The following is a 57,671-nucleotide window of genomic DNA, read 5'->3' as shown; positions in this document are numbered from 1 at the left end:
TGTCCCAGCCTCTTTCTCTCATTCAATAACATAGAAAACTAAACCTACCTAGATACCTTTATCTAATTTTATACTCAAGAAGCATACGCAATTCATTCACATATGAACGAGACCCCGTTACAATCAAACGATCATCAAATTCAAGCTCTGTATCGCCATGAGGTACAATGGAATCTTTGCCTCTAAAGATTCGAACAAAAATCACATCTCCTGTAAATGGGAACTTACGAAGCTCTATCCCCTCGTATTTAGGGTTACGCATATTAATTTGATAAAGTGCTGTTTCTTGATTCGTTAAGATATTTAAAATATTTGGCGATTCGATTAAAGCTTTTAGCAATGCAGTCGTAGATAACAGCACAGAAAAAACTTCAATGTTATTTTCTTTCATCTTTTCATCTAATACAGGACTTTCTACGCGGGCAATAACCCGTTCTGTACCATATTTTTTTGCAAATAGAGCAATGTCGCTATTTCTTTCTTCTTCCCCTGTTGTTACGACTAATACATCCGCATCTAAAATCCCCATACGCATTAAAGTTTCCTTACTATATCCATCGATGTCCACGATATTAAAAATGGAATCCGACGTACGGTTTTCAATTTTGTCCTGAGTAGGATGATAAATCGTAACATCATATAAATCAAGATCCATTTCTCGAATAACCGGGAGTGTAAATTGATTTGCCCCGAGCATATTAACCTTCAGCTTTCTGTCACTGATTTCTGGCTTTGGAAACAGCTTTCTAAAGATAATAGGTGTAATAATACATGTAATAATCGCCACCAAAATCAGCGCACCGGACATTTGTGAATCAATAACACCAATATTTTCACCAACCGTTGCTGCCGCAATAACGAGTGATAAAGTCGATGTTAAAAGAAAACCCGATGCCAAAACGGTTTTCATATCATACCATTTTCTTAAGATTAACACTGGGACTAGCTTGGATATCAACAATGCAATGAATAATAAAGGCATTAATATCAGCACTTTTTTATCACTGAACAATGACCAAACATCAAGCTTCACTCCTACCATCACAAAAAAGATAGGAATTAAAAATCCATAGCCAAACGAATCTAATTTATGAACTAAGTTTTTGTTAGGAGCTAGAAGAGAAACGAGTGATCCCGCTAAAAACGCGCCTAAAATGTTTTCAACACCAATTGACTCCGAAAGGCCCACCAGAATGATAATGAGTGCAAATACGGCGCGCGTGTCGATTTGAATTGTACCTTTAGACATTGTTTCAAGAAACGATCGGTTTTTAAACTGCTTCCCTATGAAGTATAAAATCACTCCTACTCCAAATAAAATTAAAATCAACCACGTATTGCTATTTCCTGATTTATCATAGACGGAAGCAAATACGGCTAGTAAAATCATCGTGACTAAGTCCGCAATAACCGCAATCAATAAAATGGTTTGTCCAATCGGCTTTTTCATAATCTGTGCATCTTTTAATGTCGGCACTACTACTCCTAGTGAAATGGTAGAAATAATAAGCGTCATCAAAAAGGCATTATCAATAAAACCTGTCCATACAAAAACATAGGACAAAAATAGTGAAACGGCAAAGATAGCTGCAAACACTAGTATAGAAATGGAAAAAGCATTTGGCACCTTCGCTCCTGAAGCCTTTTTATCTTTTGAATTTCCTCCAGCAAAAGCAGAAAAATCAATTTCTAAACCACTTAAAAACATCAAAAAGATAAAGCCTAGAGTGGAAAGTGTTTCAAGCCACATATCCTGCTCCACAAGGTCAAAACCACTTTTCCCTATAATTAATCCCATAATAATTTCAGCTACGACTACAGGTATAATGTTAAGTTTAAACCGATGCAACAGTATAGGCGTTAAAAAGGCCAAACTAATGACGATAACAAGTGATGTAAAGGACGCGTGCTGTTCCATTAGATCCCCCTCCTTTTACCTTCGCTATTTATAAAACGAAGACGTTAGTATTCAAAATTAAAGGTTAATCATAAAAGCTTGAAGGTTCTCTGTCAACTATATGAACTAATACTGAAAATCCGACATGATTACTCATGCCGAATTCTAACGTCCCTTCATTATTTTAAATAACTCATAAATGTTGTCGCTAGACCGAAGTAAATTAAAATACTGATAAGATCATTGATCGTTGTAATAAATGGTCCTGATGCGACTGCAGGGTCAATTTTGAACCTGTGCATGAGAAGCGGGATAAACGCTCCTGCAAGTGTAGCCACAATCAATGTTGAAAATACAGAGACGCCTACCAAAGCGCCTAAAATAAGATCCCCTTGCCAAATATAAACAATTAATACAACTAAAAGTCCACATGATGCGCCCGTAATCATTCCGGTAGCTGCTTCTCTGATTAACAGCTTAAATTTGCTTTCTTCTTCGATTTCTCCCGTCGCTAGTCCGCGAACCGCAACGGCTAGTGCCTGTGTTCCTGTATTACCAGCCATACCGCCAATCAAAGGTATAAATACAGCTAAAATAGCTACTTGATTCAACGTATCTTCAAAACGTCCAATTAAACTCGCTGTCATCATTCCTAAAAACAGCAAAATGATAAGCCAAGGCAGCCTCTTTTTGGCCGCTACTAAAGGATTGTGGTCAATCGTATCATCTACATCACTAATACCGGCTAATTTAGAATAGTCATCCGATGCCTCTTCATCAAGAACATCCATCACATCATCAACCGTAATAATCCCGAGAAGATGCTGCTGAAAATCAACAACTGGAAGCGCAAGAAAGTTGTAATCGCGCATAATACGCGCAACTTCTTCTTGGTCTTCCGCTACTGATACGGATACGACTCGTTCATTCATAACTTCGCTTATCATCGTATCTTCATCTGCTATAATTAAATCACGAAGAGAAATAACACCTGCTAGATGCTTTTGTTCATCAATAACAAATACATAATAAATTGTTTCCGCTTCTGGAGCTTCCCTGCGTAGAATGTGCATGGCTGAATGTACGGTTTGATTTTCACGAATGGCCACAAATTCAGTCGTCATAATACTTCCAGCGGTATATTCTTCGTAATGAAGCAGCTCTTTAATTTCATCGGCTGCTTCTTCATCCATAATCGTTAAATAGCTCGCCACTTGTTCTTTATCCAATTCATTTAATACGTCAACGGCATCATCCGCCGACATTTTCGACAGCATGTCTGCTGCAAAATTGGGATGCATCTCTGAGAGAATTTCTTGATAATCTTCTTCTCGTATCTCTACATTTTCAAAGATATCCGCCATTTCTTCCGGAGATAACATCTCGTACAGCGCAAATCTAGAAGGCTCATCTAATTCTTCAAAAAATTGAGCTTGGTCATACGTATGCATATGTAAAAATTCTTCACGAAATGCATCGATTTCATTTTTTTCTAAAAGTGATAATAAATGTTCGGCGAACCATGCCTTTTCTTCTTTTTCAATTGAATCTGTCATGTCTTCAACCTCCCTGTCGCACAAAACTCATTTAACTTTATGATGAATTTTGTTTTTTTTCAACTCCTAGCTCTTTACTCTTTTCCCAATAATATATAAGTTCTACACATAGTTTGCTCCATATAAGGGTAATTTTATATCGTCAAAGGAAAAACCTTTTAAGGATGTGGATAAAAGATGAAAGTAGATATAATAGGCGATATCCATGGGTGCTATGATGAATTAAAAGCGTTAACAGAAAAACTTGGGTATGAGTGGCAAGACGGGATTCCTGTCCACTGTGACGGAAGGCGCCTTGGATTTGTAGGTGATTTAACAGACCGAGGACCTCATTCACTAAAAGTGATTGAGCTCGTATGGTCACTTGTAATAAAGCATCAGCAAGCTTACTACTGTCCAGGCAATCACTGCAATAAGCTATATCGCTTCTTTTGCGGTAACAAAGTGCAAATTACTCATGGATTAGAAACGACCGTTGCCGAGTACGAAGCTTTACCTTCAAGAGAACAGAAATTCATTAAAAAAAAGTTCATTGAGCTTTATGAACAATCACCTCTATATGTGCAGCTTGATCAAAACCAATTAATTATTGCTCACGCCGGTCTTAAAGCTGAATACATCGGCAGAACGGATAAAAAAGTAAAAACCTTTGTGCTATACGGAGACATTACGGGTGAAAAACATCTAAACGGCATGCCTGTCCGACGGGATTGGGCCAAACATTATAACGGAAAACCGTTTATCGTGTATGGGCATACACCCGTAGTAAAAGCCAGAAAAATTCATAATACCATTAATATTGATACAGGCGCAGTTTTTGGAGGGGCTTTAACGGCGTTTCAGTATCCTGAAAGGAATATTATATCGGTGCCTTCATCTATGCCTTACGTAGAGGAAAAATTTAATCACTTCGTGTAAAAAGAAAGTCGCTTTTCATTAAAAAAAGCGACTTTCTTTTACGATTTGAAGTTTCTGCATATCTGGCGGCAAAGGTGCTGTAAAAGACAAAGTTTTTTGTAAAAAAGGATGAAAAAAAGTGAGCTCATAGCTGTGAAGAGCTTGACGAGAAATAAGATGATTCGTTCCTCCATATAAGGTATCTCCAAGCAGTGGATATCCTTTATAAGCCATATGAACACGAATTTGGTGAGTTCTCCCCGTCTCAAGCGAAAGAGCAACTTCTGTAAAAGAAGAATACTGACGAAGCGCCGTATAGTGTGTAATAGCAAACTGCCCATCTTCTCTTACTTCCCGTTCGATGATACTTGACTCTTTTCGGCCAATCGGTGCCTCTATCGTTTCTTTGCCAACAAGCTTCCCATGAACAAAAGCTCGGTACACGCGTTTAATTTCATGTTCTTTTTGTGCTTTAGAGAATAAGTAATGAACGTGCCTATGCTTAGCGACAATAAGCAGCCCAGATGTGTCTCGGTCCAACCTATTTACAAGATGAACAGTCGAGTTAATGTTATTTTTCTCATAATAATAGAGCACAGCATTACTTAGTGACCACGTTAGATGTTCTCGAGAAGGTATACTTGGCATGTTTGGCTGCTTATTCAACACTAATATATACTCATCTTCGTATACAATATCCAAAGGTATAGCTTTAGGAAGAAGACTTTCACTTGCTTTTTCTGGTGGAAACGCCACCTTAATTTCGTCACCTTTTTGCAGAATATATCGAACCGTTGCATGCTTTCCATTTACTTCAATTGCTCCTCCTCTGAACTTAATGTCCGTCAGAGAAGCTTTGGAAATATCATGTTCTTTTAAAAATTCACGAACCGCTACACCCTCGAAAGAATGATCTACGGTCCAACTCAACGTAAAAACTTGTTTCATTCTCTTCCCTGCCTTTAATCATCACATACAAAAGAGTCTCTGACACGCTGCCAGAAAGGAAACGCACGAAAGCGAGCAAATCGAATTTTTTCGCTTGCTACCCGAAATTGAATCGACTTTACATCTTTATGTAAAAGAGTTAAATGATCAATGGTGATTTGAAAGTCTGCGTCGTTGACAGGCTTTAACAGCGCTGTATGATGTCCAGGAAGAACCAATGGAGAACCTATCGTACGGAACACTCGATTGTTAATAGAAGCCATTTCAGCAATTTGAATAGCTTGAAGCGAAGGATGTAAAATCGCGCCTCCAAGGGATTTATTGTAAGCTGTACTTCCCGAGGGAGTGGATACGCAAAGGCCGTCTCCTCGGAATGTCTCAAATCGCTGCCCTTTAATTTCCACATCCATTACTAAAGAACCTTCTACACTTTTTACCGTACATTCATTCAGAGCTAAGTATCGAGCTTCGCGTCCACCGTTGGTGTAGCGAATAATCACTTCAAGCAGTGGATACTCTACAGTCTGATAGGGTGTCTTTGCAATAGCAATCACCAGCTTCTCAATCTCATCAGGTGTCCAATCTGCGTAAAAGCCTAAATGGCCGGTATGAACCCCAATAAAAGCCGTCTTGTCAAGTCGGTTTCGATAGCGGTGAAACGCGTAGAGAAGCGTTCCATCCCCTCCTACTGACACTACAATATCAGGCTGGTTTTCATCATATTCTAAATGAAAATCTAATAAATACGTTTTCATTTTTTGCATAAGCGTATTTGATATTTGGTTGCCTTTTGATGTAATAGCAAATTTTATTTTCTCCACCTAATTCTCTCCCCCTATCCATCCAATGTACAAAGCTGTTGCTGAGTCATACCTAAGATTCTTCCGCCGATTCTTTTTTTCGTGAGAAAATAGCCTGAGCTTCTTGAATCTCACCTCGTATTTGAGACATTTCTTCATCGAGCTGAGTAGCTGCTTCAGAAGCACGCTGAAGTCGCTTTTTGATGTTCTCAGGAAATTTCCCGCTGTACTTATAATTTAAAGAATGCTCAATTGTAGCCCAAAAATTCATAGCCAGTGTACGAATTTGAATTTCCACTAAAATTTTCTTTTCACCTTTAATTGTTTGAACAGGATAACATACGACCACATGATATGAACGATAGCCGCTTTCTTTTTTATGAAGAATATAATCTCTTTCTTCAATCAATTCAAAGTCTGTTCGCTGACGAAGAAGCTCTACGACCGCCTTAATATCGTCCGTAAATTGACACATCATACGGAGTCCCGCAATGTCCTGCATCTCTTCCTCTAAGCGATCGAGAGAAATTCCTTTTCGAGTCGCTTTATCCAAAATACTGGCGATAGGCTTTACTCGTCCCGTAACAAATTCAATAGGTGAATGCGTAGATTTCATATCATATTGTGAACGAATTCCTTTTAATTTCACCTTAAGTTCTTCAACGGCTTGTTTATACGGTGCTAAAAATAAATCCCAATGCCTGATCATTAATAACACCCCCCTTTTTTCTCTCTATTACTTATTTTCTTTATCTAAAAAAACTTCCTCTACCCTTGCTACCATCTCGTCTCCATAATTCACATTTCCTTCGATGTTACTGATGAGATAAGATAGCTCTTCTTTAACGGCTGATAGCTCAATTATTTTCTTATTAATTTCTAAAAATACTTTCATATCTTTATGTAAGACGTGCTTTAAATTTGCCCAAATATTATCACTAAGGCCAACATACATAAATTGATCATTAATATCTACAACATATACAAATGACATGTTATCTGAGTCAACAAGCATTTGTTTTGTATCTTCCAATTGTTCAATTTCCGTCTCAATAGGGTCTGCTTTTAAATGTAATTCATTTGATTTCATCACACAGGTAGTGATGTCAATTCGATTGTGCATAAATAAACTCCTTCCAACTATACAATTCGTTACTATTTTAACACATTCCAGGAACGTTTAATAAAGGTAAAACCTAAACAATCCGTATTTCTTCATTTTCCAAGTTCTCCATATGGATATTCCTGTTAGGAAATGTAGTTTGACTGTCTCAAAAAGTGTGATAAATTAAGATGGAAAGTGCCTTACCAAAAGACCTAAATTAAAAGGATGATTTCATTGAAACAAGAAATTGAAATTGAATTTAAAAATATAGTAACGAAAGAAGAGTTCGATCGTCTCCGCTCACACTTTCAACTAACTGAAGATCAGTTTGTCTCTCAAGAAAACCACTATTTTGATACACCTGCTTTCTCATTAAAAGACTGCGGGGCTGCCCTGCGAATTCGAAGCAAAAAAGATAAGTCCGTGCTCACGCTCAAACAGCCTCATCAAGAGGGTCTTTTAGAAACACATGAAGCATTAACAAATGAACAAGCTAAAGAATTGCGAGATGGCAGCGCCAAGATTCCGTCAACAATTCAACAGCTTATTACTGATTTACAAGTCGATAGCCATGCGCTAACTTATTTTGGCACTTTGTGTACAAGTCGAGCAGAAATTCCATATAAAAACGGGTTACTTGTACTCGATCATAGCTTTTATCTAGGTGCTGAAGATTATGAACTTGAATACGAAGTAACCGATGCCAATGAAGGAGCAAAATATTTTGAGCAATTGCTTACGGAGCTTGATATTAAAAAGAAACCAACGGAAAACAAAATTCGACGGTTTTACAAGCGAAAGTATACGTTAATGGATGGAGAATAAATTCATGAGCATGAATATTAACAATTACATGTCTTCCGTTCAATTTCCTGGAACTCAGCCATTTTCAGTTAACAACCAGATGCCAACAGCTAACGTGATGCTTGGTACAACTTTACTCTCTGTATTTGCTCAGCTTTTTCAAGACTACGTCAATCAAGAGCCTCAAATGAGTACCAATCTTTACTTGAAGGCAGCGCAGATGTTTCCATCTACGGCGGTTCAAATGCAGTCCAAGCCATCTGTTTCTTCCTCAGGTAAGGCAGCGGCTTCAAATTCTGCCTTACCTGCACAAAAAAATGAAACGGCAAAGGCCAGTTCTCAGGATGTACAAACGATAATTACAGAAGCAGCTGCACGCTACCAGCTGGATCCTAAACTTATTCGTTCTGTTATTAAACAAGAATCAAACTTTAATCCATCTGCCAAAAGTTCTGTAGGAGCGGTTGGGCTTATGCAGCTAATGCCAGCAACTGCTAAAGCTCTTGGTGTAGAAGATCCGTATGACTCCAAGCAAAATGTATTTGGAGGAGCCAAATATCTTCGACAAATGTTAGATAAATACAACGGAAACGTGAAATTAGCATTGGCGGCCTATAATGCTGGACCAGGTAATGTTGATAAATACGGCGGAGTCCCCCCTTTTCAAGAAACGCAAAAATATGTAAATAAAATTATGTCTTCTTATCTTGTTTAAATGAGCCAAATCATTCACCACTCGAACATAGAATGGCTGTAGTTTGTCGAGGTTACACTATATAAATAGAAGGAAACGTTTGTGAAAGTATTCCTTTGTTTCTCATAATTAGTGATTCGCCACAGCATCATAGACTTTTCTTATGTAAAATTCCACTTTATCTCTTTTCCAGTAGAAGAAGTAAGCGGATAGTTTGAGTTAACGAAATGACACTGCTAAAATTAAGGAAAGTAAAAAACACCAAAGAGTTAAGACGTATATTTCTTATAACAAAGGAGTTATCAACATGAGAGAAAAAATCCACTCCCCTTACGAATTATTAGGCGGTGAACATACGATTTCAAAACTTGTTGATGCTTTTTATACACGCGTTGGAAAACATCCTGAGCTCGCGCCAATTTTTCCTGATGATTTAACAGAAACAGCACGAAAGCAAAAGCAATTTCTGACACAATATTTAGGAGGACCTTCGTTATACACTGAAGAGCATGGTCACCCTATGCTGAGAGCTAGGCATCTTCCTTTTGAAATTACACCGTCAAGAGCCAAAGCCTGGCTGACGTGTATGCATGAAGCAATGGACGAAATTAATTTAGAAGGCCCTAAGAGAGATGAACTTTATCATCGTCTTATTTTAACTGCCCAACACATGATTAATTCACCGGAACAGACAGATGAGAAAGGATTTTCACATTGAGTAATCTAAATAGCCAATTCCCATCCTTGCATCAGCTTTGTCAAGGTTCAAATAAAAAACCGCTTGAAATCTATGTATTTGTTGACCCTCTTTGCCCGGAATGCTGGGCACTCGAGCCTATTCTAAAGAAGTTACAAATAGAATATGGTCAGCTGTTATCCCTCAAGCATGTGCTTGGCGGAAACTTACAGCAATTAAATATTGGAGCACAGCAGAAATTTGAACATATTGCAAAATCGTGGGAGAAAACTGGAAGCCGCTCCGGTATGTCATGTGACGGCAATCTGTGGCTTGAAAACCCAATCGATACTCCTTACGCTGCATCAATTGCGATTAAAGCGGCCGGTCTGCAAGGAAAGAAACAGGGCATTCGCTTTTTGAGAAGACTTCAAGAAGTAGTATTTTTAGAAAAACAAAATGTTACAGAAGAATCTGTCTTAATACAATGTGCAAAACATGTGGGGCTAGATGTTGATGAATTTGTAAAAGATTTGCATTCAGATTATGCTGCGAAGGCCTTTCAATGTGATTTAAAAATCACGTCGGAAATGGATGTCGATGAGATTCCAACTCTTGTGTTCTTCAACGAAAAAGTTGAAGAAGAAGGCATTAAGATATCAGGATACTATTCGTACGAAACATATGTACACATCATTAAAGAGATGTTAGAAATTGACCCAGATCCAGCTTGTCTTCCGCCTCTTCGTTCATTTTTAAGCTATTTTCAATTTGTTGCTTCAAAAGAAGTTGCAGTTGTGTATGGTTTATCATTAGAAGAGGCTGAAAAGGAATTGAAAAAACTTCAGCTTCAGCAAGTGGTTGAGAGAGTTCCTGTCAAATACGGCACCTTTTGGAGAAGTACTGAAAAGAGCTGCTAATCATTAAATGTTGATGCTTATCCTAAGCATCAACTAAACAAAAAAGACTTGGCTTTCGCCAAGTCTTTTCGTTTGTCTTAAGACAACAAGGGGATGGGAGAAATTTTTCACGGTCAAACAAAGGGGTATATGTTTGTTTTGTGATAAACTTCACGATTAATACTATAGCAAATTATGTCGACTTTTGGCAACCCCTTTTTTCAATTTTATTCACTTTTTTATAAAAAAACTTCATAAACAGCCAGATTCACTCATATAGTACAACCAATTATGCTTTTAATAGAGGTGTTAACTATGAAAATTGCTGGAATTACTCTAGGGGTTGTTATTCTTTTGGTTTCTTTTTTATTCTATATTTTATCTCTTATGCAACTTGTCCCTCTCATTATCGCAGGCCCTCTCTTATTTTTAGCTATCCTTATTATTTTTACATTGCTTAACAATCACAACAAGTTTCGAGGATTTAAAAAATGAAGCAGGATACAGCTCCTGCTTCATTTTAATTTTATTGATTTAATAAACGTTCCATTTCCGTTAATTTCTCTTCAAATACGGCTAGCGCTTCTTCAATAGGCTGAGATGTTGTCATGTCTACTCCTGCTTTTTTCAACACTTCAATTGGATAATCAGAGCTTCCTGACTTTAAGAAACCTACATAGCGCTCAACAGCTGCATTTCCTTCTTCAAGGATTTGCTTGCTTAATGCCGCTGCTGCACTGAACCCTGTAGCATATTGATAAACGTAGTAATTGTAGTAGAAATGCGGAATACGAGCCCATTCTAATCCAATCTCTTCATCAATCACTAAGTTGTCTCCAAAATACTTTTTATTTAAGTCATAATATAATTTTGTTAATAATTCAGGTGTAAGCGGCTCTCCGTTTTGAGCACGCACGTGCACATCGTGCTCAAATTCAGCAAACATTGTTTGACGGAATACCGTACCGCGGAATCCTTCTAGATAATGGTTAAGCAAGTACAAGCGCTGCTTTTCATCATCAATCGTTTTTAGTAAATAATCGTTTAGAAGCGCTTCATTACACGTTGAAGCTACTTCTGCCACAAAGATTGAATAATCTCCGTAAGGATATGGCTGCGTTTTTCTTGTGTAATAACTGTGTACAGAATGGCCAAATTCATGGGCTAGTGTAAACAAGTTATTTACATTATCCTGCCAGTTCATTAAGATATAAGGATTGGTGCCATACGTTCCTGAAGAATAAGCACCGCTTCGCTTGCCTTTGTTCTCATGAACGTCTACCCAACGGTTTTCAAATCCTTCTTTTAACACGTTAAGGTAGTCTTCACCTAGTGGTTTCAGGCCTTTTAAAATATAATCTTTTGCTTCTTCATAGGTTACTTCCATTTTTACGTCTTTTACTAAAGGCGTATAGAGATCATACATATGAAGCTCTTCAATTCCCAATACTTTCTTACGTAAATCAATATATCGATGCAATAAATGCAAATTATCGTTCACTGTTTTAACTAAGTTATCGTATACTTCTTCTGGGATGTTATTTGTGCTAAGAGCTGAGTGACGAGCTGAATTATAGTGACGAACGCGGGCGCTAAAATTATCTTTCTTCACCGTGCCGCTTAACGTACTTGCAAACGTATTTTTAAATTTACCGTACGTTTCGTACACCGCTTTAAACGCTTCTTCTCGTACGCGGCGATCGCTGCTCTCTAGGAAACGAATATAGCGCCCGTGCGTAATTTCTACTTCTTCTCCATTTTCATCTTTAATGGAAGGGAATTCTAAATCTGCGTTGTTTAGCATTCCAAACGTGTTGCTTGAAGATCCTAGCACTTCAGAAGCCTGAGCAAGAAGCGCTTCTTCGCTTTCTGATAAAATGTGCGGACGCTCGCGAGTAATTTCATCTAATGCATGAGCATATAACTTTAGCTCTTTATGTTCCGCCATGTATTGTTTAATTTTTGATTCTTCAATAGACAAAATTTCTGGTGTTACATACGATAGTGCACTTGCAATTTGGGTATAAAGTGTTTTGATTCGATCATTTAACCCTTGATAAAAAGAGTTAGTGGTATCTTGATCGTAGCGCATATGAGCATATGTATAAAGTTTACTAACGCGCATTGTGAGCTCGTCTTGCTCTTGAAGAGCGTCGTATAAAGTTTGAGCGGACTCTCCAAGTTTCCCTTTGAATTTTTCCATTTGCGGAATAAGAGCTTTTACTTCTTCAAATTCTTTTTCCCATGCGTCATCTGAAGCAAAAATATCCTCTAGTTTCCACGTATCTTCTACTTTTATCTCGCTTCTACTTGGTAACTTTTTTACTTTTGATTGTTCACTCATGGTCATCCCTCCATCTTTTTCTACCTGTCTATAACTGTTCGCTTTTTCTAAGGCGAATCCTTTTTATTTCTCTCGTTATTGTATGTTGTTTTAAAAGAATTAATCAAAAGTCAGTACGCTTTTGAAAAAAGGATTCTTTCTTAAGCGTACTGATTTTCAGTGATTATGTCACTTCTTTTGCTTGATTTAACCACCTTTTCATCATTTGTCCATCTTCTAAAAAAGCATCAGATGTTTGCTTTGGAATCGTGTAGGGCCTTCTGATTTTGTATACCCCAGAAGTTATATACGTTAGCATTCCTAGCCGGCATAATACCTCTATATACTCAAACAGGGGCTGTTCCACAGCGACAGGGGCCATTGGCAAAGACCGAAATACAATATGCCGCTTATGAATTCTGTAGAGCCATAGCCGGCCTAACTCTTTTTCTGTAACTAAATCCCCTACTTGCTTCTGCTGCATTAAATCGAGAAGCAGCCACGTCTGCCATATAATAGCAGACGTTTCAACCATGTATAAAGAAGGCAGCGGCATGCCTGCTTCTGCTGGAATATGGGAGGGAGGAATATTATTTTCATAAAGAGCGTGTAAAAAAGGCTGAAGCTTCTGATTAGGATAGAGGATATAATGCGTTCTCCATGCCTTCTTTTTCTTTATCCACGAAGAGAAAAATTGAGGTTGTGTATGTGTAGAAAAAAGATCATGAAAGGTATGCTCGTGAGGAGAGAGCACGACAAGCTGTGCATAACAAATCTGAGATGAAAAAGGAATAAGATGTTCAAGTTTCAACAGTTGATTAGTAGAAGGTGAAAAATAAAGAAGTGTGGGCGTATAATCGGAAAGAGTAAGAAACTGCCACTCTTGAAAAGAAAGTTGATACATATAAGTGGATAAGCGCTTCATTCTTTTTGCCCCCATAATCCAAAGGGGCATATAATTTCCTTTCTCATAATGAATAGAACGTTTGGTTAGCGCTGAGGAAGATAAGGTAGCACATTGAAATTCGATTGCATATTTTTGCGAGGGCGTATCTACAAGAAGATCTGGACGCTGCATAATGTCAGGAAGATAACTTTCTAACTCGACTTCAAGATGAGAACTAAACCAGTGAAACAGCTTTCGTTTTCCGTCGAGATGATAATCTGTTTCACCTTCATGCTGAGCGACGCACGTTTTTTTCAGGTGCGCAAAATGAGGAATTTTTTTTGTACCTAGCTTTAACTGTACAGGGGATTGACAAGAGGGACAGTAGAACTGCTTTTCTTTTTTCCACAGCTTAAGCTGTTCAAGCGAAAAGCGCTGAGCTAGTGAAATGAGGCCTTCTTCTGTTTGGGCAACTAACAATCGTACATTTCTCCTTCCTATAATAGCGAGCTATATTCTTGTATTCGACACCTTTCTACTAAACCCTTTTCTTTCAGAAAAAAACCACATTGCACCGTACGCAATGTGGTTTACGGCGATTATAATAGCGGTGAAAGCAAACGGGCTGTTGATTCAAATAGCCGCTGTATAAATGGCCGCTTTTCAAAGTCTTTAAAGTGAAGCTCACTCGTTTCTTCTAAATCTTGCATATATTCATATACGAGCTTTTGAGTACTAGCTGTGCGATATAAAAAAGCATTTACTTCAAAATTCAAATGAAAGCTTCTCATGTCCATGTTAGCCGTTCCAATAGAGGCAATTTCTCTATCAACAATCACAATCTTGCTGTGCATAAATCCTTTTTTATACTCGTAAATTTTCACACCTGCTTCTAGCAGCTCTGGAAAATAAGAGCGTGATGCATGAAAAACAATTTTTTTATCAGGCTTCTGAGGTACAAGAAGCCTTACATCTATACCGCTTAGAGCAGCTACTTTGAGAGAAGTAAAAATATCTTCATCAGGTATGAAGTAAGGAGAGGCAATCCAAATGGACTCTTTCGCAGACGTAATCATCGAAAAAAATAAGTGTTTGATAATTTCCCACTCACGGTCTGGTCCGCCGGCAATCATTTGAACACCGCCGCACTTTTCCATATCAATGTCAATTAAATCCGGCGATAGATACGTTTGAGTAAGCATCGTCTGACCTGTCATATAATACCAGTCTTGCAAGAAAATAAGCTGCAATGAACGGACTGCCTCACCCTTCACCATCAAATGGGTATCTCTCCAAAAGCCAAAATGCCGACTTTTCCCAAGATATTCATCACCAATGTTCAAACCTCCTACAAATCCAATTGTTCCATCAATGACTACAATTTTACGATGATTACGGAAGTTGATTTTATTATTGAGAAATGGAAATCTGACCGGCAAGAATGGAATCATTTCTACGCCCGCGTTTCTTAACTCGTGAATATAATGTGGTGAAAGCTGAAAACTGCCCACGGCATCGTACAAGAAACGTACATAAACTCCTTCTTGTACCTTCTGAATTAAAATATCTTTAATTTGTTCTCCTAAGTGATCATGTCGTACGATGTAATACTCTAAGTGGATATGATGCCTTGCATGCTTTAATGATTCCATAATTTCGTGAAACGTCTCTTTTCCATTCGTCAATGCGCGCGTATCTGATGAAAAAGAAATTGGACTCTTGCCAAGCCTGACGGCTAGCTTCAGCATTTGCTTTCTACTGGTGCCCAACTGTTCAAAGTGATTTTCTAATATACCGGAATCTCTTTCCATCTTTAAAAGCACCTGTTCATCCAGCTTTGCTTTTTTAGCAAATAAACGCCGTTTTCGCGTATTGCGTCCAAATAACAAATAAAAAAAGAACCCTATTACCGGGAAACCGCCTAATACTACGAGCCACGTTAGCGTTTGAGTTGGATGACGGTTTTCTAATGAAATAACAAGACCGATGAAAACAACACTAATCGTAATTAAGATACTTAGCACGCCAATAAATTTACCGTCCCAATACCCTTTTGTAAAATAAAGCAAAGCAATAATACCAATAACAAAAATTAAAAGCTGTAATCTATTTTTCAACTTGTTTTCACCTATCCTAAAACCAATCTTTCATCATTAATAACAGGTCTCTATACCGTTATTATCCTCAAACTTGTTATTTTAACACTACACTTTCCCGTGTAGGAACCAGCCGCCTGCTTTTTCCACCTAAATTGTTCGATATGAGCGGAGAGCTTTTCCCAAAATGAAGACAAAACAAAGACCGATTTCATATACATGAAATCGGCTGCTATTATCGTAAAGGAAAATACTGCTTTACTTGTTCAAGTGCATTTTCACTGATTAATTCTTTTCCATATTCCATTAAACGATGAACTGTTACATTTGATTCATTTGCATATTCTAAAATGATACTTAAAATGTTATCAATTTCAGCTACAAAGTCTTCATCATCTGTAAACTCAACGTATAAATAATATTTTCCTTCAAACACGTACATGCTGTTGATGATATCATCTAACTCTAAATGGTGACTTAAGGAAATTAAATGTTCTAAGTCTTGAAAGCGTGCGACGAACTGTAGCCCTTCGTCTTCTATAATTTCTTCTTCAAAATCAGCTTTTTTATTTTGATTCGCTTGATGATCAAGCAACGCTTCAATTTTTCCATCTACAGGGATATCGATTTTATCATTTTCACCAACAGGTACTTCGAACTTTTGACCGTCTTTTGAAACTTGTGCTCTTGTTACAATAACCTCTAGCCCCTTCTCAAGCGCATGTACTTGAATCCAAAGAGGACCTTCTGCTACAAACTCTTCTTCTTGATGAATTTCGTCCATCATCTCCCAGAATAGCTCTTCACTGCGCTCTCGGCTAAACCAAATTTCATTGCGATCAAATCCACGTTCTTCAATATCTACGTAAGTGACAAAGAATTTTACTGTGTTTTCATTAATGCGTTCGATTTCCATTATCATCTCTCCCTTCGGAAAAATCAGTGAAGGTAATCCGGCCATTTCGAACATTACCCCTAAACGATGAAGGGACTATTTTACCCCCGTGTTAAAGCAATATTACATGTACTTTCTCACTTTGTAAAGCATTCTAACTTGGGATATACAAGCATACACTATTTGAGTGAACCTTGTATATCTATTTTATGACAAAATGCGAAAGAAAGGAAATGAAAAATACTCTGGCAACTCATAGCCACCTTACACCTTACTTTGTTATATACATAATCTCTTTACCCTATGAACGCTTTTTGTTAAAAATGAACACAGATAAAGCAATATGAGCTACTTATCCTTACATATTGGGAGGGAAGACTATTGGATTTAGAATTAATAACCTCCATTCTTCTTATTATCGGTATCGATATTGTATTAGGTGGAGACAACGCTATTGTTATTGCCTTAGCAAGCCGCAACTTACCTGAATATCAGCGAAACAAAGCTATTTTTTTAGGGACTGGCTTAGCTGTGATCGTTCGCATTGTACTTACTATTTTAGCTGTTTATTTACTAACTATTCCTTACTTGCAGCTCATCGGCGGTTTTTTATTAGTGATCATTGCCTTTAAGCTTCTTGTATCAGAAGGTGATGATGCATCTTCAATCCGTGCAGGCGTGACATTAGGCGCCGCTGTAAGAACGATTGTATTTGCTGATATTGTAATGGGACTAGATAATGTAATAGCTGTAGCAGGCGCAGCTCATGGAAATATTATCTTGGTTGTTATCGGATTACTCGTATCCGTCCCCATTATTGTTTGGGGAAGCAAGCTCATTTTGTATTTGATGGAACGATTTCCCCTGCTCGTTTATGGGGGAGCAGCTATTTTAGCTTATACTGCTGGAAATATGATTGGACATGAAAAGAACTTACATTCATTCTTTGCAGCCCATACATCTCTAGGAACATTTATTCCGTATATAACAATTGCTGTTGTGCTGATAAGCGGCATGGTTGTTAATAGCTTTCGTTCAATTAAACGATAAAGAAAAGGCCATACTAAACATTTTTATTTAGTATGGCCTTTTCTTTAGTTTAATGAGCACAGCAGTCTTTTATTCATAAAACACTTTGTACACTTAAAAAATAATCTCTGTGAGTAAAAAAAGAATAGATGGTACGAGCAAGCAACCAAGACCTGTATAAAATGTAGCTGTCATGGCTCCGTAAGGTACAAGTTTTACATCTGTCGCGGCTAAACCAGCTGCTACACCGCTCGTCGTCCCCATAACTCCTCCATAGATCATTGCTGTACGAGGGTTGTTTAATTTGATTTTCTTAGCAAATATCGGTGTCAAAATCATAACTGAAATGGATTTAATTAATCCTACAGCTATACTTAACGCGATAATATCAGAAGAGGCTCCAATCGCAGTTCCAGAAACCGGCCCCACAATATAGGTTACGGCTCCTCCTCCGATTGTGGTCAAAGCAACGGGATCTCTATATCCAAAACAAAGAGCAATAATTACACCTATTACAAAGGAATAGAAAACCCCAAAAAACAAGGCCGTAATCCCGCTGATTCCCGTTTTTTTGACTTCGCTAAAACTGGCGCCGAACGCAGTAGCAATAATGGCAAAGTCTCGCAGCATCCCTCCGCCCATTAAACCAATTCCTGAAAATAACTGTATATCAGAAATTCCTTTCTCTCCTCCTGTATTCACTCCACCGATATAAGCAAGGATTAACCCAAACATAATAGCAATAGCAGATCCATGAACTCTTCCTTTTGTTAATTTATCTGATAAAAAATAAGCAATATACATGACAATCCCAATAATAGCAAATGCCGTAATCAGCCCGTTATTTTCTAATCCTTCTTTAATCATATTCATCATTTTATCTGCTCCTTAGGTAAAATAGAAAGCTCTATTTCTTGTTCTTTCACCTTCGCTTTCTCTCCTATTCTGCTGATAAATGGTATGGATAAAAAGCCTACTACGACTACTACTACCCCTGCAAGAAGCGCCATGCCTCCTCCATCAAGAGCAGCTACAACATTTTGCTGTGCAGACATTGCTACCACGATAGGAATATAAATACCTCCCCAAAAAGCAATGCCTTCTTCGGATTTTACTTGGAGCTTATTTTTCTTCTTTAAATAATCCACCGCTAGTACAAGAAGAAGCATGGATACCCCTACTCCTCCAACGTTGGCTTCTACTCCCATCAGCCCTCCTAATGCGTCCCCAACAATTACCCCTATCAACATGCAAATAGACAGCAGCGCTACACCGAAGATTATCATATTACTTCCTCCCCACCTCATTATTGAAAGCGTTTACTTTATGATTTAAAAATAGTGTAAAGGAAAAAAGTTGAATAACCTATGCATTTTTAGTTATATACTTATATCAAAAATGACATAATACAGTTTTTCTCTACTGTTCACTTTAGATTTATTCGAAAAAGAAATAAAAATCATGACATTTAGTCATGATTCTTATATGTATTCATGAGACATACCGGAGCGTAGATGTTTAAAATAATCAATCACAAACTGCCTGAAGATTTGTTGTAAATCCGTCACATAGCCTCCATTGTTCCAAGCTAGAAAGATAGTACGTTCAAATGTTTCCTCTTCAATTTTCAGCAGTTTTACATCTTTTCCTGTAGAACCTCCCCAAGTTACTTCAGGAATAAAACCTATTCCTTGCTTCGCTCTAATCAAACCTCTTACTGTTGCTGGATCATCGCTTTCAAACGTAATTTGAGGTACAAAATTCTGTTCCTTACAAATTACATCCGTTATTTTCCTTAGCTCTTTCCCTTTCTTCAGCACAATGAATTTCTCATTTTTAAGTTCATTTAACTTTACACATGATTGCTTGGCTAAAGGATGATCAAGAGGCACTGCAAGCAAAATCGATTCACGAAGTAAAGGAGTATGTTCGATCTGACGGGTTGTTAATGGAAAAGCTGAAATGCATAAATCAAAATCAGGCTGTGAATTGCTATTAGTCAAATGCTGCATCAGTCGAAAACGCACCTGAGGATATTGTTCACGAAACCTGCTTAATAGCTCTGGAAGCAAATGTGAACTAGCTAATACAACAAGGCGAATTTCTTCACAAGGATCGTTCGACATATCCTTTAGCTCGTGCTTTGCATGTTCCAATGTTTTTAAAGCAAGTTCTACTTTGGCATAGAATGCTTTACCATATCGATTTAATTTAATGTATTTACCGTTTCGATCAAACAAACGAATGCCTAGCTCTTTTTCTAACTGTGAAATCGTTTTGCTGAGCGCAGGCTGAGATACGTATAGCTCTTCGGCCGCTTTACTTATATGTTCTAGTCTAGCAACTACTTGGAAATATTTTAGCTGTAAAAGCTCCAATCCGTTCACCACCACTTTTATATGTTTAGATACTCTCTTTCTTTATTAATTACATATATACTTCATTTTCCCTGCTATTTCGACAAAAAATAAGCAGCAGAGGCCATCTGGCTCCCTGCTGCTTATTTTTTATATACCAACTTCAAGCAAACGTTACTTGGTTGGTTTCTTATTTAAATCTTAAACAGACAAATATAAAAATTAACCATTCACAAGTCTTTGAGCTTCGCGAAGTTGGAAAGTACGCACTTTACGTGGTAAGAAACGACGGATCTCGTCTTCATTGTAACCAACTTGTAGACGTTTTTCATCAATGATAATCGGACGGCGCAACAAGCCAGGATTTTGCTGAATTAATTCATACAAATCTTGCAAAGGCATAGCGTCTACCTGAACGTCTAGTTTTTGGAAAGTTTTCGAACGTGTTGAAATGATTTCATCTGTTCCATCTTCTGTCATACGTAAAATTTCTTTAATCTCGTCGATTGATAACGGCTCTGAAAAGATATTACGCTCTGTATATCCAATATCATTTTCCTCTAACCAAGCTTTCGCTTTACGACAAGATGTACAACTTGGTGATGTATATAATGTAACCATTTACTCCTTCACTCCTTCTATCATAATCGGTCATAACATTTAAAACATGAACTGTAAATCATGTTGTTTTATACAAACTTCAACGAGTGTAAATATTTAATGACTGATAATGAAAATCGATACTACTTTATAATTACTTTTAAAAAATAATATCTATTTGCATTATACTATAAACTTCATCGGAATGATATACTTTTTGAAGTGAACTAGTACATTAGTTCGTTCCTTCACTGTCATCATTTTCATTGCCGATTTTCTTCATTATTTATTTACCACACTACTATTACGAATAAACCTGTAGATTAGTTTCATTTTTTTTATTATTTTTTTCTTTTACAAATTCCTCAAATTTTTCAGTCACTAAAAAAGCCTTGCAGAAGAACTGACATTCTGCAAAGCTTTTGAAATAACCTCTTATTTATTTAATAGCTGATGTGCTTTTTCCTCGTCTCATTAAGATAGGATACAGTAACAGCCCGATTACAAATAAGCCAATACCTAAGAAAAATGTTTTTAAATCAGCTGTCCCTGTCTTAATCACCCAAAGTGAATAAATAAGTGCTAACGAGGCAATGATTCCGTCTTTTACTCGCGATCCTTTAATCGTGTCGTACGTCTCACCCGTCACAATAAGCTTTAATTGATAAACTGTCGTCACGAAATAAGGAACTAAATAAGCGAGAGTAGCTACAACAATGGCGAAATTATAGGCTTGCGAAACTGTACCTGAAATAGTCGCAAACAAAAACAACTGTGTTAAGCCATTTGTTAATGTTAGTGAGCGGGCTGGACTATTGTTCTGATTTGTTTTAGCAAACCACTGTGGAAACAACCCTGATTTCGCTGCTTGATAAGGAACTTCTGCACTAACAACAATCCATCCAACAGTAGAACCTAATAAAGAAATAAGTGCTAAAATGGCCATTACGTAAGCACCTTTATGTCCAATCACCATTTCTAACGTATCTACCAAAGGTTTTTGAGACTGCTGAAGCTGAGCTGTTGAAAGAATCCCCATAGCTAGAAGCGTAATCCCCACATAGATAACCATTGAGATCAATAATCCAAGCAGCGTTGCTTTCTTCACTACTTTTTGTGATTTTGCACGGTTAGATAACAGTACAGCCGATTCAATTCCGATAAAGGCCCACAGCGTAGCAATGGCTGCCCCATTGACCTGACTTCCCAATCCTACATTTATACCTTTTGAATTAACAAATTCTGTACTGACCAGGTTGGATGCGCTAAATAGCGATAGCGCCACAACAATAAATAAACCGAATCCAATAATTTTAGCTGCCGTTGTGATAAAGTTAATATTACCGGCACTATTAATATCTCGCTGCAAAATAGCTTGAATTCCCCATAGGACAATAGAACATACTAAAAACGTAATGAATTTTCCAGCTTCTAATTGAAAATTTCCGACTGAAAATAAAATATCCTTACTCTCCATTACTGGAAAGAACGTTGTTAAATATCCCGCAAACGATATGATGACAGATGCTGTTGCAGCCCAGTTAGCTGCCCAATAGCCCCAAGCCATGCTATACCCTGCTACTTTACCTGCTTTAGGCGATGAAAAAAGATTCGCCGCATAACTTTGAGGCCCTCCTTTTAATTCGGGCTTTCTCATGACTAAATTCCCGAATACAAGAGCAATCATGAACACGCCAAGACCTGTTGCAATCCAAGCAAGTGTTGAACCGACTGGACTTGATACGTTTGCTAAATTAGAAGGAAGCATAAATACTCCGCCGCCTACCATATTACCAACTACAAAGGCTGTTAAAAACCAAAGTCCCCATTTTTTATCTTTCATTTGCTGTGTCTCCTTTTGCTTTCTAAAAGCTTAAACTTTTGAGATAGAAAGCTCGATGCTAATCTATTAACACGTAAAAATTATTTGTTTCTTTATTCATCTCTTCATTTGTTTAACAATATAATATATTAGCACACTAAAGCAAAAAGTTAAATAATAAATCCTTCATTTTCTTTTGGAAAAAATGCGGCTGGGACACAACTACATCAATCTAAAGATGAATAAATGGGATATATGAGTTCGTATGGATCCCGCTTGTTACACCGCTGTGGAGAGTCTTCCCCTTGCCCTCCAGTTCAATAGCTAGAAGCCCTACATACAGTAAACCTATGTTCACCATAAAAAAATCCGAACGAGTTGAATTCTTGATTAAGAATTCAACTCGTTCGGATCTTTCTTCAACGAAACTACTTTTGTCCGAGCTTTATTTTTTATCTTTTATGAAAACCTTTTGAATAGTAGACAACAACCAATAAAACAAACCATACCGGACCTACAATAAGGGCTATTCTTGTATCAGAGGAAAAACCCATCACCACTACTACTCCCGCTAAGAAAGCAAGAGAGAGATATGACGTATACGGGAAAAATGGAAGCTTATATTTTAAATTACTTACTTGCTGATCGTTTAATCCCTTGCGGAAGCGAATTTGAGAAAGTAAAATAATTCCCCATGTCCAAATTGCTCCAATAGTGGCAATACTCGTCACCCAGGTGAACACCTTATCAGGAACAACATAGTTTAAGCCAACTCCGATTAGCAGTACAACAGCTGAAGCAATAACTGCTGCACCAGGCACGCCGCCTTTTGTTAAGTTAGCATAGCGTTTTGGAGCTTCCCCGTGCTGAGCTAAATTAAATAACATACGGCCTGTACTAAAAATTCCACTGTTACAAGAAGATAAAGCCGCTGTTAACACTACAAAGTTTATAATCCCTGCTGCAGCGGGAATTCCAGCTTTATCAAAAGTTAAAACAAATGGACTTCCTTGCGTTCCAATCTCTGGCCAAGGATAAATAGACATAATAACAAACAAAGCTCCGATGTAAAAAATCAAAATTCTCCACAGTACATTATCAATTGCTTTTGTTAGTGTTTTTTCCGGATTTTTCACCTCTCCTGCTGTTACCCCAATCATTTCAATACCAAGGTAAGCAAACATAACCATTTGAAGTGATAAAAGAACGCCTTTCATGCCATTCGGGAAAAAGCCCCCGTGACTCCATAAATTACTGATTCCTGTTGCAATACCGCCATTTCCAATTCCAAAGATAATCATGCCTAGGCCCAACACAATCATAAGGATAATCGTTACTACTTTAATAAGAGAAAACCAAAACTCTAGTTCGCCATATGCTTTTACAGCTAAAAAGTTAACCCCTGTCATAATAACGAGTGCTGCAAGTGCCCATATCCACTGAGGTACACCTGGGAACCAAAACTCCATATATACTCCAACAGCTGTAATTTCAGCCATACATGTAATAATCCACATAAACCAGTAGTTCCAGCCTGTTAAATAACCAGCAAGTGGCCCTAAATAATCGTTAGCATACTTACTAAAAGAACCGGCTACTGGATTTTGTACTGCCATTTCACCTAGCGCTCTCATAATAAAAAACATAATAAGACCACTGATTCCATACATGATAAGAATACCAGGACCCGCTAACCGAATAGCGGATGCAGAACCTAAAAACAGTCCAACTCCGATAGCTGCACCTAAAGACATTAAGCTAATATGTCTTTCCTCAAGTCCACGGCTTAATTCTTTTTCTTGCGTGTTCCCTTGCATAATTCTCTCTCCTAACATATCCATTTCATTTAATAGCGATAGCGGCTACGTGTATAGTATTAACTTATTTTTCAGCCAAATAATTCTAGGCAGTGTATGTACTAAAAATCTGATATTGCAAGTTTCACACCTATACTTTTACCGCTCTCACATCTATAAAATACAATATTAAAAAAACTTCACTTTGTTCATTTTATCAAAAATCACAAAAAATGCGATAGTTTTTTGTGATTTTCACAAATAAACTTACGGTTGAAATATAATAAAAACCATTTTTTACATTATATGTTCTTATTCTGCTATAATTATCTAAATATTAAGAATAATCGATCGATTATTCTTAATATTTTCAATTATAGATGCTTACTTTTCCCTAAAAAGGGTAAAGATAAGATAACTGTTTAAACACTATTATGAACATCATCATGAAAAGATCAGTAGGAGGGTGCTATGAATTGGTATGAAAAACTAAGTCAATATTTTCCCATTGAAGAAATGAAATCAAAGAAGCATATCGAAACGCTTTTACAAGAACGCAGCGATATTTATCATAAAAACGAAGGACCTCATCACGTATTAATGTACGTGGAAACAGACCAATTTATCTTTATTGATTACCTCTTTGTTTCAAAAGACGCTCGAGGTCAAGGGCTTGGAGGTAAATTAATTGATGAGTTAAAACAGCATAACAAACCAATTATCTTAGAAGTAGAGCCTGTAGACTATAAAGATTCAGACTCAGCAAAACGACTGCATTTTTATAAACGTGCAGACTTTAAGCATGCTCAAACAATTGGCTATAACCGCCGGTCATTAGCTACAAATGAAATTAACCAGATGGAAATTCTATATTGGTCTCCTACCTCTGAAACAGAGGAAAGCATTTTAAATAAAATGAAAAAAACGTACGAGTTAATTCATACGTACAAAGACAAAGAAATATATGGTGCGTCTTATCAGCCGGCAGATCAAGTATTAAAAATTGACAAAAATCGTAAAGACGGCGATATCTTAGCAGATTTATAAAAAGAAGGTAGACGCATGTCTACCTTCTTTTTATAAATCTTGAATTATTATTCAATACACAACATTATTAATCACTTATATTCCTTTAGTTATAAGATTTATACATAGATATTTTGTCTTAAATATAAAATTCTGAAAATTTTCAATAGTATTTATCAATCCTTTACTGTATAATACCTGTAAAGCGCTAATGTTACTTGTTCTTACATGTTTTTTGCAACTTGAAGCTTAGTGTTCTTTGATAACTAAATAAAAAACGACCTCGTTGTGAGATCGTTTTTGTTATGTTGTATATGTGGCAAACTCTGCTTGAGAACAAGACACGTAGTGACCTGGAGATACTTCTCTAAGCTCCGGTTCTTCACCGTTATAGTCATGGATACTTGGATCATAAATTTTGCGCTGACGCGTTTTTTCACTGTCAGGATCGGGAAGCGGAATAGCTGAAAGTAACGCTTTTGTATATGGATGAACAGGGTTTCGATAAAGTTCATCACTTGGTGCAAGCTCTACAATCTTACCTCTGTACATAACGCCGATGCGGTCACTGATGTATTTTACCATTGACAAATCATGGGCGATAAATAAATATGTTAGTCCACGTTCACGCTGTAACTTCTTCATTAAGTTAACAACTTGAGCTTGTATAGACACGTCCAAAGCTGAGATTGGTTCATCTGCGATGATAAAATCAGGTTCTACTGCCAGTGCTCTTGCGATACCGATACGCTGACGCTGGCCACCACTAAACTCATGTGGATAGCGATTTGCATGTTCTTTGTTAAGCCCCACTGTTTCAAGAAGCTCGTGAACCTTTGCCATACGCTCCTTTCTCGTCTTAGCTAAACCGTGAATATCAATGCCTTCTGCTATGATATCTGCTACGGTCATACGAGGGTTAAGCGACGCATATGGATCTTGGAAAATCATTTGCATTTTACGATTGAATTTTTTAAGCTCTGAGCGTGATTTGCGACCATGTACATTTTCGCCATTAAATAGTACCTCACCGCTAGTAGCGTCATATAAACGAATAATCGTTCTGCCTGTCGTTGACTTTCCGCAACCGGATTCACCTACAAGCCCTAATGTTTCTCCGCGGAAGATGTCAAACGTCAGACCATCAACTGCTTTAATTGTTCCTTTACTTGTGAAAAAATGTTGCTTTAAGTCTTTAATCTCTAATAATTTATCTGTCATGTTATTCACCATCCTTCGCTACGAGTACAGGTGTACTGTATACATTATCAACTTTACGCATGCGGCGCTGAACTGAAGCAGGCGGCTCTACTTTTGGTGCATCGGGATGTAACAGCCATGTTTTCGCATAGTGCGTATCAGATATTTTGAACATTGGAGGTTCTTGCTCAAAATCAATTTTCATTGCGTATGGATTTCGCGCTGCAAATGCATCTCCTTTTGGAGGATTCGTTAAATCTGGCGGCGTTCCAGGAATAGCAGCCAGCTCTTCTTCTGCCTCGTTGTCTAAGCTTGGCATAGAAGCTAGCAGTCCCCACGTATACGGATGTTTTGGATCGTAAAACACTTCATCCACTGTGCCCATTTCAACAATTTGACCAGCGTACATAACGGCTACTCGATCTGCTACATTTGCTACTACACCAAGATCATGGGTAATAAAGATAATAGAGGTATCCGTTTTTTTCTGAATGTCTTTCATCAACTCTAAAATTTGGGCTTGAATTGTTACATCAAGCGCCGTTGTTGGTTCATCAGCGATCAATAGCTTCGGATTAGAAGCAAGAGCCATCGCAATGACAACACGCTGTCTCATCCCGCCGCTGAATTCATGCGGATATTGATTCACACGCTGTTCTGGAAAAGGAATTCCTACAAGCGTTAATAACTCGACTGCCCGTTTTTTCGCTTCTGCTTTAGACACTTTGGAATGCTTAATTACGACTTCACCAATTTGAGCCCCAACTTTCATCGTTGGATTCAAGGAAGTCATCGGATCTTGGAAGATCATACCGATATCTTTACCGCGAATAGCTTCCATTTCTTTATCCGTTTTCTTAGCTAAATCAATGCCGTCAAACAGCATTTCACCGCTTTTGATTCGGCCAGGAGGCATCGGAATAAGGCGCATGATCGTTTGTGAAGTTACACTTTTACCAGATCCTGACTCACCAACAATTGCTAAAGTTTCACCTTTATTTAAATGGAAGTTAACGCCGCGAACAGCTTGAACTTCTCCGCCATATGTTTTAAATGATACAGCTAAATTCTTTACTTCTAATAAACGTGACATATGAGTCCACTTCCTTACTTACGTAGTTTTGGATCTAACGCATCTCGTAATCCATCACCAATTACGTTGAACGCTAAGATTGTTAAACAGATAAACAAACCTGGGAAAAATAAGCGCCAAGGATAGTATTCCAAAGCAGGTAAGCCTTCTGAAGCCATTGTTCCCCAACTTGCAAGCGGTGCCGGAACGCCTAGTCCCAAGTAGCTTAAAAATGCTTCTGTAAAGATTGCTGAAGGAATCGTTAGTGTCATTGTTACTAAAATTGGACCTGTCGCATTAGGAATAAGATGTTTAAATAAAATACGTTTTGTTGTTGCTCCTAATGTTTGTGAAGCCATTACGTACTCTTGGTTTTTCAACTGCAATACTTGTCCACGTACAATACGGGCCATGTTAATCCAGCCGGTAATGGTCATCGCCAAAATCATCGTGCCTAACCCTTGGCCAAGCATAACCATTAAAATAATAACGAGTAAAAGGTAAGGAACACCATATAAGATATCCGCAACACGCATCATTGTTTCATCCGTACGGCCGCCGCGGTATCCAGAGATGCTTCCCCAAACTACGCCAATGAATAAATCAATTAAAGCTGCTGCTAACCCGATAAATAATGAAATACGAGCGCCTTCCCACGTGCGAGCAAAAACATCACGCCCTAATTCATCTGTACCGAACCAGTGCTCAGAAGATGGAGCCTGATTAGCATTCAGCAAATCATTGGTTGCATAATCATATTTCACCATCAATGGACCAAATATAGCCATAAAAACAAGGAGAACCATTAGTACTACACCAAACATAGCAAGCTTGTTTTTGCGAAAACGAATAAAAACATCTTGCCAGAATGAAAGACTCGGTTTTTCAATCTTTTCTGCCTGAGCGTGGTCAATCCCTGCTGTTTCAAACATTTCTTTAGGAATTTTTGGAAGTTGCTGCATAGTTACTCTCCTTTCTTAGCACCTGTAAGTTTAATTCGAGGGTCAATGAATCCGTATGCAATATCTACAAGCAAGATACAAAAAAGTAGTAAAATACTGTAGAACACCGTTACGCCCATAATCGTTGTATAATCTCGGTTTGAGATACTGAGTACAAAGTGTGAACCTAATCCCGGGATACCAAATATTTTTTCAATAACAAAGCTACCCGTTAAAATCCCTGCTACTAAAGGTCCCATATAGGATACGACTGGAAGCATCGCATTTCGCATGGCGTGCTTAACTGTAATAACGCCTCTGCTTAAACCTTTTGCTTTCGCTGTACGAATATAATCATTGCTTAATACTTCAAGCATACTCGAACGAGTTAACCGTGCGATAAATGCCATAGGGGTTGAAGCGAGCGCGAGAGCTGGTAACACCGTGTGTGCCCAAGATTCCCAGCGTGCAACCGGAAAAATTTGTAGTTTCATAGCCAGAACGTATTGTAATACCGCTGCCATAATAAAACTCGGAACTGAGATTCCTAGAACTGCAATAACCATCGCCGTGTAATCTTGCCACTTATTATGTTTTAAGGCAGCAATAACACCAAGTACTACACCAATAGCAATTGCTATTAAAATAGCTTCCATCCCTAGCATGAATGAAACAGGGAATCCGCCGTTGATCAAATCGTTTACCGTTTGGCCTTTATATTTGAAAGATGGACCAAAATCCCACTTTAAAATTGATGTTAAATAATCAAAGTACTGATGGTACCAAGGCTGGTCTAAACCGTAATACTGATTTAGATTTTTTTGAATTTCAGGGGGAAGCTGCTTTTCTGATGTGAATGGACCTCCCGGAACAGCACGCATTAAGAAAAAGGTTGCTGTTACGATTAGCCATAATGATAGAAACATATAAATAAGTCGTTTTCCTATATATTTGAACACCCTGACACACCTCCATATTTTTACAAAATTCGCGCACAAGAAAGAAAAGTATATGGAGCACCAGGCCCCATATACCCTTTGTCATAATTGATGTTACTTACTCAAAATGAGCCCACTTAATCTGAATGTCTCCAAGTCCAGACATCACAACATCTTTCAGCTGCTTGTCTTGTACCCAAGCGTTTGTGTAGAAGTAGATTGGTGCCACTGGCATTTCATCCATGAAGATACCTTCTGCTTTTTTCAACATTGCCTGACGTTTTTTAGGATCTGTTTCTTTTTGAGAGTCAATTAATAACTTTTTATATTCTGGGTTTTCCCAGTTTGTATCATTGTTTCCGCCTTTTTTATCACGGAACAATTCTAAGAAGTTAATTGGATCGTTAAAATCTCCTAACCAGCCCATACGTCCAACTTGATAATCTCCTTGGTGTAACTTTTCAATGTAAACAGCCCACTCAGAGTTGTCTAACTGTACTTTAATGCCAAGGTTTTTCTTCCACATATCTTGAACAGCTTGTGCAATTTTTGCATGTTTTTCATCCGTGTTGTATGAAACCTTAATTGCTGGTAGTTCTGAAGCATCTTTAAGGCCCATTTCTTTCAAGCCTTTTTCTAAATATTCTTTTGCTTTTTTCACATCATTGTCTTTGAAGTAACCTTTTTTGTTATCTTCAAACATTGTTGGTGGTACAGCCGCCATCGCTGGAACTGAACCGTCTTTTGTAATTTGTTCTGTAATACCTTTACGATCAATTGCATAAGCTAATGCTTTACGAATGTTCACGTTGTCTAAAGGTTTTTGTTCTGTATTAAACTTGTACCAGTAAGTACCTGCAATCTCTTGAATGTTTAATGAACCGTCTTTCTTTAATTCAGGAAGTGCATCAGCCGGTAATTGACCAGTAGGCATACCCGCCCAGTCTAATTCACCGTTTTTGAACATTGAAAGTTCAGTGTTGTTATCATTGATCATGTACATTTCAACTTTTTTAAGTTTTACAGCATCTTTATCCCAATAGTTTTCATTAGGAACTAACTCGATTTTGTCATTATGTTTCCAAGCTTTAAGCTTGAAAGGACCGTTTGACGTATAGTTTTCGCCTGCATTTGTGTACCATTTTTCATTTGATTCAGCAATTTTCGTATTCACTGGGAAGTACGTATAGAAAGCTGTTAATTCTAAGAAATATGGCGTTGGGTTTTCTAATGTTACCTCAAGCGTTTTATCATCTGTTGCTTTAACGGCAACATCATCTAATGAACCTTTTCCTTCATTGGCAGCTTGTGCATTTTTAACATAGTATAATTGATATGCATATTGAGATTCGTTTTTAGGATCTAACGCCCATTTCCATGCATATTCGAAATCTTTTGCTGTTACAGGGTCACCATTTGACCATTTTGCATCGTCGCGAATCGTAAACGTATATTTAGTTTGATCATCGCTGACCTTCACATCTTTCGCCATTGCATTTTCAGGTTTTCCATCTTTACCGATACGAGTTAAACCCTCAAATGTTTGTAATAATACGTTTGATGACGTTGAATCATTAGCTAAGCCTGGGTTTAATGAAAAAGGCTCAGTTTTAATGTTTACGCGAAGCTCTTGCTCTTTTTTCTTTTCGCCGCCATCACTGCTAGCATTTTCACTGCCACCAGATTCTTTGTTAAATCCACATGCAGCTAAAAACAAGCTCATTACAAGCAGCAAACTGAAAAGAATCGACAACCTTTTCTTCATTGCGTGTTACCCCCTATTAAATTTTGTTTGTGTGGCAACCATATTTTTTTGATATGCACTAATTTCTTAATCCTCTTTCAATACAAAATAATCAGTTATTTTTTCACGTAGTAGAGCATTAAAGACCTCACTGCAAAATTATTCTTCTACTCTATGAAACTGTCATCAATTGTTTACATGCTGTAAATCCAATGTATGCGCTTAATATGTAGAAGACTCATTCATTACAAAATTCGCTAATTGAAACAAAACATTGTCTATTTTGTGTTTTCTGAAAAATTAAGAAATTGTAATACCTTTGTAAAAAATATGTTTGTTACGCCTATTATAAATATTTTAAAAATTTATTGCAATACTATTATTTAATGGTATTTTTTTGTCATGGGGGAAAAAACCTTATCTTATAAGGATTGTGCCTACTTGTCAGACTTCTAAAATCTTTTTTGTAGTATAGGTATTACGATAGTATTACAAAGCCATTAGAAATATTAAATAAAAGATTTTTACCAAATCCTCCACCAAATTTTCATCAAGAAATGCTTTAATTAAAAGGTTCTTGTCTTTTTTTGCCGCTGAAAAATCCCAGTAAATTGTCTTATAAAACTTTTTAGTGATAAGATGTTTAAATTCCTGCTTTTTCGCGTTATAATAACGAATAACTATATAATTAAAGCTGTGAAAAAGAGTAGTATGCAGAATTTTCATTTTCAGAGAGTTTGTGGCTGGTGAGAACAAACATTGAAACCTGCAGAATGGACTTTGGAGCTTTCAAGTGCAAAGCTTGAACGTTGACCTCAACGTTACATGAATAAAGATAGTTCACAATTATGTGTACTAATTAGGGTGGCAACGCGGTCCATTCGCCCCTAGCTTATGCTAGGAGCGGATGGGCCTTTTTATGTTGTATCCGTAAATTAGCATCATATATGAGCAGATGAAAGGAAGATTTGATGAAAACAATTTTTTCAGGTATTCAACCAAGCGGTACAATCACTTTAGGTAACTACATTGGAGCGATGAAGCAATTTGTTGAACTTCAACATGACTATAACTGTCATTTTTGTATTGTAGATCAGCATGCGATTACAACGCCTCAAGATCGTTTAGCACTTCGTAAAAACATTCGCAGCCTTGCTGCTCTGTATGTAGCGGTAGGAATTGATCCAGCAAAATCGACTTTATTTATTCAATCGGAAGTGCCTGCCCACACAGAAGCGGGATGGATGTTACAGTGCGTAGCGTATATCGGTGAACTTGAACGTATGACTCAGTTTAAAGATAAGTCCGCTGGAAAAGAAGCAGTATCAGCAGGATTACTAACTTATCCTCCATTAATGGCAGCGGATATTCTTTTATACAACACCGATTTGGTTCCAGTTGGTGAAGATCAAAAGCAGCATTTAGAATTAACGCGTGACTTAGCTGAGCGCTTTAACAAAAAATACAATGATATCTTCACTATTCCTGAAGTACGTATTCCAAAAGTGGGCGCACGCGTCATGTCTCTTCAAGATCCTACGAAAAAAATGAGCAAGTCCGATCCAAACCAAAAAGCTTTCATTACGCTTTTGGATGACGCTAAAACAATTGAAAAGAAAATCAAAAGTGCCGTAACGGATTCAGAAGGTATTGTTCGCTACGATAAAGAAAATAAGCCAGGCATTTCAAACTTATTAAGTATTTATTCGATCCTAGCCAATAAATCGATCGAAGACATTGAAGCGATGTACGAAGGCAAAGGTTATGGTGACTTTAAAGCTGACACAGCCAAAGTGGTAGCTGAAGCACTCGCTCCAATTCAAAAAAGATATTATGAATTAGTTGATTCTAGCGAGCTAGATGATATTTTAGATCAAGGTGCCGATAAAGCAAATGCAACGGCTAATAAAATGCTTCGCAAAATGCGAAACGCAATGGGAATTGGCCGTAAACGTTAAAAAAAACGACTGCTATGCAGTCGTTTTTTTTAATTAACTTTTGGCTCTTGTTCAATTTCCCAAAGTTTTTCAAAGAAAGGTTGTCCTTTTACTAAGCGCTCGCATAATAATTTATGCTTCGGTGACCACCCTGACTTCGTTTCATCGTATAGCTGACTCCACACGTCTTGAAACGGCATCTCTTGAATATCTTCGTACTTCGTTGGATTCCACTCCGTGTACCAGTAGCGGATTTGAGCTGTATTTTTTGTGGTATGTAGCTGATCAAGTGCCATAAATAACAGCTGTTTTAGCTGACGTTCTTTACGTGTTAGTCCTCTCATCGTTTCAGGAGACGGTGAAAGAATATGATGCTCTTTTTTATTCAGCTCGTCTTCACTGAACTTATATTCTAGCTCTTCTTGATCCGCAATCATCTCATAGACTAACTGTTCCTGTCTTGGAATTAAGCGGCTTTTTCGAATCGGAATATGATATCCCATCGTATCAATTGCTAAAATATTCGTTCCATCTGTAACAATAAAACAATATTCAACCTGCGTGCGTTCATGATTTTTCCGAATGTATGCTTTCTGATAGACATCTTGTAGTAGTTGTTGAGGTAGCTCGGAAAGATCATTTTCAATGTAATGAAATAAAAGCGGATTTACTTTTAATAACGGTGCTTGATCGAGCAGTTCTACACAATCGTCTTTTCTCCACTCATGGAAATGACACACATTATAACCGTTTTCTTCGCCTTCAAACCAATTAACCCATACATCATGAAGATATAGCATAATTTACCCCTCACTTACTATCTGTTTGTTATCCATCAGTATAGGCAGAGAAAGGAATTTTTATTCCAAATGATGTTATTTTTCTAAAAATTAATTGTAAAATGCCTTCGTTTTTGGTCATTATTCAAATGCACTTGTTTTGAAGCTCAGATATAACGCCAGTGCTAATGATTGCTAAAGGCTTCATGAGCTATATTCACCTCTATAAGCAGAAAAAAATCCGAGTTTCTTCTATAGTAATAGGTTTGTCAGGAGGTCTGACAAACCTAAAAAAATCTATCACACTTTTGTGATAGATTTTTAACGAAGAGATTTGGGATTCAAAGCATCTTTTAATCCTTCACCAATGAAGTTGATAGCTAGGATCGTAAATGTAATAGCTAAACCTGGCGGAACCCACATCCAAGGCTTATTCTGCAGCACATCTGATTCCCTTGCTTCTGTCAGCATATTCCCCCAGCTTGGCGTATCAGCCGGCACGCCAAAACCGATAAAGCTAATCGCTGACTCAAACACAATAAGGATCGCCATCTGCAAACTGGCTTGAACCACAATCGTTGAAAACACATTTGGCAGCAAATGTTTAAAAATGATTTTAAACGGGCTGCACCCAATGGAAACGGCTGAAAGCACATATTCATTTTCTTTTTCAGCCAAGACTTTGCTTCGCACCAGCCGGGCCGTACTTCCCCAGCTTAAGAAACTAACAACTAGGATGAGCGTCCAAACGCCTGAGATCTTTCCAATTAGGATTGTATTTAACACTACAACGAAAACAATTAGCGGAAAGTTTAATACAAAGTCTGTAAAACGCATTAAGAATTGATCCACTTTGCCTCCGTAATAACCCGCAATCGAACCAATAAGAGTTCCGATTAAAATAACGAGTGTTGTACAGGCAACTCCAATCAGTAACGAAGTTCTTCCTCCATACAATGTACGTGCAAATACGTCTCGCCCATTTGTATCCGTTCCAAACCAATGCTCACTAGAAGGCGCTGCATTCATCGCCATATAGTCGATACGTGTAATATCTGCTTTTGTAAGCAGCGGTGCAAAAATGGCAAGAAGCGTAATCACAATCATGAAAGCTAAACTTATCATGGCTAGTTTATTTTTAACAAACTTCTTTCGCGCAATCGCCCATGGAGAAAGGTTTTTAGGAGCTTTCATATTCACTTCTGGCTGTACATCTTTTTTCGTTACAATTTCCATACTTTCTCCTCCTAATCCAAACGAATACGCGGATCTGCTACGCCGTATAACACATCTGCAAGTAAATTTCCAAGTAGCGTAAGTACTGAAAATAGCATTGTTAGTGACATCATTACAGAATAATCCCGGGTAGACACAGATTCTACAAATAACATTCCAATACCTGGGTATGTAAAAATTGTTTCTGTAATAATAGCTCCTCCAATTACTGTTACAAGGTCAAAACCTAAGAAGGTGATAAGAGGAATCATGGAGTTGCGTAGGATATGAACATTATAAATTTTAGATTCTTTTGTCCCTTTTGCTCTAGCAGTGCGCACAAAATCTTTGCGACTGTTTTCAATAATATCATTACGTAAAAACTGCGTATATTGAGCAGTTGACATCAGTCCCAATATTAAAGCTGGGAGAATAACATGATGTATTCTACTTTGTATATATGCCCACGTTCCTTTTTCTAATCCAACTTCTACTGAACCGCTAAACGGAAACCAATCTAGCTGAAAAGAAAAGAAATAAATCCCTACAATTCCAGCAATAAACGAGGGAACCGCTAATGCAAAATAGTTATACCCTGCAATTAGATTATCTCCTAAAGTATACGGTTTTTTACCTGCATACATCCCCAGTATAAAAGCAAATACATAAGTAATAAATAATGAAGTTAGCGCTAAAAATATAGTATTAGGCATACGTTCTTTTATAATTTCAAGTGTCGGCAACTTATGTGTTGTTGATTTTCCAAGATCTCCTTGAAGCACCCCTTTAATCCAAGTCCAATACTGTACATAGATAGGATCATTATATCCAAGCTTATCACGCATCTCTTCGATATATTTTGGATCTGTCTTACTTGGGTCAATCATGCCCCCAAAAGGGTCCCCTGGCATCATTTTTGCCAGGGAAAAAACTACAAAGGAGATTAGAATCAACATAGGAATCATTCCTAAAATACGTCTTAATGAGTATTGTAGCATCGTTGATTCTCCTTCTTTTAATTATTCTGTCACTGACCACTTATGTGAATCTAGGATGATTGTGTCTGGATCCATCGTTACATTTTTCAGACGTTTATTAACTGCATAGATGTTAACATTTTCCCATAAAGGAAGGGCTGGAAGTTCTTCGTTAAATAACTTCTGCCACTTCACAGAAACATCTTTACGATATTTATCATCAAATGCTTTTTCACTTAACGAATCTTTAATCAGCTGATCAGATTCTTTATTAATCCAACGACCATGGTTCCACTCTGCATTTGATCCCCACGTAATACTTGGGTCTGGGTCATATCCTGTTCCCCATGAGCCAAAAAATGCATCTAACGATTTATCATCGTTTTCTTTCATTTCATTGTATAAGTTAAATTCAATTAATGAACCCGATGCTAATTCAGTTTTCACACCAATATCGTTCCATGCTTGAATAATGGCTTTTGCACGCCCCTCAAAGTTTGCTGGGCCAGCGTAATGTCCAAACGAGATCTTATATGGCTTACCGTCTGGATCTTCAACAAATCCATCGCCATTTACATCTTTATAACCTGCTTCTGCTAATAATTTTTTAGCTTTTTCTGGGTTATATTTATACTGGTTTAAGTCTTGTGGATCTGCTGCTAACCAGAAAACAGACGGAATAACCGTATTTGAAACCGTTGCTTTATCATTCATGAACGCTTTAATCATAGCTGGTCGATTTAATGCATACATTAGCGCTTGACGCACTTTTTTATCTTTAAACTTATCATAATCGTCTACACTGATACCTTTGTCCTTATCTCTATGACCAAAACGAAGGCCTATATAAGAATAGATAGATGCTTTTCCTTCGAGAAGTTCAATGTTGTCCAATTTATTGATTTGTCCTAAATCTGCTGGGCGTATACTTAATACATCGATTTCATTTTTCTTTAAAGCTCCGGCCGCAACAGATGGATCAATAACCTTTACAATAACTTTATCCAAGTGAGGCTTCCCTTGCCAATAGTCATCATTACGCTCTAATTCCACGTACTCTCCTGATACTACTTTCTTTACTTTAAAAGGACCTACACCAATTGGCTCCTGACGAACTTTTTTCGATTCTTGAAGATCCTTCACAGCAATACCTTCATAATATTTCTTCGGCATTGGATATGCCCACAACGTGTCTAGGTTATTCACTCGAACGTCTTTAAACGTTACTTTAAACGTATGAGGATCAACAACTTCTACTCCAGAAATAGAATCCGCTTTGCCATCGTGGTATTCTTGAGCTCCTTTAATAATTTCTACATTGGCATAACGCGGTCCTGTGTAATCTTTATTTGCTATTGTCTCATACGTATACTTAAAGTCATCAGCTGTTAGCTCATCGCCGTTATGCCATTTAACACCTTCTTTTAATTTGAAGGTATATGTTAATTTATCATCACTAATTTTCCAAGTAGCTAAATTGGGCTGAATTTTTATCTCTTTGTCGTAATCATAAAGACCTTCATTAATAAACTGCAGAACGTTAGCGTCGTATTCACCTTGATAGAAACTAAAATCGAATACTCCTTCCGGCGCTCCGTCAATCCCATACGTAATCGTTCCGCCATCTTTTGGCTTGTCTGTTTTTGCACCTTCAGTTTTTGTTTCTCCGCCTTCTTTATTACTAGAAGATGAAGAACTGCTTCCACCGCTGCATGCCGCTAGAAAAAGCGATAGCACAAGCAAAATGGAAACAAGTGATAAAAACGATTTCTTTTTCATCATGACGTTCCCCCTATTTAACTAATAATCTGTTCGTATGTAGCTTTTACGAGTTATATAAATGGCAAGCTACTTGATGGCCAGGTCTCACCTCCTTTAAGGCAGGTTTCGTTTGGCTGCACTCCGCCATTGCATGTATACAGCGAGGATGAAACGCACAGCCTTTTGGCGGATCAATTGGACTTGGCACATCTCCCTGTAAAATAATACGCTGTTTTTTCTTTCGCGGATCTGGTTCAGGTATAGCCGATACAAGCGCTTGCGTATAAGGGTGCAATGGCTCTGCGTACAGACTTTTCTTATCAGCAATTTCCACTAAACCGCCTAGGTACATAACACCGATACGATCACTCATATGTTTAACAACACTCAAATCATGGGCAATAAATAAAAAGGTTAGGTCGAATTCTTGTTGAAGTTCTTTTAGAAGGTTTAAAACTTGTGATTGGACAGAAACGTCGAGTGCCGATACCGGTTCATCAGCAATAATAAGTTTTGGACGAAGTGCAAGTGCACGTGCAATTCCAATCCGCTGACGCTGTCCACCGGAAAATTCGTGAGGATATTTATAGTATGCATCTTCCGGTAACCCTACTTTTGTAAGTAGATTCATAACTTCTGATTTTAATTGATTGGTTGATTTTCCTGTAAAATTCCGAATTGGTTCAGAAATAACATCTCCAACCATTTGCATTGGGTTGAGGGAAGCATAGGGATCTTGAAAAACCATTTGAAAATCTTGTCTAATTTTACGGAGAGAAGTTCCTTTTGCTTCTGTGATATCTTTACCATCGAAAATAATTTTTCCGCTAGTTGGTTCCAACAGTCTTAGAATCGTTCTTCCTGCCGTGGATTTTCCACAGCCAGATTCTCCTACTAGACCGAGCGTTTCTCCTTTTCGAATAGCAAAAGAAATACCGTCAACTGCTTTTACATCACCAATTTTCTTTCGGAAAAATCCGCCGTGAATAGGATAGTAGGTTTTTAAATGCTGAACTTCTAGCAATACATCTTTCACTGCTTTAGTCATTAGCTTGTCTTCACTCCTTTTGACGGATAGCTATTTTTATACAGTAGACATGCGACATCATGCCCCTGTGAATCCTGGCGAAGAACAGGCGTAACGGAACTGCAGTCTTCCATTGCATGAGGACATCGGTTAACGAAACGACAGCCTGTCCGCGGCATGTTTACAAGAGAAGGCACAATTCCTTTGATCGTATTTAATACTTCTACATCATCTTCCATGCGTGGAATTGAGTGAAGAAGCGCTTTCGTGTACGGATGTTTTGGGGCATAAAATAACGTATCAACATCTGTATGCTCCACAATTTTTCCGCCATACATGACAATCACTTCATCACACATCTCAGCAACTACTCCTAAATCATGTGTAATCATAATAATAGACATATCATTGCTTTCTTGAATTTCTTTTAGCAATTCTAAAATTTGAGCTTGAACCGTAACATCTAGGGCCGTTGTCGGCTCATCAGCAATTAAAAGTTTAGGCTGACAAGCTACCGCCATGGCAATCATGACACGCTGCCTCATTCCTCCTGACAGCTGATGCGGATATTCATCGATGAGCTTTTCGGATCTCGAAATACCAACGCTTTTTAAAAGCGCAATGCTTTTTTCACGCGCTTCCGCTTTGGATATATTCATATGGTTAAACAATACTTCCTGCAGCTGATACCCAATGGTTAACACAGGATTAAGGGATGTCATTGGTTCTTGGAAAATCATTGAGATATCTTTCCCCCGAACATCATTCATCTCATCTTCTGATAAGTGCGTAAGATTCTTTCCGTTAAATAAAACGCTTCCGCTTCTAATTTGACTATTTACTTTAGGTAACAGCCCAATGACGGATAAAGACAATACGCTTTTTCCACAGCCAGATTCTCCTACAACCCCTATAATTCGCTTTCGTCCGACTTGAAACGACACGTCGTCCACAGCATTATGCCAGGAATCATTAATGGAAAAAGCAGTTTGTAAATTTTTCACTTCTAGTAAAGGTGTTAATTCGACGGGCTTTTTATCCATTTATAGTGCACACCTCATTTTTCTAAAAATTGTTATATTTGAATAAGATATTATTACAATTTCATTACAAAATCAATATATTTTGAAAATTAATTATATTTTTTATTTTTAAAATAATGATTTCTGAATATCTCTTCGGCACTTTAACGCATAAACCTCCTAATTTTTTGTTGGAAATAGGATAAAATTTACTATTTTTAACTTTAGGTATATAGAACTTGTTTTTTTACAGTTGGAACGCAGATTTTTTTAAGATAGTATTGGTGCTAAGAGGAAGCAGCTGGGTAGTAGTTAAAGTGTGAGGCTTCATACATGAAGTAACAAGATGATAACCAATATTGTAGCCCATCATTTCTGGATACCAATTTTGGCCGAATAACAGTTGATCATATTTCTTTTCGTCGGCGCGCAGATTGTAATAAGGTTTAACATGCTTTTCCCACATTTTTTTAGCTTCTTCAATGGTATAATAATTTGTCCACGGAGCTAAATATTTTTTACCACAATACTCCTCTACAGCTCTTTCAGCTAACCCTTCCATCATCATAGCGTCTAACAAAGTAATCGTTTCATCAGATTTATTAATGGCTTTTAGCCTGCAAACGTGATGGTATTCATGGGTAAGCACTGCTAACATTTCTTCATCGGATGTATGACTTGTCATAAACACAAATAATTTATCGGTAAAAGCGACACCTGCTCTTCCATTAAATTCACGCTGCATTTTTCGATTTCTAGGATTGCTTGGAAGCACTAGCACCGCTACATCGGGCCCATTCCATGCTTTTTTAAGCTTCTCATAATGTGCTTTAACTTTCTTCCAAACCTGTCTTTTCTTCATTTCTTCTAATTCTTTTATAAACATTAAAGAAGGCGGACACATTCCATAGTTAAAAAGTAATTCCATATATTCTTTTTCTTTTAATTTCTTAAAATAGCGCGCGAGATAACGGCTTATTTCTTTCGGCTCCGTCCAAGTAGAAGTTGAAACAATCGGCATGTTTTCCCCTCACTTTCTTCTTCCTTTTGTTTCATGATATGTTCACAGCTACTCTTTTGGTTATTAAAAATAAAAAAAATTCTAGGCATCAGCCTAGAATTTTTCATTATGCTTCGTATTTTTTAAAGATGATTGTTGCATTGTGACCGCCAAATCCAAGTGAGTTGCTGAGCACCGCTTTTACTTCTTGCTTACGCGCTTTATTTGGAATGTAGTCTAAATCGCACTCTTCATCAGGTGTTTGATAGTTAATTGTTGGAGGAAGAATACCGTCTTGAATTGCCTTCACACTAAAAATAGCTTCTACTCCGCCAGCAGCTCCTAACAAGTGGCCAGTCATTGACTTTGTTGAACTAATCGCTACTTTTTGAGCGTGGTCGCCAAATACTTCTTTAATAGCCATTGTTTCAAATTTATCATTGTATCCTGTACTTGTACCGTGAGCATTGATGTAATCAATATCACTTGGCTGTAGGCCTGCATCTTCAATCGCATGACGCATTGCACGAACGCCGCCTTCTCCTCCTGGAGCTGGCGCTGTGATATGGTGAGCATCTCCTGTTGAACCATAGCCCACAATTTCAGCATAAATACGTGCGCCGCGCGCTAGTGCATGTTCAAGCTCTTCAAGCACAATAACACCTGCACCTTCTCCCATAACGAAGCCGTCGCGGTCTTTATCAAACGGACGAGATGCTGTTGCAGGATCTGGATTTGTAGAAAGTGCTTTATTCGCACAGAAACCAGCAATAGATAAACGCGTGATTGGCGCTTCCGTACCGCCCGTCACCATCACGTCTGCATCTCCGCGTTGAATGACTTTAAACGCATCACCAATAGAGTTTGTACCTGTTGCACATGCCGTTACCGTACAAGAGTTCACGCCTTTCGCCCCTAAAGCAATAGAAACTTGTCCTGTTGCCATATCAGGAATCATCATCGGAATGAAGAATGGACTTACACGGCGGGCACCTTTTTCTAATAACGTTGAATATTGGTTTTCAAACGTTTCCATACCGCCAATTCCAGAACCAATCCAAACGCCGACGTTTGGAGCAATTTCTTCTGTAATAGTCAAATCCGCATCTTTAACAGCCGCCAATGCAGCTACCATTGCATATTGAGTAAAGCGATCCATCTTACGAGCCTCTTTGCGGTCAATAAAATCTTCCACGTTAAAATCTTTTACTTCAGCCGCTACTTTAGCCGGGAATTCATCTGCATCTAGTCTCGTTAAAGGACCAACGCCAGACACGCCTGCTACTGCGTTTTTCCAAGCTGTTTCTACGTCATTTCCAATTGGTGTAAGCCCACCAAGTCCTGTTACAACTACACGTTTTTTATTCATCGTACATTCATCTCCTTCAGTTGCTTTAAAAATGTAGTGTTATTTTCCCCATCTAATAGCAATAGCTCCCCATGTTAAGCCGCCTCCGAAACCAACCATTACAATTAAATCATCATCTTGAATTTTCCCTGCTTCAAGCTCATGAACAATTGAAATTGGAATCGATGCTGCTGATGTATTGCCGTAGTATTGGATTGTTTTAGACATTTTTTCTTCAGGCAAGTCTAATCGCTGTCTTGCAGCTTCCATAATACGAATATTCGCTTGATGAGGTACGAGAAAATCAACATCCTCTTTTGTTAAACCTGCTTTTTCAATTACATTAACAGCAGATTCCCCCATTTGTCGAACAGCAAACTTAAATACTTCACGTCCGTTCATGACAATATGATCAAGCTCGTTTTGATACAAGTGCTTGCCTCCCGTACCGTCCGACCCTAGTTCAAAGGATAAAATACCTCGTCCTTCTGATACAGGTCCCATTACAACTGCACCTGCTCCGTCTCCGAATAAAACAGCCGTGTTACGGTCGTCCCAATCTGTAATCTTAGAAAGCTTTTCTACCCCGACCACTAATATATGCCTGTAAGCATTGGTTTCAATAAATTGCTTAGCTGTAATCATGCCGTACATAAACCCTGCACATGCGGCGCTCACATCGTAAGAAGCTGCTTTTTTTGCTCCCAATTTTTCTTGTAGCATACATGATACTGTAGGAAACGGTTGATCTGGCGTTACCGTAGCAACAATGATCATGTCAATATCTTCTGCCTCGACGTTAGCTTTATGTAAAGCTTCAACTGCTGCTTTATAAGCTAAATCAGATGTGTCCTCGTTATCGGCTGCAATTCGGCGCTCTTGAATACCTGTGCGCGTACGAATCCACTCATCTGATGTATCCATTACTTTTTCAAGATCTAAATTTGTTACAACTTTCTCTGGTACATAACGTCCAATTCCTAGAACACCAGCGTTCATATCAACCTCTCCTTTAAATAAAAGGCTTATATTCCTATAAAACCTATATCCGTCATTTCATTTATCGATTATATAATCAATTATTATGAGTTGGTACTAATTTTACTTCATTTTTTATTTTTTGTCTATATAGGTGTTCGTCCTACTCAGGTATCTATCATGCTACATATAGTAATCATACGGGACCCTCTTACTCTAGTATGGGACATTAAGTAAGAACTTACCCACCATTAAAATAGTGAAAGGAATGAGTATCATGGCAAGAAGACAAAGAAATGAAGGTTTTTCTGATTTTATGTTTGGAGCTGGGCGCAGAAAATCAAAAGAAGAAAGAGAGCGAGAGGAGTGGGAACGATTATTTAAACAAATCGATGAAATTGTACTCGCTGTCGAAGAACTAGCTCCTCTTCTTAAACAGTTTGCCCCTTTAGTCGATTTATTTTCCAAACAAAAATAACAGCTCGGATTCTACCGAGCTGTTTTCTTTAGTTGTTTTCATTTTCAGCTAATGCATCTTGCTTGCCAAGCTCATAGGCATCGTTCATTACTTTTGTTAGTAATGTCAATACCGGCTGTACGTGTTCCATTGATAACTCAACGCCTGTTTCATCTAAGATCTGTTTTGCTTCTGGCAAGTACTTCATTGCAATTTGCATGAATTGCATATTTTGCTCTTCCATAGTGAAATCTCCTTTATTAAAAACATTTATTCCTCCTTATATTAGCGAATCTATTCTATAAGTACAACTTTCTCCTTTTAATGAAGAGGTAAAAAGAATGTTCTCATATGTTTTTTTTGCAGATAAATGCCTTCTTTAGCCGTTACTTTTGAAGAAAATTGCAGCAGTTCTTTCGCTTTCCTGCTGATTTCATATTTTTCTTGAGCCGCTTCTTCCTTCACCTCCATATGAGTAATGTTTGCTCCTGCGCTCCAAGGCTGTAACTTTTCTTCAACTAAATGAATCACTTCATATGAATATGCAGCAGTTTTACAGCGTCTAAGTGCACTGACGGCATCTTCAATATAAATAATAAAATCCGTGCCTTCCATAATGTCAAAAGCCTCTTCGTACCCGGCAATATTTTTGGAATAGCACATTGACAAAGGCTGCCAAGGTCCGTAAAGAGTCGGCGTTCTGACAATTATAATGGGCCATCCATCATCTTTATATTTTTCTATCATTCGCTCAAAATGAACGTATAGCCTTCCTTCACTACTGTCCGGTTCTGGAATCGTTGTTTCTTCAATCTTTCGCTGCTGGTCTCCAAATACGCGCATGGTAGAAACAAACACAAATCGAATGTTGAATTGACGGCATTTGTTAAGCGCTTGAATGAGCACTTGCTGCGCTTTTTGCATTTCTTGTCTTAAAAAATCAGGATGATAAAAGTCTCCTCCATCGAAATACGTAAAGTAGACAACATCCGTTTCTGAGGTAATCATATCTAATGACTCTCCTACTTCAGTCGATGCATAATTAGCGTTTCGCCCTAAGAAAAATTTCATCTCTTCCTGCAAATCATCTTCTTCTTTATGAGCAGAATGTGTATACCCTTTTACTTCTGTACCTTCGTCTAAAAAAGCCATACATAAATGAAAACCAATAAAGCGGTTTGCCCCTATTACTACTACATTTCCCATATCGCTTCCTCCAATTCTTCATTCATCATTTACTCAACAAAAAGCTTAAATCCCTATAGTTATAGAGGGCACTCGTTCCTTATTTCAAAGAAGCTCATCTGTAAAAGCATCATGAACTCTTTTTTCATTTTATCTCTTATACAAAAAGCCCCTATGATATGTATAATCATAGAAGCTTTGCTTATAACACTTTTTCATGCTGTTTATAAAATTGGAGAAGGGACCGTTCAAACAAATAGTTTTTTTCCGGTAAATAAAGTGAAAGCATAATAGGAGAGTGAAGTTCTTCACGATGTAGTTCATATTTTTTACTGTGTGCAATTGGATAATGAGTAGAGGCATTAGGCGCCGTCCATATTTTCACGGGCAGCGTTGATTTTAATTCTGTAACAGAAGGGTACTCCTTAATTAACTTTGATACTTGCTTCCGCTCCACTTTATAAGCTTGAGTCAAGTCCTTCGTGAATTGTTTATAAAAGAATTTATTGTTTTTTTCATGTTCTGCATGCGTATGAAGATCAATACATGGATTTAGTAAACCAGCTGATCGAACGAACGTATTCCCGTCATTTTCCATTAGCTGCAGCGCTAACAGAGCCCCCATTCCTTCAGCTAAAATATGAATTCGTTTATTTAAAATTTCTTGTTTCATTACTAAATGATAAAGTTGTTTTGCAAGGTGATATGCTTCTGGAGACCCCCAATGCCGGCCATATAAATTGGAATAAAATACTGTGTATCCTTCATCTTGTAAACATTGCAACAGCTGTGACCTTCCGCCGTGCTGAATCCATAAGCTAGTTGAACTTTCAACAAAATGATCTTTATCACCCAATACTAACACACCGAAACCATTCGGTCGTTCAGGGACATGTACGACATTCCATTGCGTATCTAAGCTAAAAAAGCGTCGATGTATCATAGCTCTTCCTCCGTAACTTACTAGTTGTTCCATACAGTGTATGATAGAACCATCAAAAAGCGCACTAGAATAATGCCTATTTCTGACTTATTGCTCTTTTGTTTCTGCATGGGAACACGCCCCTTATTTATTCATAAAAAATTCAATTTCTTATTTGACTGCTATATGCTAAAATGAAATCAAACTGTACTGTAAACGAGGTGAATAGAATGCGTGTCGTAATGGCTTTTGTTTGGGGCTTTTTACTAATGAATATGGCAGTGTACGTAATCTCTGCAATGACGGGCGGTACTTACAGTTTCGCAACCGCTTCCATCCTTGGAGTAGTTTTCACGCTAGTTGTAATTTTGATTGGAGAACTGGGTGTACCGAATAAACCAGCAAATAATCATCACTAAAAAGTGTTGGCTGTAAAGCCAGCGCTTTTTTTATCTTTTGGCATAAGCTCTTCTCAGCAATTTCTTTCGTTAACTCGTATTCACAACAAATGATTGAAGCTATTTTTTACATTTATATACATTCATAATCATTGATTATCCTAACCTTTAACTATATAATTTTAGAATAATCAAACTATTAATTATAGGAGTGAATACTGCTGTGACTAAAGAAAAAATTGGTTTTATCGGAACAGGCGTTATGGGTCAAAGCATGGCCGGGCATTTAATTGACGCAGGATATGAAGTCCTTGTTTATACGCGAACAAAAACTCGTGCTCAAGCACTACTTGAAAAAGGGGCCAACTGGAAAGAAACCGTTCAAGAAGTGGCCGAACAATCTGATGTTATTATCACCATGGTAGGCTATCCTCACGATGTAAAAGAGATTTATTTAGGCAAAGACGGCATTATACATAATGCAAAGAAAGGCTGCTATACAATTGATATGACGACATCAAGCCCTATACTTGCTCGTGAGATTTATCAAGCAGCAAAAGAGAAGCACATTCATGCGCTTGACGCTCCTGTTTCAGGAGGGGATATTGGGGCTCAGAAAGCAACATTAGCGATTATGGTAGGAGGGGATTCTGAAGCATTCTCTGCCGTTACGCCTATTCTTGAAAAAATGGGAACAAATATCGTTCTTCAAGGAAGTTCTGGTGCTGGTCAACATACAAAAATGTGCAATCAAATTGCTATTGCCTCTAATATGATGGGCGTGTGTGAAGCGATACTCTATGCTGAAAGAGCTGGGTTAGATCCAAACACCGTTTTAAAAAGTATTGAAACAGGAGCAGCTGGAAGCTGGTCGTTAAGCAATTTAGCTCCTCGCATGATTAAAGGAGACTTCGAACCAGGTTTTTATATTAAACACTTTATTAAAGATATGAAAATTGCCATTGAATCAGCTGAAGAAATGGAGCTATATACACCAGGGCTAAAGTTAGCAAAATCGCTTTATGAACAGCTCGAAAAACAAGGCGATGATAATAAAGGAACACAGGCTCTGTATACCCTTTTAAAACAGCATGCCCTAACTGTATAAAAGCAGGCAGCTCATTATGAGCTGCCTGTTTTTATTAATGATTTACGCTTCATTTAACGAATTCATAAAACGACTGAATGCGAGCTGCCCTTCAGTGTTTTGTTTAAACACACCTGCATGTTCTAAGATAGTTGCAAAAATCAAACCGAGCTCTTGTTGGAGAATGCTTTGGACATTTTGCTCTTCAATATGTGGATATTTTTTCTCGATTTGTTCGGCCCATTTTACGTGTTTTTGCACTTGATCATGTCTGCTGGCTAACTCGTTCAGGTTATTCTGAACTAACCCTTTGGCCACTAGACTCATTTCGTCTTTCAAACGACCAGGTAAAACCGCAAGCCCCATTACTTCGATTAAACCTATGTTCTCTTTTTTGATATGATGAACTTCTGCATGCGGATGATAAATGCCACCTGGATGTTTGCCGTTTGTTCGATTGTTTCGCAGTACTAAATCTAATTCGTACAAATCCCCTCTTTTCCTAGCAATAGGCGTGACCGTGTTGTGAGGAGTTTGATCTGTAAAAGCTAAAATATCAGCACTTTGATCACTATATGATTTCCATTTCTTCAAAATGAAATCCGCTGCTTCTACTAATGGTGTAAGGTGCGAACTGTGAAGACGAACGACCGACATCGGCCAATGAACAATTCCAGCTTTCACGTCTGGATATGCTTTAAGAGAGAACAATTTATTTATTTTTGCTTTAGCCATAGGAAAATCATGATAGCCGCCTTGAAAGTGGTCATGAGTTAAAATAGATCCTCCTACGATGGGTAGATCTGCATTTGATCCTAAAAAATAATGTGGAAATTGTTCAACGAAGGCAAGCAGCCGCTTAAACGTTTGCTTTGAAATATGCATGGGTGTATGTTCACTCGCAAAAACAATGGCATGTTCATTATAATAAACATAAGGTGAAAACTGCATGTACCACAGCTCTTCCTGTAATTCCACAGGAATAATCCGATGATTTTGACGAGCTGGGTGGTTAATACGACCTGCATAACCAGCATTTTCTTTACAGAGCAGACACAGCGGATAGTTGCTTTCCTTCAATGATTTGCTTGCTGCAATTGCTTTTGGATCTTTTTCCGGCTTGGATAAGTTAATAGTAATTTCAAGTTCTCCAAAGTCAGTGTTTGTTACCCATCTTTCGTTTTTAGCAATTCGGTCTCTGCGAATATAGTGAATGTCTTTTGACAGCTTATAATAATAGCTTGTGGCTTTTTGGGGGCTTTGCTGATAGTGTTCATAAAATGTCCGATTAACCTCTGAAGGCATGCTTGCAAAGCACCCCATTATTTTGGTATCGAATAAATCTCTATACGTGATAGAATTCTCGGCGATTCGATTGTTTTCTGCAGCCCAATCAAGCATGTTGTCTAAAATAGCAGCTGGATGTTCCAGACGTTCTTCTTTGACTTCTACTATAATACATTCGTCGAGCTTTAACACTTCCAGCAGTTTATTTCTCACCACATCTATATCCCATTTTGTTAATAGATTCTTTTGTAAACCATATTGAATAAGTCGGGTGATTTCTTCATGAATGTTGACTGACATACACTCGTTCCTTTCTCTATCTGTGTTTTCTCTTGTACTGCTTCTAATGTGAGTTCACGTGCTCCTTCTCCAACGGTAACCACATAAAATTCAGCTTCTAAACTCGTTTTCTCATAATAGGTATCCCTTACTTGTTCAATAAACCTATCAACCTGTGCTTTTTGTACGATGCTAATTGTACAGCCGCCAAAGCCTGCACCCGTCATGCGTGATCCAATCACACCTTCTTGCAACCAAGCTGCTTCTACAAGAGCATCTAGTTCTTTCCCACTTACTTCATAGTCATCTCGCAGTGAGCAGTGCGATTCATTCATCAATTGACCAAACCCTTTTAAATCACCGTTTTGCAATTTAGCAACCGCTTCTTTTGTGCGTTCATTTTCATATACCGCATGTTTAGCGCGCTTACAATCTACTTCATTTTGTATCAAAAACTTGTACTTTTCAAATTGCTCTTTGGTTAAATCACCAAGCGAATTAATAGAAAGTGACGTTTGCAAATCTGACAGCGCTCTTTCACACTCCATGCGGCGTTCATTATATTTTGAGTCTGCCAGTCCTCTTCGCTTATTTGTATTAGAAATAACGAGCACAGCATCTGTTAATTGCAGCGGGCTATACTGGTATTCAAGAGTTTGGCAGTTTAACAATACGGCTTGATTTTCCTTTCCCATTCCAATTGCAAACTGATCCATAATCCCGCAGCTTACGCCGATAAATTCATTTTCAGCTTGCTGCGCCATTTTTACAAGGTCCATCATATCAATATTCAATTCAAAAATTTTATTTAAAAGTACGCATGTGACTAACTCAATTGATGCTGATGATGAAAGCCCTGCTCCGTTAGGAATATTGCCAAAAAACAAGATATCAAAACCAAAAGGAAGATCATATCCGTGCTTTTTAAAGGTCTCCATTACTCCTTTTGGGTAATTACCCCAATCATCTTCGATTTTGTACGTTAATTGCTCTAGAGAGGATTCAATAACTCCTGCTTCAGAGAAGTTTTTAGAGTACATACGTATTTTTCGATCATGACGTTTTTGTACTACCGCATACGTTCCTATACTCAATGAACAAGGAAAAACATGCCCTCCATTATAATCAGTATGTTCTCCAATTAAATTGACACGTCCTGGCGCAAAAAAGCAGCGAATAGCTTCTGACGAATGAAATATTTGTTTGAACTCTTCGATTAATTTTCCCAGCATTTATTATCACCTATTTTAAGTAGTTTTTTGGAAACGGATTCATATGTACATTGTAAAGTCCATTTTTCTTTGCCTCAATGGTAAAATTACTATTGATAATCGGTACTTTTTTGCTTATCACTTTAAAAATGATTCTTTTGAATTGACGATGAACTACTCTTACGCCAAAAAGGTGTTATCTTTATGTAAGCCTTGACTTGCAAATGATATGAAAATAATAGATTTAGAGACATCCCCTAAAAATAATCACGATATTTTCAAAAAATTATAGAAAAATGAAAGCGATTACGTTAAAGTAAGAATTAAGTACTACTTTATTTCAAAAAGAAGGTGAAAATTTGCTCTCACATTTCCAAGCTCAAGAATATTCAACGTACGCATACAGGTTTTTAGAATCCCGCACAAATGAAGTTGCGCAGCTATGGTCTGTTGGGTGGGATGAAGTGTTCTCTCCCCTTTATAACTGGAGCGGAAATCAGCGAAAAGACGTAGGGAAATATATTTTTCAATACACGGTTTCTGGGTACGGAATGATTGAAATAGATGGACATGAATATAAAGTGGATGCTGGGAAAGCATTCATCGTCAATATACCTGGAAATTATCGCTATTACTTACCAAAGGAAAGTGAAAACTGGGAGTTTATTTTTCTTACATTATACGGAGATGAAGTACAAAAATGCTGGGATTATATTCAGTCAACCCACTCTCCTGTAATACGGTTTCATCCTGAATCAGCACCTGTTCAGCTGCTTGCTCAAATATATAAGCGGGCAAGTGAAAAACATATAGCAGATCCATTTCATGCCTCAAGCTTATCTTACCGCTTTGTAATGGAGCTGTACCAATATATTAAAAGCATGGACAGTTTTACAGAAGATTGGCCTGAAAGTATTATTAGCTCTATTTTATTTGCCCGTAATCATTATCATGAAGAAATCGGTCCGGATGAAATGGCAGATGCAGCTCATTTATCTCGCTATCATTTTAGCCGGTTATTCAAACAAACGACTGGGATTACGCCGATTCAATACTTAACGAAGCTTCGCATTCAAAAAGCGGCCGAACTATTGCATCAAACCAAGTACTCAATCGAAGAAATTGCTGAAAACGTCGGCTATGCAAATGCCAATTATTTAACAAAAGTATTTCGCAAAACGACCAATATGACACCCGGGCAGTATCGAAAAAGTGATGCATCCATTGATGAGCACTTTGCATTGCCAAAATAAAAACGACTTCCATAAAAGGAAGTCGTTTTTATTTTTTATCGGGAATTTCTACTACCACAGAACCTTTTTCGTAAATAAAAGTCAATTTTTTACCCGGGATAATCATATTTTCTAAAATATCTCGTGCAGCTTGAAGTGCAAACTCTGTCCGTTCTGCCTTTTCCTGCACTTCTTCATTTTCAGCTTGAAGATCATTTTTATCCAGCGCTCTTATTTTAGTTAATGCCTGATCTATAAAATCGTATGCTTCGTCATATATAAGCTCTATACGGTCCTTCATGTGCTCATTCATGCCCCTTTGCCCATTTTGTATTATCATAAATGAATTAGATATATTCTACAACCTAAAACTGAATAAGTTTTTACGCTTAGCTCTCACGTATTTTCTTTCATTTATTTTAAAAGAAGAGCTGCTTTTAATAGCAAAAAAAGACCATTCAATTTATCATGAATGATCTTTTTAGAAAACTTATACGCTGACAACAAACTCATCATCTTTTACATCAACTGTCACTTGACTATAATCTTCAATTTGCCCTGCAATTAATTCTCTGGCAATTTTTGTTTCAATATATTTTTGAATAAACCTTTTTAAAGGGCGAGCTCCGTATACCGGATCAAATCCGGAGGCTGCAATATAATTTTTCGCTTCTTCTGTTAACGTTAACGAAATATGACGATCGGATAAACGCTTTTCAAGCTGAACCAATAGCTTATCAATAATCCCTTTTACTTCATGAACAGTTAGCGGTTTGAATAAAATCGTGTCGTCTACTCGATTTAAGAATTCTGGACGAAAATGCTGTCTTAATTGAGCCATCACTTGCTCTCTGGCTTTTTCAGTAATCTCGCCTTCACTTGTTAAACCGTCTAATAAAAATTGAGAACCGATATTCGACGTCATAATAATAACTGTATTTTTAAAATCAATGACTTTTCCTTTTGAATCTGTTGCTCTTCCATCATCTAGTATTTGAAGGAGCACATTAAATACTTCGGGATGGGCTTTTTCAATTTCATCTAACAAAACGACTGAATAAGGCTTGCGTCTCACCGCTTCCGTTAGCTGGCCGCCTTCTTCGTATCCTACATAGCCAGGAGGCGCTCCTATAAGCCTAGAGACCGCATGCTTTTCCATGTACTCAGACATATCAATACGAACCATTTGTTCTTCACTGTCAAATAAAGAATGTGCCAGCGTTTTGGCTAGCTCCGTTTTTCCTACTCCGGTAGGTCCTAGGAAAATAAATGACCCAATCGGACGGTTCGGGTCTTTAATGCCTGCCCGTGCGCGAATCACAGCATCCGTCACTAAGGATACAGCTTCATCTTGTCCAATCACACGCTGCTGTAAAATTGACTCAAGCTTCAACAGCTTTTCTCTTTCCCCTTCAACTAGTTTTGATACCGGAATTCCCGTCCATCTTCCTACAATTTCAGCAATTTCTTCTTCTGTTACTTCTTCTCTTAACAAACGGTTTTCTTGTGCTTTTTCAGCAGCTGTTTCTTCCAGCTGTTTTAGTTCTTTTTCAAGAGCTGGAATGCGTCCGTGGCGAAGTTCAGCTGCTTTATTTAAATCATATTTCCCTTCAGCTTCTTCTAGGTCTCGCTTCGCTTTTTCAAGCTGCTCCCGGACATCTTGCACCGTTTGAATCGACTGCTTTTCTTTTTCCCACTGCAGCTTCATTGTATCTGCACGTTCTCTTAAATCAGAGACTTCTTTTCGAATTGCCTCTAACCTTGTGATGCTTGCTTGATCTGTTTCTTTACTTAATGCCGCTTCTTCAATTTCAAGCTGCATGACACGTCGTGTAACTTCATCTAATTCTGATGGCATCGAATCAATTTCTGTTCGAATAGTTGCGCATGCTTCATCAATTAAATCAATTGCTTTATCAGGTAAAAAGCGATCTGATATATAACGATCAGACATAACCGCTGCTGAAACAATCGCTCGGTCGTGAATATTCACGCCGTGATGAATTTCAAATCGTTCTTTTAAACCACGTAAAATAGAGATTGTATCTTCTACGGAAGGTTCTTCAACCAGTACCTGTTGAAAGCGTCTTTCAAGCGCTGGATCTTTTTCAATATACTGACGATACTCATCAAGAGTTGTAGCTCCTATACAGTGAAGTTCTCCTCTAGCAAGCATTGGTTTTAAAATGTTCCCTGCATCCATCGCTCCATCCGTACGGCCTGCTCCAACGATTGTATGAAGCTCGTCAATGAATAAAAGAATTTGACCGTTGCTTTTCTTAACTTCTTGAAGAACAGCTTTTAAACGCTCTTCAAATTCTCCCCTGAATTTCGCTCCTGCTACTAAAGCTCCCATATCTAATGAAAAGATGGTTTTATCTTTTAATCCTTCAGGCACATCTCGGCGAACAATACGCTGTGCTAGACCTTCAACAATCGCTGTTTTACCAACGCCAGGTTCTCCTATCAAAACTGGATTGTTTTTTGTTTTTCGCGATAAAATGCGGATAACGCGGCGAATTTCTCCGTCTCGTCCAATGACTGGATCAATGTTGCCTGCTCGTACTTCTGCTACTAAGTCTCTTCCATATTTAGCTAACGCTTCATATGTGACTTCGGGATTTTGACTTGTAATTCGCTGATTTCCTCGAAGGCTGGTAAGCACATCTTGCAGAGCTTTTTTTGTTATACCGTGACTTGAAAATAACTTGCCATATTCACTAGAAGACGGTTCCTGTGCTAATGCTAAAAAGATGTGCTCAACTGAAACGTAATCATCTTGCAAACGAGATGCTTCTTCTTGAGCTTTAACAAACAGCTGCTGAAGTTTATTCGTAATATAAACCTTCCCTGCTTCAGCACCACTTCCTGTAACGGCTGGTTTTTTCGCAAGCAATTGATTTACCTGCTGCTGAAAAGATTGATGATCTATATGTAAATGATCTAATATGCGAGGAGCAATACCATCTTGCTGATGAATGAGCGTATAAAGCAAATGAGCAATATCCACTTCCTGCTGATTTCGTTTAATAGCTTCGGACTGCGCTTCCATCACGCCTTCTTGCAATTTTTGGGTCATTTTATTTATATCCATTGAACATCCTCCTTCGATACATTTGACCTTTATTGACCTTTATTTCATTATACCCAGCAATAGGAAAACAAGTAAAGCCATTCAATTTAGAATGGCTTCTTTATTTTTTACTATTTAAGGCTTACGCATGTACGTCCAGTGGCGATCATCGTTGGCCGTCTCTGGAAAACGCTCTCCTGCTTTTAATTTAACCTTTTGAGGATTATTTACGTTACTTCCTGTTTCACCAATTTCAATATACACTCCGTTATTAGGAGCTTTTTGACCCGGTGTGAAATGACGATTTTGTCCCATTGTCCTGCCTCCTCATTCCTGAAATGAAATGTTCTCCTATACTATTCCCTTAAGATTTCTGTTTCATAATGGAGATGTTTTCATATTAGGCAGAGAAAAAGAGCAGACCTTTAGATCCGCCCTTTTATATTAATGAGTAAATTTGATAGCTTGTTCGATTTCAGTTTCTCCAGCTAGCATTTCAAACGTTTTTCCTATCGTAGCTTCTTCGTTTAGACATTCTACAAGCACGGCTGCTACATCTGCTCGGGGAATCGTCTGAGATTTATCTTCAATATCATTATTGATATCAATTTTCCCAGTAGCTTGATCATTCGATAAAGTTCCTGGTCGTACAATTGTATACTGTAGATTAGACTGCTTTAAGTATTCATCCGCTATCGCTTTCGCACGCAGGTAAAGCTGTAAGCCTTCTGGTCCTTGTTCAGGTGCATCTGTTCCCATTGAACTTAACATAACAAAGCGCTTTGCACCTTGATTTTTTGCTTCATCAATGATATTTTTAGCGCCGTTTTGATCCACAGCGATTGTTTTTTCGTCTCCCGTATGTCCTCCAGAACCTGCTGCAAATATGACAGCGTCCATACCTTTTAAAGCATCTGAAACATCTTGCTCCAAGTCACCAAGCACAACGTTGGCACCCAGCTTCTTTAACGCGTCTGCTTGCTTTTCGTCGCGAATCATCGCATAAGCTTCGTGATGCTTGCTGTTTGCAACTTTTTCTACCACTTGTTTTCCCGTTGTTCCGTTTGCTCCAACAACTAATACTTTCATCATAAATCACCTTTCGTTCTGTTTAGTATACAGTTGATGTTCCCACAATTAATTCCCTTTAAACAAAAAACCCCTTCTGCTATTCTCAGAAAGGGTTTTTCTCTTAAGCTAAAATGGCTTGCAGCAAAGCTTTTTGTACATGCATACGATTTCCAGCCTGCTGAAAAACAACAGAATTTGGTCCGTCAATAACGCTTGCTGTTACTTCTTCTTCACGATGCGCAGGCAAACAGTGCAGAAATAAATAGTCTGACTTAGCATAGGAAGCTAGTTCTTCATTTACTTGATAAGGAGCAAATATTTTCAAGCGTTGCTGTGCTTCTTCTTCCTGTCCCATACTTGTCCATACGTCTGCATAAATAGCATCGGCATTTTTCACAGCTTCTATAGGATCTTTTGTAATCGTAACCTTCGCACCTGTTGTAGCAGCTATTTCATGAACATAAGCTGTTACAAAGTCTTTTGGCTCATATCCATCAGGGCATCCAATTGAAATATCTATCCCCATTTTTGCACAGGCAATCATTAACGAATGCGCTACATTATTTCCGTCTCCAACATACGCTACTTTTAGCCCTTCAAATGATTTCTTGTGCTCGTAGATCGTTAATAAATCAGCTAGAGCCTGACAAGGATGATAATCATCTGTCAAACCATTAATAACGGGAATGGATGCGTAATCTGCAAGCTCTTCGATCTTGCTGTGTTCAAACGTACGAATCATTATAGCATCGATGAATTCAGATAGTACGCGTGCTGTATCAGCAATCGTTTCTCCGCGTCCAATCTGTAAATCTTGGCTGCTTAAAAAGAGGGCGTTTCCTCCAAGCTGCATCATTCCCGCTTCAAATGAGACTCTTGTTCTTGTTGAAGATTTTTCAAAAATGAGCCCCAGCGTTTTTCCTTTTAACGATGTTACGATTTCACCATTTTTATGCTTTTCTTTCAGTTCAATGGCGCTTTCTAAAAGTGACATAATATCGTCTGATGATAAATCTTTAAGTGTAAGCAAATCTTTTCCTTTTAAATTCGTATTTACCGAGACTGTACTCATGATACTGTCACTTCCTTTTTAGTTTTTTGAAACCATTCTTGCAGTGATGAAACGTGATATTCATCGACTTGGAACGATTGGAAAAATAGCGAAGCCGTTTCTGCCTCCGTCATAACCATTAAACCGTGTTTTAATGCTGACATACGGCTTTCTTTATCTTCAGGCTGTAAACTTACATATAATAAAGCTTCTTTCGTTTTCACCCATTCACTAACTTCTTTATCTTTAACAAGAGTTAATCCCGCGCTTTGCGCAAGCTCTTCAAGGCCCTGCGCCTCTCCGTTGATATACACTTCTGCAGCACCTTTTTTACTTAACACATACTGATGGAATACTTTTTTTGCTGCTTCTTCAATCGTTGAAGAAATCGCAATTCCTTCACCAGTTGACTTCATTTCTGGTCCAACAAGTGGATCAACTCCTGATAATTTACTTGTCGAAAACACTGGAAACTTGATAGTTGTGTAAGCCGGATCCGGCAATAAACCTAGCTTTTCACTAATTTCCGACAATGATTTCCCAAGCAATATTTGAGTTGATAGCGAAACAAGCGGCGTGTTGCACACTTTGCTTACTACAGGCACTGTACGGCTGGCACGCGGATTAACTTCCAGCATGTAGACTTCATCGTTGTAAATAACATATTGGATATTCATAATCCCTTTATATTGAAGTTTGTTTACAATTTTTTGAGCGTAGCTCACCATTTTTTCTTTATGCGCTGCTTTTACTGTTTTTGCTGGTAAAAGCGCATAGCTGTCTCCTGAATGAACGCCGGCTTTTTCAATATGTTCAACGATTGTCGGAATCAACACATCTTTTCCATCTGCTACCACGTCAACTTCTGCTTCTTTTCCCGGGAAGTAAGCATCAATAAGCATTGGGAAATGAGACGCTTTAATAGCCGGTAAACAAGCCTGCAGCTCCGTTTCGTTTTGAATTGTCAGCATTCCTTTTCCGCCAATCACGTAAGAAGGACGAATAAGTAATGGGAAGCCCATATCTTTTGCTTTTTTTACAAGTTCTTTCGCGTCCTTCGCCATTTCACCTGGGATATGCGGAATATCACAGTCATCTAAGAGCTTATAAAACAGGTCACGATCTTCAAGTGCATCAATGACATCATTTGTAATCCCTAGTAAATTAACGCCAGCTTCTTCTAGACCTTTAACAAGCGAAATAGCCGTTTGACCTCCGTATTGAACAATTACATCCGTCACATTTTCAGCATCAAGAACATTTAATACGTCCTCTACTGTTACAGGTTCAAAATATAAGCGATCTGCTACTTCAAAATCTGTACTTACCGTTTCTGGATTATTGTTAATTAAAATCGTTTCGTATCCTTCTTT

54 protein-coding genes and 1 other annotated feature (1 of these 55 only partly in view) are annotated in these 57,671 nt (G+C 37.9%); of the genes, 13 read left to right on the top strand and 41 right to left on the bottom strand.

All coding sequences use genetic code 11. The annotated features are described in order from the left end of the window. Positions 1–58: 58 nt before the first annotated feature. Positions 59–1,918, bottom strand: coding sequence for a monovalent cation:proton antiporter family protein (locus OK414_RS03440; protein WP_034654357.1), 1,860 nt, complete (start codon positions 1,916–1,918; stop codon positions 59–61). Between the two features lie 158 nt (positions 1,919–2,076). After that, complete coding sequence (mgtE, locus tag OK414_RS03435) at positions 2,077–3,453, bottom strand: magnesium transporter (RefSeq protein ID WP_013081775.1); 1,377 nt, start codon at positions 3,451–3,453, stop codon at positions 2,077–2,079. A 177-nt stretch (positions 3,454–3,630) separates the two neighbouring features. On the opposite strand from mgtE, the gene prpE reads away from it, so the two are divergent. Further along, a complete protein-coding gene (prpE, locus tag OK414_RS03430; protein ID WP_013081774.1) occupies positions 3,631–4,371 on the top strand; it encodes a bis(5'-nucleosyl)-tetraphosphatase PrpE in 741 nt (246 codons plus the stop codon). Between the two features lie 18 nt (positions 4,372–4,389). Here prpE and OK414_RS03425 read toward each other — a convergent pair whose 3' ends face one another. The 4 genes from OK414_RS03425 to OK414_RS03410 all read right to left on the bottom strand — a co-directional run bounded on the left by OK414_RS03425 (position 4,390) and on the right by OK414_RS03410 (position 7,221). Further along, positions 4,390–5,298: an RluA family pseudouridine synthase gene (locus tag OK414_RS03425; protein ID WP_013081773.1), complete on the bottom strand. Its 909-nt coding sequence runs from the start codon at positions 5,296–5,298 to the stop codon at positions 4,390–4,392. A gap of 14 nt (positions 5,299–5,312) precedes the next feature. Then, positions 5,313–6,110: an NAD kinase gene (locus tag OK414_RS03420; RefSeq protein ID WP_025749877.1), complete on the bottom strand. Its 798-nt coding sequence runs from the start codon at positions 6,108–6,110 to the stop codon at positions 5,313–5,315. A gap of 61 nt (positions 6,111–6,171) precedes the next feature. After that, entirely contained in the window at positions 6,172–6,807 is a 636-nt protein-coding gene (locus OK414_RS03415; RefSeq protein ID WP_014461566.1) for a GTP pyrophosphokinase family protein, read from the bottom strand. Between the two features lie 27 nt (positions 6,808–6,834). Then, complete coding sequence (locus OK414_RS03410; RefSeq protein ID WP_034654361.1) at positions 6,835–7,221, bottom strand: hypothetical protein; 387 nt, start codon at positions 7,219–7,221, stop codon at positions 6,835–6,837. A gap of 216 nt (positions 7,222–7,437) precedes the next feature. Here OK414_RS03410 and OK414_RS03405 point away from each other — a divergent pair, with 216 nt between their 5' ends. From OK414_RS03405 to OK414_RS03385, 5 genes are all read left to right on the top strand, one after another. Beyond that, on the top strand, positions 7,438–8,028 hold the full coding sequence (locus tag OK414_RS03405; protein WP_013081770.1) for a CYTH domain-containing protein: 591 nt from the start codon (positions 7,438–7,440) through the stop codon (positions 8,026–8,028). A 4-nt stretch (positions 8,029–8,032) separates the two neighbouring features. After that, entirely contained in the window at positions 8,033–8,722 is a 690-nt protein-coding gene (locus tag OK414_RS03400; RefSeq protein ID WP_263045731.1) for a lytic transglycosylase domain-containing protein, read from the top strand. A gap of 286 nt (positions 8,723–9,008) precedes the next feature. After that, positions 9,009–9,419, top strand: a complete 411-nt coding sequence (locus tag OK414_RS03395; protein WP_263045732.1) for a globin — start codon at positions 9,009–9,011, stop codon at positions 9,417–9,419. Between the two features lie 26 nt (positions 9,420–9,445). Beyond that, the gene (locus OK414_RS03390; RefSeq protein WP_013081767.1) at positions 9,446–10,297 is read left to right on the top strand and encodes a ClpXP adapter SpxH family protein; all 852 of its coding nucleotides are present in this window, start codon (positions 9,446–9,448) and stop codon (positions 10,295–10,297) included. A 294-nt stretch (positions 10,298–10,591) separates the two neighbouring features. Beyond that, positions 10,592–10,771: a hypothetical protein gene (locus OK414_RS03385; protein WP_013055431.1), complete on the top strand. Its 180-nt coding sequence runs from the start codon at positions 10,592–10,594 to the stop codon at positions 10,769–10,771. 31 nt (positions 10,772–10,802) lie between these two features. On the opposite strand, the gene pepF is transcribed toward OK414_RS03385, so the two are convergent. The 4 genes from pepF to mecA all read right to left on the bottom strand — a co-directional run bounded on the left by pepF (position 10,803) and on the right by mecA (position 16,497). Continuing rightward, complete coding sequence (gene pepF, locus OK414_RS03380; RefSeq protein ID WP_013081766.1) at positions 10,803–12,620, bottom strand: oligoendopeptidase F; 1,818 nt, start codon at positions 12,618–12,620, stop codon at positions 10,803–10,805. Between the two features lie 163 nt (positions 12,621–12,783). After that, complete coding sequence (locus OK414_RS03375; RefSeq protein WP_263045733.1) at positions 12,784–13,965, bottom strand: competence protein CoiA; 1,182 nt, start codon at positions 13,963–13,965, stop codon at positions 12,784–12,786. Positions 13,966–14,084: 119 nt separating this feature from the next. Beyond that, positions 14,085–15,602, bottom strand: coding sequence for a cardiolipin synthase (gene cls / locus OK414_RS03370; protein ID WP_034654373.1), 1,518 nt, complete (start codon positions 15,600–15,602; stop codon positions 14,085–14,087). Between the two features lie 214 nt (positions 15,603–15,816). After that, positions 15,817–16,497, bottom strand: a complete 681-nt coding sequence (mecA, locus tag OK414_RS03365; RefSeq protein ID WP_013055427.1) for an adaptor protein MecA — start codon at positions 16,495–16,497, stop codon at positions 15,817–15,819. Positions 16,498–16,857: 360 nt separating this feature from the next. Here mecA and OK414_RS03360 point away from each other — a divergent pair, with 360 nt between their 5' ends. Then, entirely contained in the window at positions 16,858–17,526 is a 669-nt protein-coding gene (locus OK414_RS03360) for a TerC family protein (protein WP_034654374.1), read from the top strand. 93 nt (positions 17,527–17,619) lie between these two features. On the opposite strand, the gene madM is transcribed toward OK414_RS03360, so the two are convergent. The 6 genes from madM to OK414_RS03330 form a co-directional block, all read right to left on the bottom strand. Beyond that, positions 17,620–18,381 (bottom strand): malonate transporter subunit MadM, encoded by a 762-nt coding sequence (gene madM / locus OK414_RS03355; protein WP_013081762.1) that lies wholly within the window; start codon positions 18,379–18,381, stop codon positions 17,620–17,622. After that, entirely contained in the window at positions 18,378–18,791 is a 414-nt protein-coding gene (gene madL, locus OK414_RS03350) for a malonate transporter subunit MadL (protein ID WP_013055424.1), read from the bottom strand. The genes madM and madL overlap by 4 nt, the downstream gene beginning before the upstream one ends. 195 nt (positions 18,792–18,986) lie before the next feature. Continuing rightward, the gene (locus OK414_RS03345; protein WP_034654376.1) at positions 18,987–19,883 is read right to left on the bottom strand and encodes a LysR family transcriptional regulator; all 897 of its coding nucleotides are present in this window, start codon (positions 19,881–19,883) and stop codon (positions 18,987–18,989) included. Positions 19,884–20,084: 201 nt separating this feature from the next. Beyond that, complete coding sequence (spxA, locus tag OK414_RS03340) at positions 20,085–20,483, bottom strand: transcriptional regulator SpxA (RefSeq protein WP_013055422.1); 399 nt, start codon at positions 20,481–20,483, stop codon at positions 20,085–20,087. A gap of 418 nt (positions 20,484–20,901) precedes the next feature. Beyond that, positions 20,902–22,305, bottom strand: coding sequence for an amino acid permease (locus OK414_RS03335; RefSeq protein ID WP_013081760.1), 1,404 nt, complete (start codon positions 22,303–22,305; stop codon positions 20,902–20,904). Between the two features lie 431 nt (positions 22,306–22,736). Further along, positions 22,737–24,101 carry an amino acid permease gene (locus tag OK414_RS03330; protein ID WP_034654378.1) on the bottom strand — a complete coding sequence of 455 codons (1,365 nt, stop codon included), beginning with the start codon at positions 24,099–24,101 and terminating at the stop codon, positions 22,737–22,739. Positions 24,102–24,551: 450 nt separating this feature from the next. On the opposite strand from OK414_RS03330, the gene OK414_RS03325 reads away from it, so the two are divergent. Further along, on the top strand, positions 24,552–25,127 hold the full coding sequence (locus tag OK414_RS03325) for a GNAT family N-acetyltransferase (protein WP_013055419.1): 576 nt from the start codon (positions 24,552–24,554) through the stop codon (positions 25,125–25,127). A gap of 282 nt (positions 25,128–25,409) precedes the next feature. Here the strand turns inward: OK414_RS03325 and OK414_RS03320 are convergent, their stop codons facing one another. The 5 genes from OK414_RS03320 to OK414_RS03300 all read right to left on the bottom strand — a co-directional run bounded on the left by OK414_RS03320 (position 25,410) and on the right by OK414_RS03300 (position 31,022). Next, positions 25,410–26,327, bottom strand: a complete 918-nt coding sequence (locus OK414_RS03320; protein WP_020465427.1) for an ABC transporter ATP-binding protein — start codon at positions 26,325–26,327, stop codon at positions 25,410–25,412. A gap of 1 nt (position 26,328) precedes the next feature. Continuing rightward, positions 26,329–27,399 carry an ABC transporter ATP-binding protein gene (locus OK414_RS03315; RefSeq protein ID WP_016763049.1) on the bottom strand — a complete coding sequence of 357 codons (1,071 nt, stop codon included), beginning with the start codon at positions 27,397–27,399 and terminating at the stop codon, positions 26,329–26,331. Between the two features lie 14 nt (positions 27,400–27,413). After that, positions 27,414–28,340 carry an ABC transporter permease gene (locus OK414_RS03310; RefSeq protein WP_014461585.1) on the bottom strand — a complete coding sequence of 309 codons (927 nt, stop codon included), beginning with the start codon at positions 28,338–28,340 and terminating at the stop codon, positions 27,414–27,416. A gap of 2 nt (positions 28,341–28,342) precedes the next feature. Next, positions 28,343–29,278: an ABC transporter permease gene (locus tag OK414_RS03305; protein WP_013055415.1), complete on the bottom strand. Its 936-nt coding sequence runs from the start codon at positions 29,276–29,278 to the stop codon at positions 28,343–28,345. Positions 29,279–29,375: 97 nt separating this feature from the next. Further along, entirely contained in the window at positions 29,376–31,022 is a 1,647-nt protein-coding gene (locus OK414_RS03300; RefSeq protein WP_013081756.1) for a peptide ABC transporter substrate-binding protein, read from the bottom strand. 666 nt (positions 31,023–31,688) lie between these two features. After that, positions 31,689–31,893: a binding site (T-box leader), on the top strand. A gap of 76 nt (positions 31,894–31,969) precedes the next feature. On the opposite strand from OK414_RS03300, the gene trpS reads away from it, so the two are divergent. Beyond that, entirely contained in the window at positions 31,970–32,959 is a 990-nt protein-coding gene (trpS, locus tag OK414_RS03295) for a tryptophan--tRNA ligase (protein ID WP_026106503.1), read from the top strand. Positions 32,960–32,988: 29 nt separating this feature from the next. On the opposite strand, the gene OK414_RS03290 is transcribed toward trpS, so the two are convergent. The 9 genes from OK414_RS03290 to OK414_RS03250 all read right to left on the bottom strand — a co-directional run bounded on the left by OK414_RS03290 (position 32,989) and on the right by OK414_RS03250 (position 43,066). Further along, the gene (locus OK414_RS03290; protein ID WP_016763046.1) at positions 32,989–33,738 is read right to left on the bottom strand and encodes a YjbA family protein; all 750 of its coding nucleotides are present in this window, start codon (positions 33,736–33,738) and stop codon (positions 32,989–32,991) included. A gap of 300 nt (positions 33,739–34,038) precedes the next feature. Continuing rightward, positions 34,039–34,953, bottom strand: coding sequence for an oligopeptide ABC transporter permease (gene opp4C, locus OK414_RS03285; protein WP_013081753.1), 915 nt, complete (start codon positions 34,951–34,953; stop codon positions 34,039–34,041). An 11-nt stretch (positions 34,954–34,964) separates the two neighbouring features. After that, positions 34,965–35,930, bottom strand: coding sequence for an oligopeptide ABC transporter permease (opp4B, locus tag OK414_RS03280; protein WP_016763044.1), 966 nt, complete (start codon positions 35,928–35,930; stop codon positions 34,965–34,967). A gap of 21 nt (positions 35,931–35,951) precedes the next feature. Further along, positions 35,952–37,691 carry an oligopeptide ABC transporter substrate-binding protein gene (opp4A, locus tag OK414_RS03275; RefSeq protein ID WP_263045734.1) on the bottom strand — a complete coding sequence of 580 codons (1,740 nt, stop codon included), beginning with the start codon at positions 37,689–37,691 and terminating at the stop codon, positions 35,952–35,954. Positions 37,692–37,734: 43 nt separating this feature from the next. Next, positions 37,735–38,718, bottom strand: coding sequence for an ABC transporter ATP-binding protein (locus tag OK414_RS03270; protein ID WP_016763042.1), 984 nt, complete (start codon positions 38,716–38,718; stop codon positions 37,735–37,737). After that, complete coding sequence (locus OK414_RS03265; protein ID WP_016763041.1) at positions 38,718–39,740, bottom strand: ABC transporter ATP-binding protein; 1,023 nt, start codon at positions 39,738–39,740, stop codon at positions 38,718–38,720. Before OK414_RS03265 ends, OK414_RS03270 begins: the two co-directional genes overlap by 1 nt. A gap of 226 nt (positions 39,741–39,966) precedes the next feature. Next, a complete protein-coding gene (locus tag OK414_RS03260) occupies positions 39,967–40,740 on the bottom strand; it encodes a DUF2268 domain-containing protein (protein ID WP_016763040.1) in 774 nt (257 codons plus the stop codon). Positions 40,741–40,846: 106 nt separating this feature from the next. Further along, positions 40,847–42,088 (bottom strand): beta-ketoacyl-ACP synthase II, encoded by a 1,242-nt coding sequence (gene fabF / locus OK414_RS03255; protein ID WP_013055405.1) that lies wholly within the window; start codon positions 42,086–42,088, stop codon positions 40,847–40,849. A gap of 39 nt (positions 42,089–42,127) precedes the next feature. Continuing rightward, a complete protein-coding gene (locus OK414_RS03250; RefSeq protein ID WP_016763039.1) occupies positions 42,128–43,066 on the bottom strand; it encodes a beta-ketoacyl-ACP synthase III in 939 nt (312 codons plus the stop codon). A gap of 256 nt (positions 43,067–43,322) precedes the next feature. Between OK414_RS03250 and OK414_RS03245 the strand changes: the two genes are divergently transcribed. Continuing rightward, positions 43,323–43,523: a hypothetical protein gene (locus OK414_RS03245; protein ID WP_016763038.1), complete on the top strand. Its 201-nt coding sequence runs from the start codon at positions 43,323–43,325 to the stop codon at positions 43,521–43,523. A gap of 28 nt (positions 43,524–43,551) precedes the next feature. Here the strand turns inward: OK414_RS03245 and OK414_RS03240 are convergent, their stop codons facing one another. From OK414_RS03240 to OK414_RS03230, 3 genes are all read right to left on the bottom strand, one after another. Further along, positions 43,552–43,746 carry a ComZ family protein gene (locus OK414_RS03240; protein WP_013081746.1) on the bottom strand — a complete coding sequence of 65 codons (195 nt, stop codon included), beginning with the start codon at positions 43,744–43,746 and terminating at the stop codon, positions 43,552–43,554. Between the two features lie 77 nt (positions 43,747–43,823). Next, on the bottom strand, positions 43,824–44,708 hold the full coding sequence (locus OK414_RS03235; protein ID WP_034654396.1) for an NAD-dependent epimerase/dehydratase family protein: 885 nt from the start codon (positions 44,706–44,708) through the stop codon (positions 43,824–43,826). Positions 44,709–44,889: 181 nt separating this feature from the next. Continuing rightward, positions 44,890–45,630 (bottom strand): hypothetical protein, encoded by a 741-nt coding sequence (locus OK414_RS03230; protein ID WP_013081744.1) that lies wholly within the window; start codon positions 45,628–45,630, stop codon positions 44,890–44,892. Between the two features lie 209 nt (positions 45,631–45,839). Here OK414_RS03230 and OK414_RS03225 point away from each other — a divergent pair, with 209 nt between their 5' ends. Both OK414_RS03225 and OK414_RS03220 read left to right on the top strand, forming a co-directional pair. Next, a complete protein-coding gene (locus tag OK414_RS03225; protein ID WP_013055400.1) occupies positions 45,840–46,028 on the top strand; it encodes a YjzD family protein in 189 nt (62 codons plus the stop codon). Positions 46,029–46,230: 202 nt separating this feature from the next. Beyond that, positions 46,231–47,115, top strand: coding sequence for an NAD(P)-dependent oxidoreductase (locus OK414_RS03220; protein ID WP_034654398.1), 885 nt, complete (start codon positions 46,231–46,233; stop codon positions 47,113–47,115). Between the two features lie 42 nt (positions 47,116–47,157). On the opposite strand, the gene galT is transcribed toward OK414_RS03220, so the two are convergent. Both galT and OK414_RS03210 read right to left on the bottom strand, forming a co-directional pair. Further along, complete coding sequence (galT, locus tag OK414_RS03215; protein ID WP_263045735.1) at positions 47,158–48,681, bottom strand: UDP-glucose--hexose-1-phosphate uridylyltransferase; 1,524 nt, start codon at positions 48,679–48,681, stop codon at positions 47,158–47,160. Next, complete coding sequence (locus OK414_RS03210; RefSeq protein WP_263045736.1) at positions 48,615–49,892, bottom strand: galactokinase; 1,278 nt, start codon at positions 49,890–49,892, stop codon at positions 48,615–48,617. Before OK414_RS03210 ends, galT begins: the two co-directional genes overlap by 67 nt. A gap of 338 nt (positions 49,893–50,230) precedes the next feature. On the opposite strand from OK414_RS03210, the gene OK414_RS03205 reads away from it, so the two are divergent. Then, positions 50,231–51,124, top strand: coding sequence for an AraC family transcriptional regulator (locus tag OK414_RS03205; RefSeq protein WP_263045737.1), 894 nt, complete (start codon positions 50,231–50,233; stop codon positions 51,122–51,124). A 28-nt stretch (positions 51,125–51,152) separates the two neighbouring features. Here the strand turns inward: OK414_RS03205 and OK414_RS03200 are convergent, their stop codons facing one another. From OK414_RS03200 to OK414_RS03175, 6 genes are all read right to left on the bottom strand, one after another. Continuing rightward, complete coding sequence (locus OK414_RS03200) at positions 51,153–51,404, bottom strand: hypothetical protein (protein ID WP_014461601.1); 252 nt, start codon at positions 51,402–51,404, stop codon at positions 51,153–51,155. A 189-nt stretch (positions 51,405–51,593) separates the two neighbouring features. Continuing rightward, positions 51,594–54,197 carry an ATP-dependent chaperone ClpB gene (gene clpB, locus OK414_RS03195; RefSeq protein WP_034654405.1) on the bottom strand — a complete coding sequence of 868 codons (2,604 nt, stop codon included), beginning with the start codon at positions 54,195–54,197 and terminating at the stop codon, positions 51,594–51,596. 114 nt (positions 54,198–54,311) lie between these two features. After that, a complete protein-coding gene (locus OK414_RS03190) occupies positions 54,312–54,491 on the bottom strand; it encodes a YjzC family protein (protein WP_013055394.1) in 180 nt (59 codons plus the stop codon). Positions 54,492–54,620: 129 nt separating this feature from the next. Then, positions 54,621–55,265: an SDR family oxidoreductase gene (locus OK414_RS03185; protein WP_016763030.1), complete on the bottom strand. Its 645-nt coding sequence runs from the start codon at positions 55,263–55,265 to the stop codon at positions 54,621–54,623. A gap of 103 nt (positions 55,266–55,368) precedes the next feature. Continuing rightward, a complete protein-coding gene (gene argF / locus OK414_RS03180) occupies positions 55,369–56,319 on the bottom strand; it encodes an ornithine carbamoyltransferase (RefSeq protein WP_034654407.1) in 951 nt (316 codons plus the stop codon). Continuing rightward, positions 56,316–57,671, bottom strand: partial view of a carbamoyl phosphate synthase large subunit gene (locus OK414_RS03175; RefSeq protein WP_263045738.1) — the 3' end only. Its footprint extends 1,755 nt past the window's final position; the window shows 1,356 of its 3,111 coding nt (coding positions 1,756–3,111); its start codon lies beyond the right edge, outside the window; it ends in the stop codon at positions 56,316–56,318. Before OK414_RS03175 ends, argF begins: the two co-directional genes overlap by 4 nt.

Source organism: Priestia sp. JV24, from assembly GCF_025910025.1.
GTDB classification, from domain to species: Bacteria; Bacillota; Bacilli; order Bacillales; family Bacillaceae_H; genus Priestia; species Priestia megaterium.
Note: the sequence above shows the minus strand (reverse complement) of the source record. Positions and strands in the feature narration are given on the sequence as shown.

Coding starts and splice junctions, on each gene's coding strand:
- OK414_RS03270 (WP_016763042.1), bottom strand. CDS start 38,718: ATGACTAAAGCAGTGAAAGATGTATTGCTAGAAGTTCAGCATTTAAAA.
- OK414_RS03385 (WP_013055431.1), top strand. CDS start 10,592: ATGAAAATTGCTGGAATTACTCTAGGGGTTGTTATTCTTTTGGTTTCT.
- mgtE (WP_013081775.1), bottom strand. CDS start 3,453: ATGACAGATTCAATTGAAAAAGAAGAAAAGGCATGGTTCGCCGAACAT.
- OK414_RS03240 (WP_013081746.1), bottom strand. CDS start 43,746: ATGGAAGAGCAAAATATGCAATTCATGCAAATTGCAATGAAGTACTTG.
- OK414_RS03200 (WP_014461601.1), bottom strand. CDS start 51,404: ATGAAGGACCGTATAGAGCTTATATATGACGAAGCATACGATTTTATA.
- OK414_RS03315 (WP_016763049.1), bottom strand. CDS start 27,399: ATGTCACGTTTATTAGAAGTAAAGAATTTAGCTGTATCATTTAAAACA.
- opp4A (WP_263045734.1), bottom strand. CDS start 37,691: ATGATGAAAAAGAAATCGTTTTTATCACTTGTTTCCATTTTGCTTGTG.
- OK414_RS03250 (WP_016763039.1), bottom strand. CDS start 43,066: ATGAACGCTGGTGTTCTAGGAATTGGACGTTATGTACCAGAGAAAGTT.
- opp4C (WP_013081753.1), bottom strand. CDS start 34,953: ATGGAAATTGTAACGAAAAAAGATGTACAGCCAGAAGTGAATATGAAA.
- OK414_RS03440 (WP_034654357.1), bottom strand. CDS start 1,918: ATGGAACAGCACGCGTCCTTTACATCACTTGTTATCGTCATTAGTTTG.
- fabF (WP_013055405.1), bottom strand. CDS start 42,088: ATGAATAAAAAACGTGTAGTTGTAACAGGACTTGGTGGGCTTACACCA.
- OK414_RS03300 (WP_013081756.1), bottom strand. CDS start 31,022: ATGAAGAAAAGGTTGTCGATTCTTTTCAGTTTGCTGCTTGTAATGAGC.
- pepF (WP_013081766.1), bottom strand. CDS start 12,620: ATGAGTGAACAATCAAAAGTAAAAAAGTTACCAAGTAGAAGCGAGATA.
- opp4B (WP_016763044.1), bottom strand. CDS start 35,930: ATGCTACAATACTCATTAAGACGTATTTTAGGAATGATTCCTATGTTG.
- OK414_RS03210 (WP_263045736.1), bottom strand. CDS start 49,892: ATGCTGGGAAAATTAATCGAAGAGTTCAAACAAATATTTCATTCGTCA.
- OK414_RS03425 (WP_013081773.1), bottom strand. CDS start 5,298: ATGAAACAAGTTTTTACGTTGAGTTGGACCGTAGATCATTCTTTCGAG.
- clpB (WP_034654405.1), bottom strand. CDS start 54,197: ATGGATATAAATAAAATGACCCAAAAATTGCAAGAAGGCGTGATGGAA.
- OK414_RS03290 (WP_016763046.1), bottom strand. CDS start 33,738: ATGCTATATCTTCATGATGTATGGGTTAATTGGTTTGAAGGCGAAGAA.
- OK414_RS03310 (WP_014461585.1), bottom strand. CDS start 28,340: ATGCAGCAACTTCCAAAAATTCCTAAAGAAATGTTTGAAACAGCAGGG.
- madM (WP_013081762.1), bottom strand. CDS start 18,381: ATGATGAATATGATTAAAGAAGGATTAGAAAATAACGGGCTGATTACG.
- OK414_RS03235 (WP_034654396.1), bottom strand. CDS start 44,708: ATGGGAAATGTAGTAGTAATAGGGGCAAACCGCTTTATTGGTTTTCAT.
- argF (WP_034654407.1), bottom strand. CDS start 56,319: ATGAGTACAGTCTCGGTAAATACGAATTTAAAAGGAAAAGATTTGCTT.
- spxA (WP_013055422.1), bottom strand. CDS start 20,483: ATGGTTACATTATATACATCACCAAGTTGTACATCTTGTCGTAAAGCG.
- OK414_RS03400 (WP_263045731.1), top strand. CDS start 8,033: ATGAGCATGAATATTAACAATTACATGTCTTCCGTTCAATTTCCTGGA.
- OK414_RS03190 (WP_013055394.1), bottom strand. CDS start 54,491: ATGGGACAAAATCGTCATTTCACACCGGGTCAAAAAGCTCCTAATAAC.
- OK414_RS03395 (WP_263045732.1), top strand. CDS start 9,009: ATGAGAGAAAAAATCCACTCCCCTTACGAATTATTAGGCGGTGAACAT.
- OK414_RS03245 (WP_016763038.1), top strand. CDS start 43,323: ATGGCAAGAAGACAAAGAAATGAAGGTTTTTCTGATTTTATGTTTGGA.
- OK414_RS03260 (WP_016763040.1), bottom strand. CDS start 40,740: ATGCCGATTGTTTCAACTTCTACTTGGACGGAGCCGAAAGAAATAAGC.
- OK414_RS03185 (WP_016763030.1), bottom strand. CDS start 55,265: ATGAAAGTATTAGTTGTTGGAGCAAACGGAACAACGGGAAAACAAGTG.
- galT (WP_263045735.1), bottom strand. CDS start 48,681: ATGTCAGTCAACATTCATGAAGAAATCACCCGACTTATTCAATATGGT.
- OK414_RS03335 (WP_013081760.1), bottom strand. CDS start 22,305: ATGAAAGATAAAAAATGGGGACTTTGGTTTTTAACAGCCTTTGTAGTT.
- OK414_RS03330 (WP_034654378.1), bottom strand. CDS start 24,101: ATGCAAGGGAACACGCAAGAAAAAGAATTAAGCCGTGGACTTGAGGAA.
- mecA (WP_013055427.1), bottom strand. CDS start 16,497: ATGGAAATCGAACGCATTAATGAAAACACAGTAAAATTCTTTGTCACT.
- OK414_RS03265 (WP_016763041.1), bottom strand. CDS start 39,740: ATGGATAAAAAGCCCGTCGAATTAACACCTTTACTAGAAGTGAAAAAT.
- OK414_RS03320 (WP_020465427.1), bottom strand. CDS start 26,327: ATGACAGATAAATTATTAGAGATTAAAGACTTAAAGCAACATTTTTTC.
- OK414_RS03410 (WP_034654361.1), bottom strand. CDS start 7,221: ATGCACAATCGAATTGACATCACTACCTGTGTGATGAAATCAAATGAA.
- madL (WP_013055424.1), bottom strand. CDS start 18,791: ATGATAATCTTCGGTGTAGCGCTGCTGTCTATTTGCATGTTGATAGGG.
- OK414_RS03225 (WP_013055400.1), top strand. CDS start 45,840: ATGCGTGTCGTAATGGCTTTTGTTTGGGGCTTTTTACTAATGAATATG.
- OK414_RS03230 (WP_013081744.1), bottom strand. CDS start 45,630: ATGATACATCGACGCTTTTTTAGCTTAGATACGCAATGGAATGTCGTA.
- OK414_RS03325 (WP_013055419.1), top strand. CDS start 24,552: ATGAATTGGTATGAAAAACTAAGTCAATATTTTCCCATTGAAGAAATG.
- prpE (WP_013081774.1), top strand. CDS start 3,631: ATGAAAGTAGATATAATAGGCGATATCCATGGGTGCTATGATGAATTA.
- OK414_RS03415 (WP_014461566.1), bottom strand. CDS start 6,807: ATGATCAGGCATTGGGATTTATTTTTAGCACCGTATAAACAAGCCGTT.